53 protein-coding genes, 1 tRNA gene and 1 pseudogene (2 of these 55 cut by a window edge) are annotated in these 56,428 nt (G+C 72.4%); 26 read left to right on the forward strand and 29 right to left on the reverse strand.

Going from position 1 to position 56,428, the window contains the following annotated elements:
- From B100_RS37510 to B100_RS0106585, 4 genes and pseudogenes are all read left to right on the forward strand, one after another.
- On the forward strand, positions 1–359 hold the 3' portion of the coding sequence (locus tag B100_RS37510) for a helix-turn-helix domain-containing protein (RefSeq protein WP_486585595.1). 85 nt of this gene lie to the left of the window's left edge; only the last 359 of its 444 coding nucleotides appear in the window; its start codon lies off the left edge, out of view; the stop codon is at positions 357–359.
- A pseudogene (locus tag B100_RS37515) lies at positions 271–575 on the forward strand (DUF5753 domain-containing protein); the annotation flags it as partial. The gene B100_RS37510 and the pseudogene B100_RS37515, both read left to right, overlap by 89 nt.
- A gap of 192 nt (positions 576–767) precedes the next feature.
- Positions 768–968, forward strand: coding sequence for a DUF397 domain-containing protein (locus B100_RS0106580; protein WP_024883646.1), 201 nt, complete (start codon positions 768–770; stop codon positions 966–968).
- A gap of 60 nt (positions 969–1,028) precedes the next feature.
- Positions 1,029–1,862, forward strand: a complete 834-nt coding sequence (locus tag B100_RS0106585) for an NAD(P)H-binding protein (RefSeq protein ID WP_024883647.1) — start codon at positions 1,029–1,031, stop codon at positions 1,860–1,862.
- Positions 1,863–1,888: 26 nt separating this feature from the next.
- Here B100_RS0106585 and B100_RS33725 read toward each other — a convergent pair whose 3' ends face one another.
- The 5 genes from B100_RS33725 to B100_RS0106610 form a co-directional block, all read right to left on the reverse strand.
- Positions 1,889–2,542, reverse strand: coding sequence for a hypothetical protein (locus tag B100_RS33725; RefSeq protein ID WP_486585596.1), 654 nt, complete (start codon positions 2,540–2,542; stop codon positions 1,889–1,891).
- Positions 2,543–2,642: 100 nt separating this feature from the next.
- Entirely contained in the window at positions 2,643–5,012 is a 2,370-nt protein-coding gene (locus tag B100_RS0106595; protein ID WP_024883649.1) for a beta-xylosidase/alpha-l-arabinosidase, read from the reverse strand.
- Complete coding sequence (locus B100_RS0106600) at positions 5,009–5,827, reverse strand: carbohydrate ABC transporter permease (RefSeq protein WP_024883650.1); 819 nt, start codon at positions 5,825–5,827, stop codon at positions 5,009–5,011. Before B100_RS0106600 ends, B100_RS0106595 begins: the two co-directional genes overlap by 4 nt.
- Entirely contained in the window at positions 5,824–6,783 is a 960-nt protein-coding gene (locus tag B100_RS0106605) for a carbohydrate ABC transporter permease (protein ID WP_024883651.1), read from the reverse strand. Before B100_RS0106605 ends, B100_RS0106600 begins: the two co-directional genes overlap by 4 nt.
- Positions 6,784–6,793: 10 nt before the next feature.
- Complete coding sequence (locus tag B100_RS0106610; RefSeq protein ID WP_024883652.1) at positions 6,794–8,098, reverse strand: extracellular solute-binding protein; 1,305 nt, start codon at positions 8,096–8,098, stop codon at positions 6,794–6,796.
- 138 nt (positions 8,099–8,236) lie between these two features.
- Between B100_RS0106610 and B100_RS0106615 the strand changes: the two genes are divergently transcribed.
- Positions 8,237–9,256 (forward strand): LacI family DNA-binding transcriptional regulator, encoded by a 1,020-nt coding sequence (locus B100_RS0106615; protein WP_024883653.1) that lies wholly within the window; start codon positions 8,237–8,239, stop codon positions 9,254–9,256.
- 54 nt (positions 9,257–9,310) lie between these two features.
- Here B100_RS0106615 and B100_RS33730 read toward each other — a convergent pair whose 3' ends face one another.
- The gene (locus B100_RS33730) at positions 9,311–9,694 is read right to left on the reverse strand and encodes a DUF6343 family protein (protein ID WP_024883654.1); all 384 of its coding nucleotides are present in this window, start codon (positions 9,692–9,694) and stop codon (positions 9,311–9,313) included.
- Positions 9,695–9,828: 134 nt separating this feature from the next.
- Between B100_RS33730 and B100_RS0106625 the strand changes: the two genes are divergently transcribed.
- Positions 9,829–10,473: a dienelactone hydrolase family protein gene (locus tag B100_RS0106625; protein WP_024883655.1), complete on the forward strand. Its 645-nt coding sequence runs from the start codon at positions 9,829–9,831 to the stop codon at positions 10,471–10,473.
- 46 nt (positions 10,474–10,519) lie between these two features.
- Here the strand turns inward: B100_RS0106625 and B100_RS0106630 are convergent, their stop codons facing one another.
- The 6 genes from B100_RS0106630 to B100_RS0106655 form a co-directional block, all read right to left on the reverse strand.
- Positions 10,520–11,530, reverse strand: a complete 1,011-nt coding sequence (locus tag B100_RS0106630) for a polysaccharide deacetylase family protein (protein ID WP_024883656.1) — start codon at positions 11,528–11,530, stop codon at positions 10,520–10,522.
- Positions 11,531–11,556: 26 nt separating this feature from the next.
- Positions 11,557–12,567, reverse strand: coding sequence for a glycoside hydrolase family 11 protein (locus B100_RS0106635; RefSeq protein WP_024883657.1), 1,011 nt, complete (start codon positions 12,565–12,567; stop codon positions 11,557–11,559).
- Between the two features lie 331 nt (positions 12,568–12,898).
- Positions 12,899–13,522 carry an Rv1733c family protein gene (locus B100_RS0106640; protein ID WP_024883658.1) on the reverse strand — a complete coding sequence of 208 codons (624 nt, stop codon included), beginning with the start codon at positions 13,520–13,522 and terminating at the stop codon, positions 12,899–12,901.
- Positions 13,523–13,565: 43 nt separating this feature from the next.
- Positions 13,566–14,369 carry a rod shape-determining protein gene (locus B100_RS0106645; protein ID WP_024883659.1) on the reverse strand — a complete coding sequence of 268 codons (804 nt, stop codon included), beginning with the start codon at positions 14,367–14,369 and terminating at the stop codon, positions 13,566–13,568.
- Complete coding sequence (locus B100_RS0106650) at positions 14,366–14,734, reverse strand: TraR/DksA C4-type zinc finger protein (RefSeq protein WP_024883660.1); 369 nt, start codon at positions 14,732–14,734, stop codon at positions 14,366–14,368. Before B100_RS0106650 ends, B100_RS0106645 begins: the two co-directional genes overlap by 4 nt.
- Positions 14,735–14,782: 48 nt before the next feature.
- Complete coding sequence (locus B100_RS0106655) at positions 14,783–15,109, reverse strand: TraR/DksA family transcriptional regulator (RefSeq protein ID WP_024883661.1); 327 nt, start codon at positions 15,107–15,109, stop codon at positions 14,783–14,785.
- Positions 15,110–15,382: 273 nt separating this feature from the next.
- Here B100_RS0106655 and B100_RS0106660 point away from each other — a divergent pair, with 273 nt between their 5' ends.
- The 4 genes from B100_RS0106660 (at position 15,383) to secD (ending at position 19,814) form a co-directional block, all read left to right on the forward strand.
- The gene (locus tag B100_RS0106660; RefSeq protein ID WP_024883662.1) at positions 15,383–16,360 is read left to right on the forward strand and encodes a sensor histidine kinase; all 978 of its coding nucleotides are present in this window, start codon (positions 15,383–15,385) and stop codon (positions 16,358–16,360) included.
- On the forward strand, positions 16,357–17,040 hold the full coding sequence (locus B100_RS0106665) for a response regulator (protein WP_024883663.1): 684 nt from the start codon (positions 16,357–16,359) through the stop codon (positions 17,038–17,040). The genes B100_RS0106660 and B100_RS0106665 overlap by 4 nt, the downstream gene beginning before the upstream one ends.
- The gene (locus B100_RS36920; RefSeq protein ID WP_024883664.1) at positions 17,037–17,468 is read left to right on the forward strand and encodes a hypothetical protein; all 432 of its coding nucleotides are present in this window, start codon (positions 17,037–17,039) and stop codon (positions 17,466–17,468) included. Before B100_RS0106665 ends, B100_RS36920 begins: the two co-directional genes overlap by 4 nt.
- A gap of 63 nt (positions 17,469–17,531) precedes the next feature.
- Positions 17,532–19,814: a protein translocase subunit SecD gene (gene secD, locus B100_RS0106675; protein ID WP_024883665.1), complete on the forward strand. Its 2,283-nt coding sequence runs from the start codon at positions 17,532–17,534 to the stop codon at positions 19,812–19,814.
- Positions 19,815–19,969: 155 nt separating this feature from the next.
- Here the strand turns inward: secD and B100_RS0106680 are convergent, their stop codons facing one another.
- Positions 19,970–21,859 (reverse strand): ABC transporter ATP-binding protein, encoded by a 1,890-nt coding sequence (locus tag B100_RS0106680; protein ID WP_024883666.1) that lies wholly within the window; start codon positions 21,857–21,859, stop codon positions 19,970–19,972.
- 141 nt (positions 21,860–22,000) lie between these two features.
- On the opposite strand from B100_RS0106680, the gene B100_RS0106685 reads away from it, so the two are divergent.
- The 5 genes from B100_RS0106685 (at position 22,001) to B100_RS0106705 (ending at position 28,662) form a co-directional block, all read left to right on the forward strand.
- Positions 22,001–22,930, forward strand: coding sequence for a lysylphosphatidylglycerol synthase domain-containing protein (locus B100_RS0106685; RefSeq protein ID WP_037722472.1), 930 nt, complete (start codon positions 22,001–22,003; stop codon positions 22,928–22,930).
- A 166-nt stretch (positions 22,931–23,096) separates the two neighbouring features.
- The gene (locus B100_RS0106690) at positions 23,097–23,861 is read left to right on the forward strand and encodes a crotonase/enoyl-CoA hydratase family protein (RefSeq protein WP_024883668.1); all 765 of its coding nucleotides are present in this window, start codon (positions 23,097–23,099) and stop codon (positions 23,859–23,861) included.
- Between the two features lie 190 nt (positions 23,862–24,051).
- Positions 24,052–25,149: a mechanosensitive ion channel family protein gene (locus B100_RS0106695; protein WP_024883669.1), complete on the forward strand. Its 1,098-nt coding sequence runs from the start codon at positions 24,052–24,054 to the stop codon at positions 25,147–25,149.
- 261 nt (positions 25,150–25,410) lie between these two features.
- Positions 25,411–27,630, forward strand: a complete 2,220-nt coding sequence (locus B100_RS0106700; RefSeq protein ID WP_024883670.1) for an NADP-dependent isocitrate dehydrogenase — start codon at positions 25,411–25,413, stop codon at positions 27,628–27,630.
- 240 nt (positions 27,631–27,870) lie between these two features.
- A complete protein-coding gene (locus B100_RS0106705) occupies positions 27,871–28,662 on the forward strand; it encodes an N-formylglutamate amidohydrolase (protein ID WP_024883671.1) in 792 nt (263 codons plus the stop codon).
- A gap of 572 nt (positions 28,663–29,234) precedes the next feature.
- On the opposite strand, the gene B100_RS0106710 is transcribed toward B100_RS0106705, so the two are convergent.
- Genes B100_RS0106710 through B100_RS0106720 form a run of 3 tightly spaced genes read right to left on the reverse strand, consistent with a single transcriptional unit; the run spans position 29,235 to position 31,785 of the window.
- The gene (locus B100_RS0106710; RefSeq protein ID WP_024883672.1) at positions 29,235–29,711 is read right to left on the reverse strand and encodes a hypothetical protein; all 477 of its coding nucleotides are present in this window, start codon (positions 29,709–29,711) and stop codon (positions 29,235–29,237) included.
- A gap of 5 nt (positions 29,712–29,716) precedes the next feature.
- Positions 29,717–30,292: an RNA polymerase sigma factor gene (locus B100_RS0106715; protein ID WP_037722503.1), complete on the reverse strand. Its 576-nt coding sequence runs from the start codon at positions 30,290–30,292 to the stop codon at positions 29,717–29,719.
- A gap of 59 nt (positions 30,293–30,351) precedes the next feature.
- Entirely contained in the window at positions 30,352–31,785 is a 1,434-nt protein-coding gene (locus B100_RS0106720; protein ID WP_024883674.1) for a S8/S53 family peptidase, read from the reverse strand.
- A 166-nt stretch (positions 31,786–31,951) separates the two neighbouring features.
- On the opposite strand from B100_RS0106720, the gene B100_RS0106725 reads away from it, so the two are divergent.
- The 4 genes from B100_RS0106725 (at position 31,952) to B100_RS0106740 (ending at position 36,087) form a co-directional block, all read left to right on the forward strand.
- Positions 31,952–34,519: a CHAT domain-containing protein gene (locus B100_RS0106725; protein WP_486585600.1), complete on the forward strand. Its 2,568-nt coding sequence runs from the start codon at positions 31,952–31,954 to the stop codon at positions 34,517–34,519.
- Positions 34,520–34,615: 96 nt separating this feature from the next.
- A complete protein-coding gene (locus B100_RS0106730; RefSeq protein WP_024883676.1) occupies positions 34,616–35,038 on the forward strand; it encodes an ankyrin repeat domain-containing protein in 423 nt (140 codons plus the stop codon).
- A gap of 48 nt (positions 35,039–35,086) precedes the next feature.
- On the forward strand, positions 35,087–35,698 hold the full coding sequence (locus tag B100_RS0106735; RefSeq protein WP_024883677.1) for a TetR/AcrR family transcriptional regulator: 612 nt from the start codon (positions 35,087–35,089) through the stop codon (positions 35,696–35,698).
- Positions 35,695–36,087, forward strand: coding sequence for a DUF6069 family protein (locus B100_RS0106740; protein ID WP_037722473.1), 393 nt, complete (start codon positions 35,695–35,697; stop codon positions 36,085–36,087). Before B100_RS0106735 ends, B100_RS0106740 begins: the two co-directional genes overlap by 4 nt.
- Here the strand turns inward: B100_RS0106740 and B100_RS0106745 are convergent.
- From B100_RS0106745 to B100_RS0106755, 3 genes are all read right to left on the reverse strand, one after another.
- Entirely contained in the window at positions 36,078–36,746 is a 669-nt protein-coding gene (locus tag B100_RS0106745; RefSeq protein ID WP_024883679.1) for an MSMEG_1061 family FMN-dependent PPOX-type flavoprotein, read from the reverse strand. The genes B100_RS0106740 and B100_RS0106745 overlap by 10 nt on opposite strands.
- A 75-nt stretch (positions 36,747–36,821) precedes the next feature.
- Positions 36,822–37,301 (reverse strand): TIGR03618 family F420-dependent PPOX class oxidoreductase, encoded by a 480-nt coding sequence (locus tag B100_RS0106750; protein WP_024883680.1) that lies wholly within the window; start codon positions 37,299–37,301, stop codon positions 36,822–36,824.
- A gap of 91 nt (positions 37,302–37,392) precedes the next feature.
- A tRNA-Pro gene (locus B100_RS0106755) sits at positions 37,393–37,466 on the reverse strand.
- 186 nt (positions 37,467–37,652) lie between these two features.
- Between B100_RS0106755 and B100_RS0106760 the strand changes: the two genes are divergently transcribed.
- Positions 37,653–38,816: a Gfo/Idh/MocA family protein gene (locus B100_RS0106760; protein ID WP_024883681.1), complete on the forward strand. Its 1,164-nt coding sequence runs from the start codon at positions 37,653–37,655 to the stop codon at positions 38,814–38,816.
- 25 nt (positions 38,817–38,841) lie between these two features.
- Here the strand turns inward: B100_RS0106760 and B100_RS0106765 are convergent, their stop codons facing one another.
- Together B100_RS0106765 and B100_RS0106770 are read right to left on the reverse strand one after the other, a co-directional pair.
- The gene (locus B100_RS0106765; RefSeq protein WP_486585597.1) at positions 38,842–39,453 is read right to left on the reverse strand and encodes a TMEM175 family protein; all 612 of its coding nucleotides are present in this window, start codon (positions 39,451–39,453) and stop codon (positions 38,842–38,844) included.
- A 54-nt stretch (positions 39,454–39,507) separates the two neighbouring features.
- Entirely contained in the window at positions 39,508–40,542 is a 1,035-nt protein-coding gene (locus B100_RS0106770; RefSeq protein WP_024883683.1) for a LacI family DNA-binding transcriptional regulator, read from the reverse strand.
- Positions 40,543–40,651: 109 nt separating this feature from the next.
- Between B100_RS0106770 and B100_RS0106775 the strand changes: the two genes are divergently transcribed.
- Genes B100_RS0106775 through B100_RS0106790 form a run of 4 tightly spaced genes read left to right on the forward strand, consistent with a single transcriptional unit; the run spans position 40,652 to position 44,693 of the window.
- Positions 40,652–41,827 (forward strand): phytanoyl-CoA dioxygenase family protein, encoded by a 1,176-nt coding sequence (locus tag B100_RS0106775; protein WP_024883684.1) that lies wholly within the window; start codon positions 40,652–40,654, stop codon positions 41,825–41,827.
- 27 nt (positions 41,828–41,854) lie between these two features.
- The gene (locus tag B100_RS0106780) at positions 41,855–42,631 is read left to right on the forward strand and encodes an SDR family oxidoreductase (RefSeq protein ID WP_024883685.1); all 777 of its coding nucleotides are present in this window, start codon (positions 41,855–41,857) and stop codon (positions 42,629–42,631) included.
- A 44-nt stretch (positions 42,632–42,675) separates the two neighbouring features.
- A complete protein-coding gene (locus B100_RS0106785) occupies positions 42,676–43,680 on the forward strand; it encodes a Gfo/Idh/MocA family protein (protein WP_024883686.1) in 1,005 nt (334 codons plus the stop codon).
- Entirely contained in the window at positions 43,677–44,693 is a 1,017-nt protein-coding gene (locus B100_RS0106790; RefSeq protein ID WP_024883687.1) for a Gfo/Idh/MocA family protein, read from the forward strand. The genes B100_RS0106785 and B100_RS0106790 overlap by 4 nt, the downstream gene beginning before the upstream one ends.
- Before the next feature lie 529 nt (positions 44,694–45,222).
- On the opposite strand, the gene B100_RS0106795 is transcribed toward B100_RS0106790, so the two are convergent.
- The 3 genes from B100_RS0106795 to B100_RS0106805 form a co-directional block, all read right to left on the reverse strand.
- Positions 45,223–46,296, reverse strand: a complete 1,074-nt coding sequence (locus B100_RS0106795; RefSeq protein WP_024883688.1) for a WxL protein peptidoglycan domain-containing protein — start codon at positions 46,294–46,296, stop codon at positions 45,223–45,225.
- A 72-nt stretch (positions 46,297–46,368) separates the two neighbouring features.
- Positions 46,369–48,324 carry an FN3 domain-containing metallophosphoesterase family protein gene (locus B100_RS0106800; protein WP_024883689.1) on the reverse strand — a complete coding sequence of 652 codons (1,956 nt, stop codon included), beginning with the start codon at positions 48,322–48,324 and terminating at the stop codon, positions 46,369–46,371.
- A gap of 122 nt (positions 48,325–48,446) precedes the next feature.
- A complete protein-coding gene (locus tag B100_RS0106805; RefSeq protein ID WP_024883690.1) occupies positions 48,447–49,640 on the reverse strand; it encodes a HupE/UreJ family protein in 1,194 nt (397 codons plus the stop codon).
- Positions 49,641–49,831: 191 nt separating this feature from the next.
- Between B100_RS0106805 and B100_RS0106810 the strand changes: the two genes are divergently transcribed.
- A complete protein-coding gene (locus B100_RS0106810; protein WP_024883691.1) occupies positions 49,832–50,506 on the forward strand; it encodes a hypothetical protein in 675 nt (224 codons plus the stop codon).
- Positions 50,507–50,543: 37 nt separating this feature from the next.
- Here the strand turns inward: B100_RS0106810 and B100_RS0106815 are convergent, their stop codons facing one another.
- Genes B100_RS0106815 through B100_RS0106835 form a run of 5 tightly spaced genes read right to left on the reverse strand, consistent with a single transcriptional unit; the run spans position 50,544 to position 55,514 of the window.
- Positions 50,544–51,563, reverse strand: coding sequence for a Gfo/Idh/MocA family protein (locus tag B100_RS0106815; protein WP_024883692.1), 1,020 nt, complete (start codon positions 51,561–51,563; stop codon positions 50,544–50,546).
- Between the two features lie 31 nt (positions 51,564–51,594).
- Entirely contained in the window at positions 51,595–52,497 is a 903-nt protein-coding gene (locus B100_RS0106820; protein ID WP_024883693.1) for a sugar phosphate isomerase/epimerase family protein, read from the reverse strand.
- Position 52,498: 1 nt separating this feature from the next.
- A complete protein-coding gene (locus tag B100_RS0106825; RefSeq protein ID WP_024883694.1) occupies positions 52,499–53,410 on the reverse strand; it encodes an ATP-binding cassette domain-containing protein in 912 nt (303 codons plus the stop codon).
- Positions 53,411–53,415: 5 nt separating this feature from the next.
- Entirely contained in the window at positions 53,416–54,495 is a 1,080-nt protein-coding gene (locus B100_RS0106830) for an ABC transporter permease (protein ID WP_024883695.1), read from the reverse strand.
- Positions 54,495–55,514: a sugar ABC transporter substrate-binding protein gene (locus B100_RS0106835; RefSeq protein ID WP_024883696.1), complete on the reverse strand. Its 1,020-nt coding sequence runs from the start codon at positions 55,512–55,514 to the stop codon at positions 54,495–54,497. The genes B100_RS0106830 and B100_RS0106835 overlap by 1 nt, the downstream gene beginning before the upstream one ends.
- Before the next feature lie 319 nt (positions 55,515–55,833).
- Between B100_RS0106835 and iolC the strand changes: the two genes are divergently transcribed.
- Positions 55,834–56,428, forward strand: partial view of a 5-dehydro-2-deoxygluconokinase gene (gene iolC / locus B100_RS0106840; protein WP_024883697.1) — the 5' portion only. Its footprint extends 395 nt past the window's final position; 595 of the gene's 990 nt are visible here — the first part of the coding sequence; the start codon lies at positions 55,834–55,836; its stop codon lies off the right edge, out of view.

Genomic DNA, 56,428 nt, shown 5'->3' on the forward strand with positions numbered 1-56,428 from the left:
GCAAGCTGGTCCGCCTCTTCCGCGAACGCGCCGGGCTCACCCAGCAGGCCCTCGCCGACGCCATCGGCTACTCCATGGAACAGGTCGCGTCCGTCGAGCAGGGTCGTCGCCCGGCGAAGGCCGTCTTCACGGAGGCGGCGGAACGCGTCCTGGACGCGGGCGGGGCGCAGCGCGTGCTCCAGCTGGACGTGGATCGGGCCAACTGCCCTGTTCTTCCAGGACTTCGCCCTCCTGGAGGAGGAGGCGGTCAGCCGCTTCTCCTACGATCCGATGCTGGTGCCGGGGTTGTTGCAGACGGAGGCGTGTGCGCGCGCCTTGCTCGAGGCACACTGCCCTCCCCTCGAAGAAGAGGCCATTGAGCAACACCTCACGGCACGGCTGGCCCGCCAGTCCCTGCTGACGCGTAAAAGCCCGTGCGTCGTCTTCTCGTTCATCCTCGAGGAGGGCGCTCTTCGCCGGCGGTGGGCGGCACCGTGGTCCTGGAGCAGCAACTCGCACACCTGCTGGAGTGCACCCGCAGGCGCAACGTGGAGATCCAGGTGATGCCCACGCAACGGGCCGCGCACAGCGGGGTCAACGGGCAGATCGTCCTGCTGGAGACCGTAGAAACGGCGGCGGTTCGTCTCCATCGAGGCCCAGGGCATCGTGAACATCCGGTCGGACCGGGACGAGGTCAGCGAGTTCTGGCTACGCTATGGAATGCTGCGTTCACAGGACCTCAACTCCGAGGAGTCTGCCCGGTTGATCGAGCGCATGGCAGGGGAGCTATGAGCATCGAGCAGGTTCGCGACCTCGCGTGGATCAAGAGCAGCTACAGCGGAACGAACGGCGGCGACTGCGTCGAGGTGGCCGCCCGTGAGGACACCGTGTACGTACGGGACTCCAAGGCCGTGGACGACGGCGCCCCCGTACTGCGGATCGACCGCGCCCAGTGGGCGGCGTTCGTGACGCTCGCGTCCGCGGCTTGACCTCAAGCTCGCTTGAGGTCCTAGCGTCCGAGATCACCGTCAACGGCAGGAGCAGACGACGTGATTCTCGTGACCGGCGCGACCGGCAACATCGGAAGCGCTTTGCTGGGGCAGTTGACCGACACCGGCACCGTGCCGGTGCGGGGACTGACCCGTGACCCGGACCGTGCCTCGTTCCCCCAGGGGGTCGAGGCGGTCCCGGGCGACCTGGGCCGCCCCAACTCCCTGGTACCGGCGCTACAGGGGGTGCGCTCCCTCCTCCTCGTGCCGGGTCTGGGCGCGGACGCGGACGTACTCGGGGCCGCACGAAAGGCCGGCGTGGAGCACGTGGTGCTCGTGTCCTCGCTGGCGGTGCAGACGCATCCGCACCTTCCCGCCTCCCGCGACAACCGGGATCTCGAACTGCTCCTCCAGGGCAGCGGAATGAGCTGGACGGTCCTGCGTCCCACGCAGTTCGCGTCGAACGCCCTGTGGTGGGCCGAGTCGATCCGGAAGCACCGGTCGATCCAGGTGCCCTACGCGGAGGTCGGGCTTCCCGCCGTCCACCCCGCCGACATCGCGGCCGTGGCCAAGGCGGCGCTCACCGAGCCGGGGCACCGCGGACGGACGTACGCGCTGACCGGACCGGCGCGCGTCACGCCCCGGCAGCAGGCCCGTGCGATCGGGGCGGCCCTGGGAGAGGACATCGCCGTGGTGGAGATCAGCAGGGAGGAGGCGCACCGGCAGATGGCTTCCTTCCTGGGCGACCGGAACGCGCACGCCGTGCTCGACCTGATGGGGGGAGACGTCAACGACGCCCTGCTCACGGTGCACGACACGGTCATGCAGCTCACCGGCGTTCCCGCGCGGACCTTCGGGCAGTGGGCCGAGGAGAACGCCGACTCGTTCCGCTGACGGGTGCCGGCTCACCGCGAGCCCGTTCACGTCGATTCGGGCGGCGTGGGAAGTGGGCTGATGCCGGGTTCGTAGTGGTCGCGGAGGTAGATGCGCGTGCGCGTCGGCGTGTACTCGTGTGCGTAGAGGCTGACGCATGACTCGTCGGACGATCCGTAGACGCCGGAGCCATGGGGCTCCATGGCCGCCGCGGCGCCACCGGGGCAGACGGTTCCGTAACGCATTCCGTCCTTCAACGTCTCGGGCTCGGGGAGGCCGAACTGCGTGAAGTCGTGAGGCGTGACATCGGTCTGCGCGGAGGTCGGCTCGAGCCAGTCGCCCTCCGGAGGGTGCGCCTTCAGGTACACCTCCGCCTCCTCCCTCGTGAGGGTGAAGGTGAGCAGCCCCGTGTCGAAGCGGCTCGTGGCCTCGTACGCGGCCTGCGGCGACGAGGCGGTGGCCGGGATGAACAGGCCCATCTGCTTGCTCATCCACTCCGGCGTGACCCCCTCGACCCACCGCGCGTCAGCTGCCTGTACCGCCAGGCGGTCGTCCGCGTCGTCCGGTTCGCTGGACTGCCATCCCGTCGCCGCCACGGCACCCGCAAGCGCCAGCGCACCCGCGGCCACCCCGGCGACGAGCCACGGCCTGCGACCACCGCCACGCCTCATTTTTTCGTCAGTTGCCCGGTAGGGATCCACTGCGCTCCTGTCGTCGCCTCCGGCCGCGCGCCCATTGTGCACCGGCCCGGACCGCTCGTGCGGCCCGGGCCGGTGTGGTCTCCACAAGGGGGTGGCGGCGTCAGGCCTCCACCGCGAACTCCGCGTGAAGCCGCCGCGTGTGGTCGACCTCCCGCACCGGCCCCGTCAGCGTGACCGTCGCGGTGAGGCGTGCGTCCGTGCTGGACGCGGCCAGGCGGAGTTCCAGGTCGCCCGGTTCGACGACGCGGTGGCCGTCGCGGCCCGTGAAGGACGCCACGTCCGCCGGGACCGTGACCCGCACCCTGCGCTCCTCGCCCGGCTCCAGGTCCAGGCGGGCGTAGCCGACCAGGCGCTGCACCGGCTGGACCACGGAGGCGACCGGGTCGTGCAGGTAGAGCTGGACTACCTCCGTGCCGGCCCGGTCCCCCGTGTTGCGCACGGTGAGGGAGGCGGTGAACTCCCCGTCGGTCGGCGCCTCATCGGCGTCCACGGTCAGGTCGCTCCACGCGAACGTCGTGTACGTCAGACCGTGTCCGAAGCCGAACGCCGGCGTCGGGTCGATGTTGGACACCTCGCTGGCCTGGGCGAGCCGGGCACCGAGGTACGTGGTCGGCTGCGAGCCGGCGCTGTTCGGGACGCTCACCGGCAGCCGCCCGGAAGGGGCGGTGCGGCCGCTGAGCACACCGGCGACGGCCCGGGTGCCCGCGACTCCGGGGAAGAACGCCTGCACGATTGCCGCGGAGTCGGCGACCGCGCGGCCGAGCGCGTACGGGCGGCCCGCGAGCAGCACCGTCACCACCGGCGTACCGGAGTCGAGCAGCGCGTCGAGGAGCTGCTGCTGGGCGCCGGGCAGGGCGAGGGACTCCGCGTCGCAGCCCTCGCCGCTGGTGCCGCGGCCGAACAGGCCGGCGCGGTCACCGAGCGCCACGACGACGATGTCGGCGTCACGCGCCGTGGCCACCGCCTCGGCGATGCCGGAGAGGTCCCCGTCGTCGATGCCCGTGCCGCGCACCACGGTGATCTCGACGCCCGCGAACTCGGCGGCCAGGCTGTCGCGCAGGCTGGGCAGTTCGATGCCCACGGGCATGTCCGGGTACTTCACGCCCACGTGCTGCGGGAAGGAGTAGCAGCCGAGGACCGCGGCTGCCTCGTCGGCGTTGGGGCCGACGAGCGCGATGCGGCGAGGACGGTCCAGCGGCAGGGTGCCGTCGTTGGTGAGCAGCACGACCGCCTTCTCGGCGATCTCCCGGGCCAGTTCGCGGTTCTCGGGTCCGTCGAGGTCGATCGTGCCGCGCAGCGACTCCGGGTCGTCCAGGTCGGCGCCGTCGAACGCGGGCGGCAGCGGGTTCCAGTCCCGGTCGAGCAGGCCGAGCTCCGCCTTCTGGGTGAGGACGCGGCGCAGGGCGCGGTCGATGACGGACTCCGGCACCCGGCCGTCGGTGACGGCCTCCACGAGCGGGGCGCCGAACGTCTTGACCGTGGGCAGCTCGACATCGACGCCCGCCTCGAGCGCGGCGCCGGCCGCTTCGGCGAAGTCGCCCGCGACGCCGTGCAGCGTCTTGAGGAACGCGATGCCGAAGTAGTCGGCCACCACCGTGCCGTCGAAGCCCCAGGTGTCCCGCAGCAGGCCGGTGAGCAGGCTCTCGTCGGCCGCGGCGGGCATGCCGTCGATGTCGGTGTAGGCGTGCATGACGGAGCGCGCGCCGCCCTCGCGGATCGCCATCTCGAACGGCGGCAGCAGCACGTCGGCGCGTTCGCGCGGCCCCACGGAGGAGGGGGCGAGGTTGCGGCCGGCGCGGGAGGCCGAGTAGCCGACGAAGTGCTTGAGGGTGGCGACGATTCCGGCGGACTCCAGGCCCCGCACATAGGCGGTGCCGATGGTGCCGACGAGGTACGGGTCCTCGCCGATGGTCTCCTCCACGCGGCCCCAGCGGGCGTCGCGGACGACGTCCAGCACGGGGGCGAGGCCCTGGTGGACGCCGACGGCGCGCATGTCGCGGCCGATGGCGGCGGCCATCCGGCGGACGACGTCCGGGTCGAAGGTGGCGCCCCAGGACAACGGTACGGGGTAGGCGGTGGCGCCCCAGGCGGCGAAGCCGGCCAGGCACTCCTCGTGCGCCACGGCGGGGATGCCGAAGCGGTTCGCGGAGGTGATCCGGGACTGGGTGCGCAGCAGGGACAGCGCGCCGAGCGCCGGGTCGACGGGCGCGGTGCCGAAGGGGCGGGTGAGCTGGCCCAGGCCGGCCGGAAGGAGCGCGTCGAGGTCGACGGCCTCCTCCATGTCGTGCTGGTGCGGGGCGACTTCGCCGCCGTTGGCGGAGGCGCCGACCCAGACGCCGTACAGCTGGGCGATCTTCTCCTCGAGGGTCATGGCGCCGATCAGCGCGTCGACCCGGGAGGAGACGGGGTGGGAGGGGTCGTTCCAGACGGGGGTTTCGGTGGTGGTCTCTACGGCCACGTTCGCGGTCACTTTCCTCCGACACCCATCAGACCCTGGACCAGGGCACGACGGGCGAACAGGTAGACGAGAAGGATGGGCACCATGGACAGCACCACGGCTCCCAGCAGACCGGGGATGTCGATGCCGTGTTCGGTCTGGAAGTTGTACAGACCCAGGGTCACGACCTTGGTGGAGTCGGACTGGGTCAGCACCAGCGGGAACAGGAAGCCGTTCCATGCCTGGAGCGCGGAGAAGACCACGATGGTGGACAGCCCGCCCCGGGACAGCGGCATCACGAGCTGGAAGAACATGCGCCGCGGGGAGGCGCCGTCCATGGCCATGGCCTCGTACAGCTCCGGGGAGATGTCACGCATGGCGCCGCTGAGGATGAGCGCGGACATCGGCAGGCAGAAGGCGGCCGTGGGCAGGATGACGCCGAGCAGGTTGTCGTACAGTCCGGCTTCGCTGATCAGGTAGAACATCGGCACGATGACGGCCTGGGCAGGGATCGCCAGGCCGAGCAGGAACAGCCGGAAGATCGCCGACGTGGCCTTGCCCCGGCTGCGCACGATGGCGTAGGCGAGCGGCGGGACCAGCAACAGCACGATGCCGATCACGCAGGCGGTGACGACGAGGGTGTTGAAGAAGTACTGGCCGAAGCCCGAGTCGAAGGCGCCGGTGAAGTTGTCCAGGGTGAAGGTGTCCGGAAGGGAGACCGGACCGTTCGCGGCGTAGTCCTGGCGGGTGCGCAGGGTCGCCGCGAGCATCACGTACAGCGGCAGGCCGACCAGGAGCAGCCAGACGATCGAGCCGGCGCCGGCCAGGTAGTTGGGGCGGCGCCTCATGACACACCCTCCATGGTGCTGCGCATCTTGTCGTAGCCGGAGACCTTCACCACGACCAGGGAGATGATGGTGGCGGCGACGACGAGGGCGAGGGCGATGGCGGAACCGGCCCCGAAGTCGAAGCCCTTGAAGGCCTTGTCGTACATGTAGTAGGCGCTGATGGTGGTGTCGGTTCCGGGGCCGCCCTGGGTCAGGATGAGGACGGTCTCGAAGGTGGTGAGGCCACCGACGATCATCAGGATCATCGACGTGATCATCGAGTTGCGCAGCTGCGGCAGGGTGATGTGGAAGAACTGCCGGTAGCGGCCGGCGCCGTCGATCTCCGCCGCCTGGTACAGCACCTGCGGGATCGCGCGGGCGGCGCCCTGGTAGATCAGCGTGTGGAACGGCGTGAACTGCCAGGTGCTCACGAACGCGAGCACACCGATGGCGGTGGCCTGCTCGCCGAACAGGTTGCCGTCGCCGAACAGCCAGGTGGCGTCCGCCGGGATACCGAAGTTCGGGTCGAGCAGTGCGCGCCACAGCACGGAGACGGCGGTGGCGGACAGCAGCAGCGGGATGAAGTAGATGACCGACAGCACCGCGCGGTTGCGCTGGTGGCCCGCGGCCCAGACACCGAGCAGGATGCTCAGCGGGGTCTGGACGACCACGCCGAGCGCGGTCAGCAGCAGGGTCAGCCAGATGCTCTGGAGCATCACGGGGTCGTCCATCAGGCGCGACCAGTTGTCCGCGCCGACCCACTGGGGCGAACCGATCCCGTCCCAGCTCATGAAGGACAGCACCGCGACCATGATGAGCGGGACGATCGCGAAGAGGGCGAAGAACACTGCGGCGGGCAGCGCCCAGGCGAAGCCCGGACGGCCCACCCTGGATACGGACGGGGAGGCGGCCGGCCGCCGCCGGGACTCCTTGCGGAGCCCGGCGGCGGGCGGGGCGCTCGTGATCTTTGTGGTCATGAGCCGTTCGTCACTCGGTCGGGAGGGCCTGCATGGCCTTGATGAAGCCGTCCGTGTCGAGCTGTCCGTTGAAGAACTGCTGGATGGCCTTGTGCATGTTCGAGGCTGCCGACTGCGGGTACGCCTGGTCCCACGACAGCTGGAACGACGGAGCGTTGGCCACCAGGTCGTACTGGAAGCGCGAGTACTCGGGCGTCGCGGACGTCTCGATGAACTGGTCGGTGTTGGTGGTGGTGGTCAGGTTGCCGACGTCGAGCTGCGCCTTGACGAACTCGTCGGAGTACATGAGCTTCAGGAACTCGGCGACGGCCTCGGGGTGCTTGGTCTTCTTCAGCACCGAGTAGTAGTTGTTGGTGTTGCCGGCGACGTTCTTCGGGTCGCCCTTGCCGCCCGCGACGGCCGGGAAGGCGGAGTAGCCGAGGCCCTTCTCGGCGAACTCGGGGTGGTCGGTGAGCTGCTGGGAGTAGTACCAGGAGCCCATCAGCTCGAAGCCGGCCTTGCCCTGGGCGACGAGCGCGACCGAGCCGCCGTTGGTGTACTTGACCGAGTCGTAGTTCTTGCCGAAGGCGCCCGCGTCGACGAGCTCCCTGATCATCTTCAGGGCCTTCTTGCTCTCCGGGGCCTCCCAGGCGCTCTTGTCACCCTCGAGGGCCTTCTGGAAGAGCTCCGGGCCGGCTATGCGGTCGAGCAGGTACTGGAACCACATCTGGGTGGGCCAGACGTCGCCGCCGCCGAGCGCGATCGGCGTGACGCCCTCGTCCTTCAGCTTCTCGACGGCGTCGAGCAGCTCGTCCCAGGTCTTCGGCGGCTGGACGCCCGCCTTCTTGAGGACGTTCTTGTTGTGGAAGAGCAGGACCGGCTGGGTGCCGCGCATGGGAATGCCGTACGGCTTGCCGTCGACGACCGCGTTGTTGAAGACGGACGGGAGGAACTTGCTCTCCAGCTCCGGGTTCTTCTTGATGGCGTCGTCGAGCGGGAGGAGCAGGTCGGCCTTGACGAAGGGCTTGATGCTGCCGCCGCCCCAGTTGAAGAAGACGTCGGGTGCCTGCGGGGTGCTGATGATCGTCTGAAGCTTCTGCTGGTAGTCCGCACCGGGGATGGTGTCGAGGACCGCCTTGACGTCGGACGTCTCGTTGAACTTGTCGACGACCTGCTTCTCGATCTTGTTGGTGGCGTCCCCGTAGACAAGGATATGGATCTTGCCGTCGTCCGCCGACGCCCCGCCGTTGCCGTCACCGCAGGCCGACAGGCTCAGGGCGAGGGCGAGCGTCGCACCGGTGGCGATCAGTCTGGGCAAGCGCGCACGTGTCTTCATCGTTCGCCTTTCGAAAGTTTCGGCTTCATCGCCGAAAGTCCATGCCGAGGGACAGTAGGTCAGACGGGAGTTGGGGTCAACGGTCGGTTCACGACTCGCCCAAACCGTTATCCAGACGCGGTGCTCTATCCTGCGGGTATGCGTGAAGACGACGAGGCGAGCGGGCGTGTCACCCTGGCTGCGGTAGCGAAAGAGGCCGGGGTTTCGATGCCGACAGTTTCGAAGGTGCTCAACGGCCGATCGGATGTCTCACGCGCGACGCGCGCCAAGGTGGAGAAGCTGCTGGACCTGCACGGCTACCGCCGGCGCGTCCAGCCCGCGACCCGTTACCCGCTCATCGAGATCGTGTTCCACGAGCTGGAGAGCGTGTGGGCGATGGAGCTGATCCGGGGCGTGGAGAACGTCGCGAAAGAGAATCGCGCCACCGTCGTCCTCACCGAGAGCGGCACCCGGCACACCCCCGGCCCGGACTGGCTGCCGGGGGTGCTGCAGCGCCGGCCGCTGGGCGTGGTACTGGTCTTCTCCAGCCTCCCGCAGGACATCAAACGCCAACTGCGGGCGGCCGCCATCCCGTTCGTCGTCATCGACCCGGCGGGCGACCCGGACCCGGACGTGCCCTCGGTCGGCTCCGCCAACTGGGCCGGGGGCCTCGCCGCCACCCGCCACCTCACCGAGCGGGGCCACCGCCGGATCGCCATCATCACCGGACCCGAGGACATGCTGTGCTCCCTGGCGCGGCTGGACGGCTACCGCTCGGCCATGGCCATGGCGGGCCTGGAGGCCGACCCCCGGCTGACCCGCTTCGGCGACTTCCACGTGCAGGGCGGCTTCGAGCGTGCCATGGAGCTGCTGGAGTGCCCCGACCGGCCGACGGCGATCTTCGCGGGCAGCGATCTGCAGGCGCTCGGCGTGCTGGAGGCGGCCCGGGTGAAAGGGCTGCGGGTGCCCGAGGACCTGTCGGTGGTCGGCTACGACGACGTACCGCTCGCCCAGTGGTCCAGCCCGCCGCTCACCACGGTCCACCAGCCGCTGCGGCACATGGCCGAGGAGGCGTCCCGGATGCTGCTGCGCCCGGACGACCCGGGCGGCGCGGCCCAGCGCATCGAGCTGGCGACCCACCTGGTGGTACGGCAGAGCACGGCCCCGCTCGTCGGCTGACGCAGCCGACGCTCCAAGGGTCCGGCCCAGCTCAGCCCCGCGGGCCGGTGCGGCTCAGCCGCGAGGGGTCGACCAGGGTCGGCCCGTCGAGCCGCGTTCCCGGCGCAGGCGGCGCAGGACGACGGCCAGGTCCAGTGCTGCCGTCAGGGCGAGCACCCCGCAGACGACGGCGAGCAGTACCAGCGGGCCGGATCCAGGGCTGTCACCGGAGCCGGACCGGGCCGCCCAGACGCCGAACAGCACCGTCCCCGCGACGAACAGCGGCAGAAAGACGGAGGCCAGCAGCAGCCTCAGTTTCAGCGGGCTGCGGGCCGTGACCGGCTCGGTGCCGGTGCGCGGGTTCCTGCGGCCCATCGTGCCGGAGCGGGCCCGGGAGACCGGCTCGCGGCCGGAGTCGCTGCGGGTTTCGTGGCCGGAACCGGTACGGCTGTCGCGCACGTCGGCGCACCTCCTTCCAGCGTCGTGTGCGGGTCGGGTAGCCCCCGTGGCGGGCGGCAAACCGGCAGTCGCCTGGACCCGTGCGGCGCGGGTACCCGGAGCGCCCTGACCGTGGCCGGAGGAGGTGGTCGGGCATGGTGAGCGCATCCGTGACGGTGCCGTCGGGAGCGCGGGGCCTGCGCGGTGATCTGGAGATCCCCGTCGGGGCGCGCGGCATGGTGCTGTTCGCGCACGGGAGCGGCAGTTCTCGGCTCAGCCCGCGCAACCGCGCCGTCGCCGGGGGGCTGCGCGACGCGGGGTTCGGCACGCTGCTGCTCGACCTGCTGACCGGGGCGGAGGAGGACGAGGACGCGGCGACGGGCCGGCACCCCTTCGACATCGGTCTGCTGGCGGGGCGGCTGGCGCACGCCGTGGACTGGCTGGAGGGGCGGCCGGACGCCGTGGACCTGCCGGTGGGGCTGTTCGGGGCCAGCACGGGGGCGGCGGCCGCGCTGGTCGCGGCCACGGAGCGGCCCAGGCGGGTGACGGCGGTCGTCTCGCGGGGCGGGCGCCCGGACCTGGCCGGTGACGCGCTGGGACTGGTGGCGTGCCCGGTGCTGCTCGTGGTGGGCGGCGCCGACCACGAGGTGCTGGACCTCAACCACCGTGCCGCCGCACGGCTGTCCGCCCCGCACCGCGTCGACGTGGTGCCCGGCGCCACCCATCTCTTCGCCGAGCCCGGCGCGCTGGAGCGGGTCGCCCAGCTGGCCGCCGGATGGTTCGGCGAGCATCTGTCGTGAGGGCGGCGAGCCGCGCCGGGAAGGCCGACGCGGCTCGCCGACGTGCTCAGCTCGTGCTGCAGGAGACCGTCGGCCAGTTCCAGTTGCCGTTGGTCTGGATCGTCACCCCCCAGGTGTTCCCGCTGCCGTTCGGCCTGGCCACGAGGGTCTGGCTGTTGGGGTAGGAGGCGCTGACGTTCCAGGTGCTGAGGACCTTCGCCGGGGACGGCACGTTCATCGTCACGGTCCAGTTGCCGGAGCCGCCGACGGAGACGTTGAGGTTGTAGCGGTCGCCCCACTGCTGGCCGGCCGACAGGGTCGCGGTGCAGGCACCACCACCGCCGCCGCCTCCGCCGCCCCCTCCCCCGCCGCCGGAGCCGTCGGGGGCGACCGCGCGGCCGGTCTGCGGGGAGATCATGCCGGCGCACAGACCCCGGGAGGCCAGGTTCTGCGCGATGCGCGGGATCGCGGCGATGGTGTTGGCCGGCCAGTCGTGCATCAGGATGACCTGCCCGTCGTTCAGCCGGGAGGCGGCCTGCACGATGGCGTCGGTGCTCGCGTTGTTCCAGTCCTGCGAGTCGACGTCCCAGATGACCTCGGTCAGACCGTACTTGGCCTCCACCGAGCGCAGGGTGGAGTTGGTCTCGCCGTAGGGCGGGCGGAAGAGCTTGGGTGTGCCGCCCCCGGCGCTCGCGATCGCCTGCTGGGTGCGGGAGATCTCCGAGTCCATCTGCGCCTGGCCGAGCTGCGTCATGTGGGGGTGGGTGTAGCTGTGGTTGGCGACCCACATCCCCGCGTCCACCTGCGCCTTGACCAGGGACGGGTTGGCGGCGGCGTACTGGCCCTGGTTGAACATCGTGGCCCGCAGGCCGTTCTGCTTCAGCGCGTTGAGCAGGTTCATGGTGGATCCGGTGGACGGGCCGTCGTCGAAGGTGAGTCCGACGTACCCGTTGCAGGCGGCCGCCTGCGCGGGGGCGGCGCCGACGCCCGAGGTCACGGTGCCTGCCACCGTCAGTGCGGCGACGGCCACACCCGGGACCAGGTACCGGGTGACCGGCTGTCGCTTTCCGGTGCTCATGTGTGGGGGTCCTCCTCGTACGGGGATCAGCCTGCGCTGCAGGAGACCGAGGGCCAGTTCCAGTTGCCGTTGGTCTGGATGGTCGCGCCCCAGTTGTTGCCGCTGCCGTTGGACCGGGCGACGAGGGTCTGGCTGTCGGGGTAGGAGGCGCTGACGTTCCAGGTGCTGAGGACCTTCGCCGGGGACGGGACGCGCATGGTGACCGTCCAGTTGCTTGCGCCGCTCACCGAGACGTTGAGGTTGTAGCGGTCGCCCCACTGCTGGCCGGCCGACAGGGTCGCGGTGCAGCCACCGCCACCGCCGCCACCGCCACCGCCGCCACCGCCACCGCCACCGCCGGAGCCCTCGCTCACGGTGATGTTGGAGTTGCCGCTGCTCTGGTAGCCCTCGGTGGCCATGATCATGTAGTTGTGGCTGCCCAGGTTCATGCCCTTGCTCGCCCAGGCGTCGAAGTGGTTGCCGCTGGTGATGGTGCCGCCGGTGCGCTTCTGCTGGCGGACGCTCCAGTACTGGTCGAAGGTCCTGGTGCCCTCGATCGAGGGGGCGTTGTACCGGGTCGTCTTGTAGATGTCGTAGGTGCCTCCGTCACTGGTGACGGTGCCCTTGTACTCGCCGGTGGGCCGGTAGGTGCCCCAGTTGTCGACGATGTAGTACTCGACCAGGGGGCCGGTGGTCCAGCCGTAGAGCGTCAGGTACGCGTTGCCGGACGGGTTGAAGCTGCCGGAGTAGCTGACGGTCTTGCGCCCGCCGGTGCTCCAGCCCTTGCCCGCCACGAAGTTGCCGGTGTTGCTCCACTGGGTGCTGTAACCGCCCCCGGAGCCCAGGTCCATGGAGACCGTGCCCGGGGCGTCGGTCCAGAAGGAGTACCACCAGCCGTTGTTGGTGCCGGTCTGGTTGCTCGTGATGACCGGGGCGGCGGTCGCCGTGCCGGTGAGGAGCAGCGCGGTGAGGGCGGCGAGAGCGATCGTCCAGACGCTCTTGACGCTCATGATCAGCCGGCTGCGTCTGCGGCTGCCGGGTGGTGAGGACATGTGCATGGGTGGCGCCTCCTGTTACGGCTCGATGGGGAGGTCGATGCCGTGACAGTGTTGGTCTGAGCGCGTCAACCGTCAACGGTTTCGGTGAGAGTTTCGAAAAGTTCGAGTGACCGACCTTCGTCGCGGAGAGCGATAGCGCCAGCTCAACGCGGCTATGAAAGCGCTTGAGTTGTGAAGTAATGGATTTGCGCCGTCACGCCAGCCGAAGCTCGATCAGGTGACCGCGAAACTTTCGTAGGACTTTTTCAGGGCGCCCAACGCAACCCGTCAGTACGGTCGTTGCCCGCAGGCGACGGCAACAGCCTTTCCAGCGGCACATCGTGAGGGGGTTTCAGGTCGGCGTCGTCCAGCGGGGGGCCGTCTCCACCCACGCGGTCTCCCACCTGGCCAGATCGCGCCGGCGCAGGACGATCCCGGCGACGGCGTGCGCGGCGGCGCCGGCGAGAGCGACGCCGAGGGCGGCCAGCAGCGCCCAGCCCGTCGCGCGGCTGCGGACCTCCTTGCCGCCCAGGGGCGCCTCGGTCACCTTCCCGTCGGCGGTGACCCACACCCTGACGGTGCTCCCGGCGGTCAGTCCCGGCCACACCTCCGCCCGGGTGGTCCGGGTGCGCCCCTCACGGGTGACGACCCGGACCTCGACCGGGTAACGGGTCTTCTTCTCCTCGTCCGAGCCCGGCTCGGGGTGCCGGGGCGCGTCCGCGGTCAGGGTCGCGTCCGTCAGATGACGCGTCTGCTGCTGGTGGCGCGCCGCGTCCCGGTAGTGCCGGTGGGCGGCGTCGCCCACCAGGGCGGCGGCCACGGGCGCCACGGCCAGTACGGCGACCAGCACCCCGAGCCCCAGCCAGGCCCGCAGCACGTCGGTGCGGCGGCGCAGCGGGTTGCGCCGCCACCGCCAGAACACCGGGCCCGGGGGCGGGGCGGGGGGCGGCTGTGCCGGTGGTGTCTCGCCCGCCACGTCACGGCTCCTTCCGGTGAGGGGTCGCAGGCAGAGGGGTGGGTCAGCGGGTCCCGCCGGCCGACGGGTGGTGGTGCGCGGCGGCCAGCAGGCCGGCGGCGCCCCGGACGGCGGCGGTGTGCGGGGACGGCACCGGCTGGACCGCGCAGCCGAGGCCGCCGGGCAGCCCGCCGGTGATCTCGGGGCGCAGCGCGCCTCCTCCGGCCAGCAGCACGCCCCGGCTCAGCGCGGTGCGGGTGAGCGAGGTGCGGTCCTGCCGCAGCATCGCGGTCACCATCTCGATCACCGCCCCGGTGACGCGTGCCGGCGGGGTGCCGTCGCCCAGGTCGGTGGTGCCCAGGGCGGTGCGGCGGGCGTCGGTCACCGCGCCGTCGGTGAGCAGCACCACCTCGGTGAGGTGCGCGCCGATGTCCACGACCAGCAGCGGCCGGATGTGGTCGGCGCTCGCGGCGAGCGCGACCGCCCGCGCGCCGGGGACCGTCAGTACGGCGCGCGGGCGGAGTGCTTCCACGGCCGTGCGGGCGGCGGCGCGGAAGGCGAGCCCGTCGAGGACCGGGGCGGTGACGACGACCAGCGGGCGGCCGATCCTCGGCATCCGGTGTCCGAGCAGCCGGTCCAGCATGCGGGCGGTGCCGGGGACGTCGACGATGGTGCCGCGCTGGATGGGGTGGACGGCCCCCGAGCCGGGGAACGTCACGGTCGGTACGTCCAGGACCATGCCCCGTCCGGCGATCCACGCGCGAGTGCGGGCGCTGCCCAGGTCGAGAGCGATACCTGAGCAGCGCCTGCACAGCGGCCAGTGCCGGTGCCGTACGGGACCCGGCCGGGGGCGCCGGACCACGGTCACCGGCCGGCCTCCCGCACCTGCTGGCAGCGCCCGCAGAAGCGGGCCTGGGGGACGATCAGCAGGCGGTGGCGTTCGACCGGGCGGCGGCAGAGGTGACAGACGCCGTAGTTCCCGGAGTCCATCCGGGCCAGCGCCTCCTCGACGTCGGCGAGCACCATGCGGGCCGACGCCACGAGCTTGACGCCGATCTCGATCTGCGCGGCGTCCTCCCGCCGGCGGCGGTCGTCGCAGCGGCTCGCGGAGGCGAACTGGCGCAGCTGTTCCCGTCGGAACAGCAGTTGCTCGTGCAGGTTCTCACGGAGCGCGGCGAGGTCCTCGGCGTCGAGGACCCCGTCGTGCTCGCCGATGGTCTGGTGGGTCACCACTGCACCCCTCGGGCAGAGCGGATGGACGGACGGACGTGTCGGAAGGCCCTAGGCCGCGCGGCGCTGGCAGGCGACGCAGTACCGGGTGTGCGGCAGGATCTCCAGCCGCTCCGGCGGTACGGGCTTGGAGCAGCCCAGGCAGTCGCCGTAGGTGCCGGCGTCGACGCGGGCGAAGGCCTCGTCGATCTCCGTGAGGACCCGCTTGATGGCGTCCTTCTGGTTGGACATCAGGTGGTCGCCCGGGCTGTCCCCGCCTTCGTCCAGCGCCTTGAGCTGCGCGAGCCTGGTACTCCGGGCGTGCTCCAGACGCCGGCGGACCTCCTCCGCGGCGGGGTTCGCGGTGCGGGGTTCGGTGCGGGGCAGGTCGAGCGACACGGGTTTCCTCCTGGGGAGACGTACGGGATGACGCTTCCACCATGGCCGCTCGCGCCGCCCGCGCCCATCGGGCGTGGGACCCATCTGTGCCGGGTCCGACGACCCACCCCGGGCGGCATGGGTCCGGCGGACGACGGGAAATGGGGCGCGGGGCCCATCGACCGGGCCGGGGTGCCCGGGGCAGGCTGGCCGGTGTCCGCCGGGACCAGGGGGTCGCTGCCGCATCAGGGGCCGCGGTGACCGACAGTAGAGGCAGACGAGAAAGAGGAAGGCGTGACCTCCGTGTCCCTGTACTGGCGGATCTTCGGGCTCAACGCCGTGGTGCTCGGCAGCGCCACGGCCCTGTTGCTGTGGGCTCCGGTGACCGTGTCCGTGCCGGTGCTGCTGACGGAGGCGGTGATCCTCGTCGGCGGTCTGGTCGTGATGCTGGTGGCCAACGCGGCGCTGCTGCGCATCGGGCTGGCCCCGCTGGACCGGGTGACCCGGCTGATGACCACCGTCGACCTGCTCCGTCCCGGCCAGCGTCTTCCCGTGCGCGGGGGCGGTGAGGTGGCGGAGCTGGTGAGCACCTTCAACGCGATGCTGGAGCGCCTGGAGGGGGAGCGGGTGGCGAGCAGTGCCCGCGCCATCCTCGCCCAGGAGGGTGAGCGGCGCCGTATCGCCCAGGAACTGCACGACGAGGTCGGGCAGAGCATGACGGCCGTGCTGCTGGCCCTGAAGCGGGCCGCCGACGAGGCGGAGGAACCGCTGCGCGGCGAGTTGCAGCAGGCGCAGGAGATCACCCGCGGCAGCCTGGACGAGGTACGCCGGCTGGTGCGCCGGCTGCGCCCCGGCGTGCTGGACGACCTCGGTCTGGTGAGCGCGGTGACGTCGCTGAACACGGAGTTCTCCACCCACACCGGGCTGCGTGTGGTGCGCCGCTTCGACCCGGATCTGCCCTCCCTCGACCACGAGACGGAACTGGTGATCTACCGGGTGGCGCAGGAGAGCCTGACCAACGCCGCCCGGCACGCCGAGGCGCGGCGGGTGGAGGTCGCGCTGCGCGGCACCGACCGGGGGGTGGTGCTGGAGGTGGCCGACGACGGGCGCGGCATCGGGGCCGCGCGGGAGGGTGCGGGTCTTCGCGGAATGCGTGAACGCGCCCTGCTGATCGGGGCCACGCTGGACATCTGGAGCCCGGACGAGGTCTCCCGAACAGGAACCGGTACCCGAATCCGGCTGACCGTGCCCGCCGTCAGGAAGCAGTCATGAACGACCAGGACATCCGTGCCGACCGCCCCGCGGACACGATCCGCATCCTCCTCGCCGACGACCACGCGCTGGTACGGCGCGGGGTCCGGCTGATTCTCGACCGGGAGCCCGACCTGGAGGTGGTCGCCGAGGCCGGTGACGGGGCCGAGGCGATCGCCATGGCCCGCACCCACGACGTCGACCTCGCGGTGCTGGACATCGCCATGCCGCGGCTGACCGGTCTGCAGGCGGCGCGGGAGCTGACCGCGTTGAAACCGGGGCTGCGCATCCTGATGCTGACGATGCACGACAACGAGCAGTACCTGTTCCAGGCGTTGAAGGCGGGGGCGGGCGGTTATGTGCTGAAGTCCGTCGCCGACCGTGACCTGGTCGCCGCCTGCCGGGCGGCGATGCGGGACGAGCCGTTCCTGTACCCGGGTGCGGTGACCGCGCTGATCCGCAACTACCTGGACCGGGTGCGGCACGGCGAGGAGGCGCCCGAGCAGCTGCTCACCCCGCGCGAGGAGGAGGTGCTGAAGCTGGTCGCCGAGGGCCACTCCTCCAAGGAGATCGCGGAGCTGCTGTTCATCAGCGTCAAGACGGTCCAGCGGCACCGGGAGAACCTGCTGCACAAGCTCGGTCTCCGGGACCGTCTGGAGCTGACGCGTTACGCCATTCGCGCGGGACTCGTCGAACCTTGACCGCCCACGCCCCGGGCCGTAGCGCCCGCCTTCCGCTCCGAGCCGCCGCGGCCGTCCTGGCCGCCTTCGCGGCCGTTCTGCTGACCCTCGGTTTCACCCCCGGCACGGCCCCCGCCTCGGCCGTCACCGCTCCCCCGGCGGCCTCCGCCTACTTCCCGGCGTCCCCCGGCACTCCGACGTACTCCTCGGGCACCCAGCCGCACAGCGACGAGGCGTACGTCGCCGCCCGGACCGTGCTGACCCGTCCGGAACGGGACGACGGCGAGCGGACCCTGTTCGCCGGACCGCTGCTGTTCACGCCCGCGCACACGCCGCAGGTCCCGCCCCGGCCGGCGCGTCCCGCGCCCTCGGCCGGGCACGCGCCGCCCGCCGCCGCGCACGTACCGGCGGATCTGGGGCGGGCCCCGCCCGCCGCCTCCAGCGCCTGAGCCGTCCCCTTCCCACCTTCCGCGTGCCCGCCGACGGGCACGTGTGCCTTGCTGGAGGCATCTGTGAAACGTCCCGCCCGCGTCAGGGCGTTGTTCGCGCTTGCCGTGATCGCCGTGTCCGTGTTCGTCGCCGTCACCGTCCCGGTCCGTCTGGGACTGGATCTGCGCGGCGGCACCCAGATCGTGCTGGAGACCCGTTCGACCGAGACGCTGGAGGCCGACTCCGAGGCCACCGACCGCACCCTGGAGGTGCTGCGCGGCCGGGTCGACGCGCTGGGTGTCGCCGAGCCCGGCATCGTCCGCTCCGGTGACAACCGGATCATCGTGGAGCTGCCGGGGGTGCAGGACCCGCGGCAGGCCGCCGACGTCCTTGGCCGCACCGCGCAGCTCTCCGTCCACCCCGTCCTCGGCCCCGGCACCACGGACAGCCGGGCGCTGCCGAAGGGTGAGCGCGTGCTGCCCGACGAGGCGGGCGAGCGGCTGCGTCTGGGCGGGGCCGCGCTCAGCGGCCAGGACGTGAAGAGCGCCGAGGCCCGCTTCGACCCGCAGAGCGGGGCCGGCTGGCACGTCACCGTCGACTTCGCGGACGGCAAGGGCTGGGCGCGGCTGACCGGTGAGGCCGCCTGCCATCCGGCGGGCGACCCGCAGCGACGGGTGGCCATCGTCCTCGACAACAAGATCATCTCGTCGCCGCAGGTCGATCCGTCGGTGGCCTGCGGTGCGGGCATCACCGGGGGGTCGACGCAGATCACCGGTTCCTTCACCAGCGACGAGGCGAAGGAACTCGCGCTCCTCGTGCACGGCGGTGCCCTGCCGGTGCCGGTGGAGACGGTGGAGCAGCGGACGGTCGGCCCGACGCTGGGCGCCGAGGCCATCCGGGCCAGCGCCTGGGCGGCTGTCGTCGGCACCGCGTTGACGGCGCTGTTCGTCATCGTCGTCTACCGCCTCATGGGCCTGCTCGCCGTCGTGGCCCTGCTCTGCTACGGCCTGATCTCGTACGCCGGCCTGGCCGCGCTCGGCGCGACCCTGACCCTGCCCGGTCTCGCCGGTTTCGTGCTGGCCATCGGCATGGCGGTGGACGCCAACGTGCTGGTCTTCGAACGCGCCCGGGAGGAGTACGCCAAACGCAACCGGCCCAGCGGCCGCTCGGCCCTGACCGCCGGTTTCAAGGGCGCGTTCAGCGCGATCGCGGACTCCAACGTGACCACCCTGATCGCGGCCGGGCTGCTGTTCGTGCTCGCCTCCGGCCCGGTGAAGGGCTTCGGCGTCACGCTGGGCATCGGTGTGCTGGCGTCCGTGATCAGCGCCCTGGTGATCACCCGGGTGCTCGCGGAGTTCGCGGTGGCGCGCCGCTGGGTGCACCGGCGTCCCGGTGTCACGGGACTGGCGTCGGTCGGCCGGGTCCGCGCCTTCCTCACCCGCCGCGACCCGCAGCTGATGCGCCGCCCGCGCCGCTGGCTGGCGGTGTCGGCCCTGGTGCTGGCCGTCGCCGCCGCGGGCATCTTCGTGCGCGGGCTGAACTTCGGTGTGGAGTTCACCGGCGGCCGGCTGATCGAGTACTCCACCGAGCAGACAGTCGACCCGGACCGGGCCCGCGCCGCCCTCGCCGACGCCGGCTTCCCGCAGGCCGTCGTGCAGTCCTCCGGTGACAGCGGTCTGACGGTGCGGACCGAGGAGCTGACCAACGAGGAGGCGGTCAAGGTGGCCGAGACCGTCGCCGAGGTCGGCGGCGGGGCGGAGAAGGTCCGCGACGAGCTGATCGGCCCGAGCCTCGGCGACGAACTGCGGCGCAACGCGCTGATCGCGCTCGGCCTCGCCCTCCTCGCCCAGCTGCTGTACCTCGCGGTGCGGTTCCGGTGGATGTTCGGCACGGGCGCGGTGGCCGCGCTGGCGCACGACGTGGTGATCCTCACCGGCGTCTTCGCCTGGCTGGGCAAGCCGATCGACGGCGTGTTCCTGGCGGCGCTGCTCACCGTGATCGGCTACTCGGTGAATGACTCCGTGGTGGTGTTCGACCGCATCCGGGAGCTGTGGCGCAAGGACGCCAAGGCCCCGCTCGCGCAGGTCACCAACCAGGCGATCCTGCAGACGGTGCCGCGTACCGTGAACACGGGAATCGGCGTGATCTTCATCCTGGCGGCGCTCGCGCTGCTGGGCGGTGACTCGCTCACCGACTTCGCGCTGGCCCTGCTGATCGGCATGCTCGTCGGCACGTACTCGTCGGTCCTGACCGCCTCCCCCCTGGCCATCGAGCTGGACGCCCGCACGGGCGGCGGAAAGCGGTCCCGAGGAGCCGCCCCCCGCAAGCCGACCCCCCGAACGGAGCGCACGAAGACCGAGGTGTGACACGAAGGGGGTGCAGGCGGCCGACGCCGCCTGCACCCCCTAGCGGCGCCGGGAACTGCGCGAACGCCCCCATCCGCCCGCACGTGCCCGGCAAGGCAAGCCCGGACAGGGGCGCGGGGAACTGCGCTACCAGCCCCCACGCACCCGCACCGGCCTCACGCGCTCACCCCCGCCCCCACCCCCTCCTCCTCCTCGAACTGCGTCCGGTACAACTCCGCATACCGCCCACTCGCGACCAGCAACTCCTCATGCGTCCCGCGCTCGACCACGCACCCGCTCTCGACCACGAGAATCAGATCGGCGGCCCGCACAGTCGACAGACGGTGCGCGATCACCAGCGCCGTCCTTCCCTCCAGCGCCTCCCCCAGTGCCTCCTGCACGGCCGCCTCCGAGGTGTTGTCGAGGTGGGCCGTCGCCTCGTCCAGGACGACCACCCGCTGCCGCGCAAGCAGCAGCCGCGCGATCGTCATGCGCTGCCGCTCACCGCCGGAGAGCCGGTAGCCCCGCTCCCCGACCACCGTGTCGAGCCCGTCGGGCAGCGCCCGCACCAGCGTGTCGAGGCGCGCCCGCCGCAACGCGTCCCACAGCTCCGCCTCGTCCGCGCCCGGCCGGGCCAGCAACAGGTTGGCGCGGACGGTCTCGTGGAAGAGGTGACCGTCCTGGGTCACCATCCCGACCGTGTCCCGCAGCGACGCCGCGCTCAGGTCGCGGACGTCGGCGCCGCCCACCCGCACCGCGCCCGAGTCGACGTCGTACAGCCGGGGCAGCAGGGCCGCGACGGTCGACTTGCCGGCGCCGGAGGAGCCGACGAGGGCGACGGTCTGTCCGGGTTCGGCGCGGAAGGAGATGCCGTGCAGCACCTCCTCACCGCCGCGTGTGTCGAGGGTGGCGACCTCCTCCAGGGAGGCCAGGGACACCTTGTCGGCCGACGGATAGCCGAAACGGACGTCGTCGAACTCCACCGCGACGGGACCCTCGGGGACCTCGCGCGCGTCGGGCCGCTCCTTGATGAGGGGTTCGAGGTCCAGCACCTCGAAGACCCGCTCGAAACTGACCAGCGCGCTCATCACCTCCACCCGCGCCCCGGCCAGCGAGGTCAGCGGCGCGTACAGCCGGGTCAGCAGCAGTGCCAGCGCCACCACCGCGCCCGCGTCGAGGGCGCCGGACAGGGCGAGCCGGCCGCCGAGACCGTAGACCAGGGCGAGGGCGAGGGCGGAGACGAGGGTGAGCGCGGTGATGAACACCGTCTGGGCGGTGGCCGTACGCACGCCGATGTCCCGCACCCGGCGGGCGCGTTCCAGGAACTCCTCGGACTCCTCCTCGGGCCGCCCGAACAGCTTCACCAGGGTGGCGCCGGGAGCGGAGAACCGCTCCGTCATCCGCGTCCCCATGGCCGCGTTGAGGGCGGCGGCCTCGCGCTGGAGTCCGGCCATACGGCGGCCCATGCGGCGGGCCGGGATCACGAACACCGGCAGCAGCACGAGCGACAGCAGGGTGATCTGCCAGGACAGGGTCAGCATCACGCCGAGGGTGAGCACCAGGGTGACCATGTTGCCGACGACCGTCGACAGGGTGGTGCTGAACGCCCGCTGGGCGCCGATCACGTCGTTGTTGAGACGGGAGACGAGCGCTCCCGTACGGGTGCGTGTGAAGAACGCCACCGGCATCCGCTGCACATGGTCGAAGACCGCCGTCCGCAGCCCCAGGATGAGGTCCTCCCCGAGGGCCGCCGACAGCCTCCGCCCCAGTACGCCGAGGACCGCCTCCACCGCCGCGATCAGGGCGATGAGCAGCGCCAGTCGCACCACCGTGGCCGGATCCCCGTCCGACACGACGGTGTTCACGACCCGCCCGGCGAGGACGGGGGTGGCGACGGCGAGTGCCGCGGTCGCCGTGCCGAGCAGCACGAACAGAACCAGCCGGCGGCGGTGCGGCCGGGCGAAGGCGCCGATCCGGCGCAGGGTGTCCCGGGTGACGGGGCGATGCCCCTCCTCGGCGGTCATGACGCTGCGCAGTTGTGCCCACGCGGTGGTCTCCATGCTCATGGACGTGACGGTATGACCTCAAGCATGATTGAGGTCAAGGAGACGGCCGTCCCGCCGGCCCGGCGCGCGAACGGGGGTCTTCGCCGTGCGTCCGGCCTGTCGCAACCCGCCGTTCGCGCGGACCGGTCATCCTCGGGGGCCATGACGGTGACGATCCGCCGTGTGTTGTGCGTACTGCCGCTGCTGCTCGTGACCGTGGTCGCGGTGCGGCAGCGGGCGGTGCTGTCCGAGGGGTTCGGGCTGCTGACGACGGCGCACTGGCCCTGGCTGATGGCCGCGGCCGGCCTGACGTGCCTGACGTGGGTGGCCGCCGCGTGCACCCGGCAGGGCGCGGTCCTCGAACGACTCCCCGGGCGGCGGCTGTTGGCGACCCAGTTCGCGGCGGGCGCGGCGAACCACCTGCTGCCCACAGGTCTGGGCGCGAGCGCGGTCAACCTGCGCTTCATGGCCGTGTGCGGCCTCAGCCCGGCCCGGTCCTCGGCCGCGCTGGCGCTGTATCTGCTGGCGGAGTGCGTCGGACGGGTGGGCTTGTTGGGCGCCCTGCTCGTGGTGTTCCCGGACGCCCTGCCGTTCGGCTCGCTGCTGCCGGACGAGGTTCCGGTCGGGGCGTTCCTCGCGGCGGGCGCGGTGCTGGCCGTCGTGGTGGGCGCGCTGGCCTCCGTGCGGCGGGTGCGGGCGGTGGTGGGCGGGTTCCTGCGGACGGCGCTGGGCGAGGCGCGGTCGGTGCACGCCCGGCCGGCGCGGGCGCTCGCGCTGTGGGGCGGGGCGCTGGCCTTCCCGGCGCTGCAGGCGGGCGTACTGGTGCTGGTGGCGCGGGCGTTCGGGCTGTCGGTGCCGGCCGCGCACCTGGCGGTGGCGTACCTGGCGGCGACGGTGGCGGTGGCCCTGGTGCCCACCCCGGGCGGGATCGGCTCGGTGGAGGCGGCGCTGGTCGTGGCGCTGGTGGCGGTCGGCGGAGCCGCCGCGGTGGCCACGGCGGTGGTCCTGGTCTTCCGGCTCATCACGGTATGGCTGCCCCTGCTGCCGGGCGCGGTGACACTGGCGGCACTGGTGCGGCTGAAGGTGATCTGACGCCGCGCGGACCGACAGTGCGTCTCGCGTGGACGGGCGGTGTGTCCGCCGCGTGGACGGGCGGGCGACCCGGCGGGCTCGTCGGCCGGGTGTCCGGCGTGCGGGCGGATCATCCCGCGCCCGGGGCGGGTAACGTCCCGGTCCCAGCCACGGAAGGGACCCTGCCATGCCCGTACGGATCGAACGCCGGGGAGCCGTCACCACGGTCGTGCTGTCCCGCCCAGAGGCGCGCAACGCGGTGGACGGACCCACGGCCGCCGAACTCACCGACGCCTTCAGGGTGTTCGAGGCGGATGACGAAGCGCGGGTGGCGGTGCTGTGGGGCGAGGGCGGCACGTTCTGCGCGGGCGCCGACCTGAAGGCGCTGGGCACGGAGCGCGCCAACCGGGTGGCCGAGGACGGTGACGGGCCGATGGGGCCGACCCGGATGCGGCTGTCGAAGCCGGTGATCGCCGCGGTGTCCGGGCACGCCGTGGCGGGCGGTCTCGAGCTGGCGCTCTGGTGCGACCTGCGGGTGGCCGAGGAGGACGCCGTCTTCGGCGTGTACTGCCGCCGTTGGGGCGTGCCGCTGATCGACGGCGGCACCGTCCGGCTGCCCCGTCTGATCGGCACGAGCAGGGCCATGGACATGATCCTCACCGGGCGTCCGGTGGCCGCGGCCGAGGCGTACGCGATGGGGCTGGCCAACCGGGTGGTGCCGACCGGGCGGGCCCGCGCCGAGGCGGAGGAACTGGCAGCCGGCCTGGCCCGGTTCCCCCAGGCGTGCCTGCGGTCCGACCGCGCCTCGGTGCTGGAGCAGGAAGGGCTCGGCGAGCAGGCCGCGCTCGCCGTCGAACTGCGGCACGGCGCCGGTGTGTTGGCGGAGAGCATGGAGGGCGCGGCCCGGTTCGCGTCGGGGGCCGGCCGGCACGGCTCGTTCGGCGACCTGTGAGACCGGCCGTGGTACGAACCGCCTCTCGGGATACGGCAGGATGAGCGACGGTGCCCCCGCAGGTCGCAGCGGGTGCGGCGCCAGTGGATCCCGTATACCTCGAGCAGGTGACTCACGTGACACGACTTCACATACGGCCCTCGGCCCAGCAGACCCGGCCGCCGGCCCAAGGGTGCGCGGGGGGTGAGCGGTGACCCGCTCCCTCACCGTGGACGATCTGGTGCACGCCGGAATCGCCCTCGCCGCCGGTGTCCTGGCGGCGTTCCTGCTCCGGATGCTGCTGCGCTGGCTGGCGCGGCACGCCGAGCGCACCGCCTGGCGCGGTGACGACGTCCTGGTGGACGCGCTGCGCATGGTCGCGCCGTGGGCCGCCGTCGCGGGCGGTGCGGCTTCCGCGGCGGCGGCGCTGCCGCTGACCCGGGCCGTGCAGCACACGGTCAACCAGGTGCTGACTCTGACGGTGATCTTCGTCGCGACCGTGGCGGCCGCCCGGGTGGTGGCGGACCTGGTGCGCTCGGTCACCCAGTCGCGGTCCGGCGTGGCCGGGTCGGCGACGATCTTCGTGAACATCACCCGGATCCTGGTCCTCGCCATCGGCTTCCTGATCGGGCTGCAGACGCTGGGCATCTCCATCGCCCCGCTGCTCACCGCCCTGGGTGTCGGCGGGCTGGCGGTCGCGCTGGCGCTGCAGGACACGCTCGCGAACCTCTTCGCGGGCATCCACATCCTCGCCTCGAAGACCGTGCAGCCCGGTGACTACATCCGGCTGAGCAGCGGCGAGGAGGGCTACGTCGAGGACATCAACTGGCGTCAGACGACCGTCCGCGAACTGTCCAACAACCTGGTGGTCGTGCCCAACGGCCAGCTCGCCAAGTCCAACATGACCAACTTCATGCGGCCCCAGCAGCAGCTGACGATCCTGGTGCAGGTCGGGGTGTCGTACGACAGCGACCTGGAGCATGTGGAGCAGGTGACCAAGGAGGTCGTCGCCGACGTGATGACCGAGATCACCGGTGCCGTGCCGGAGCACGAGCCGGCGGTGCGTTTCCACACCTTCGGCGACTCGCGCATCGGGTTCACCGTGATCCTGGGCGTGGCGGAGTTCAGCGACCAGTACCGGATCAAGCACGAGTTCATCAAGCGGCTGCACCGGCGCTACCGCGAGGAGGGCATCCGGATTCCGTCCCCTGCCCGGACGGTCGCCCTTCAGCAGGGCACGGTGCTGATTCCGTCCCAGCGGGACGCGTCGGCGACGGCGGACGACATGATCACCGGCCGGCCGGTCTGACGGTCGGCGCCGGGCCGCGGCAGCCGCGGGGCTCTGCGGCCCGGCGCACCCGCCTGCGGCGGTTTCGGGGCTCCGCCCCGGACCCCGTTCGCGCGGTTCCCCGCGCCCCTGTGGGGCTCTCCCGGCGCGCCACCCTCCCCCTCGCGGCCGCGCCCCGGTGGGGCGCTCCTCGGGAACTCGGCGTGGACCCCTGTCGAGCCTGGGGCCGTCACAAGATATCTTGATGTCGAGCAATGTTGCAGACGTGGAGCGGAGCACCCGGTGACTGACTCGACCATCATCTATACGCACACTGACGAGGCCCCGGCCCTGGCGACGTATTCCTTCCTGCCGGTGGTCCGGGCGTACGCCTCGCAGGCGGGCGTCCCCGTGGAGACGCGGGACATCTCGCTGGCCGGACGCATCATCGCCGTGTTCCCGGAGCACCTCACCGAGGACCAGCGCATCCCGGACGCCCTCGCCGAGCTCGGTGAGCTGGCGAAGACCCCCGCGGCCAACATCATCAAGCTGCCCAACATCTCGGCCTCGATCCCGCAGCTCAAGGCCGCGATCGCCGAGCTGCAGGGCCAGGGCTACGCGCTGCCGGACTACCCTGACGACCCGAAGACCGACGAGGAGCGCGAGATCCGCGCCCGGTACGACAGGATCAAGGGTTCCGCCGTGAACCCGGTCCTGCGTGAGGGCAACTCCGACCGCCGCGCCCCCGCCTCGGTCAAGAACTACGCGAAGTCCCACCCGCACCGCATGGGCGCCTGGACCGCCGAGTCCAAGACCAACGTCGCCACGATGGGCCAGGACGACTTCCGCTCCACCGAGAAGTCGGCCGTCATCGCCGAGGACGGCGCGCTGCGCATCGAGCTCAAGGGCGACGACGGCTCCACCACCGTGCTGCGCGAGTCGGTGCCCGTGCTCAAGGGCGAGGTCGTCGACGCCTCCGTGATGCGCGTCGCCGCGCTGCGCGAGTTCCTGACCGCGCAGGTCGCCCGCGCCAAGCAGGAGGGTGTGCTGTTCTCCGTGCACCTGAAGGCCACGATGATGAAGGTCTCCGACCCGATCGTCTTCGGTCACGTGGTGCGCGCCTTCTTCCCGAAGACGTTCGCCCAGTACGGCGACAAGCTGGCCGCGGCCGGCCTCACCCCGAACGACGGCCTCGGCGGCATCTACAAGGGCCTGGAGAACCTGCCCGAGGGTGCCGCGATCAAGGCGTCCTTCGACGCGGAGCTCGCCGAGGGCCCGGAGCTGGCGATGGTCGACTCCGACAAGGGCATCACCAACCTGCACGTCCCCTCGGACGTCATCGTGGACGCCTCCATGCCGGCCATGATCCGCACCTCCGGTCACATGTGGGGCCCCGACGGCCAGGAGGCCGACACCCTCGCGGTGCTCCCGGACTCCAGCTACGCCGGCGTCTACCAGGCCGTGATCGACGACTGCCGCGCCAACGGCGCCTACGACCCGTCCACCATGGGCTCGGTCCCGAACGTCGGTCTGATGGCACAGAAGGCCGAGGAGTACGGCAGCCACGACAAGACCTTCGAGATCCCCACCACGGGCACCGTCCGTCTGGTCGACAGTAACGGCGACGTGGTCATCGAGCAGGCCGTCTCCGCCGGTGACATCTTCCGCGCCTGCCAGACCAAGGACGCCCCGATCCGCGACTGGGTGAAGCTGGCCGTCACCCGCGCCCGCGCCACCGGCGCCCCGGCCGTCTTCTGGCTGGACGAGACCCGCGCGCACGACGCCAACCTGATCGCCAAGGTCAAGGAGTACCTGCCGGAGCACGACACCGAGGGCCTGGACATCCGGATCCTCAACCCGGTCGAGGCGACCAAGCTGTCGGTGGAGCGCATCCGCCGCGGTGAGGACACCATCTCGGTCACCGGCAACGTGCTGCGCGACTACCTGACCGACCTGTTCCCGATCCTGGAGCTGGGCACCAGCGCCAAGATGCTGTCGGTGGTCCCGCTGATGGCGGGCGGCGGCCTGTTCGAGACCGGTGCGGGCGGCTCGGCGCCGAAGCACGTGCAGCAGCTGGTCAAGGAGAACTACCTGCGCTGGGACTCCCTCGGTGAGTTCTTCGCGCTGGTGCCGTCGCTGGAGCAGTACGCCGAGGTCACGGGCAACACCCGCGCCAAGGTCCTCGCCGACGCCCTCGACCGCGCCACGGCGACCTTCCTCAACGAGGACAAGTCCCCGACCCGTCGCGTCGGCGGCATCGACAACCGCGGCAGCCACTTCTACCTGTCCCTGTACTGGGCCCAGGAGCTGGCCGCGCAGACCGAGGACGCGGACCTCGCGAAGGCCTTCGCCCCGCTCGCCGAGACCCTCTCCGCCAACGAGGCGAAGATCGTCGAGGAGTTGAACGCCGTCCAGGGCAACCCGGCCGAGATCGGCGGCTACTTCCAGCCCGACCCGGCCAAGGCCGCCGCGGTGATGCGTCCGTCCGCCACGTGGAACGAGGCGCTGGCGTCCCTCAGCTGACCCGCACGCCCCTGTGCTCCGCCCCGGCCGGCGACCCGCCCGGCCGGGGCGCAGCCGTGTCCGGGGGCCGACGGAACGGATGCTATGTCCGGGGCCGACGGTTCCTCGGAGTCCGGCTCCCGAGGCTCCGGCTCCCCGCGGTCGGCTTCCCCGGGCGGTCGCTCGGGGGCGTTGTCAGTGGCGTGTGGCACCTTGATCATCCGTACGTCCGTACCACCGACAGCACCTTTGGAGCAGCGCATGACCGTCGTGCCGCCCTCGTTCGACCTCCTTCCCGGAGACCCCGCCTCCCCGGTGATCCTGCACGTGCCGCACTCGGCCCGGGAGATACCGGCCGACGTCCGCTCCGGGATCGTCCTGGACGACGCCGCGCTGGAGCGCGAGCTGGACCACATCACCGACGGGCACACCGCGTCGATCGCGGACGCGGCGGCCCGCGCGGCCGGCGTCACCCCGTGGCGGTTCGTGAACCGGCTCTCGCGTCTGGTCGTGGACCCCGAGCGGCTCCCGGACGAGCGGGAGGAGATGCTCGCCGTGGGCATGGGCGCGGTGTACACGCGGACCACCCACAAGGACGAGCTGCGGCCGGAGGGCTTCGACGCCGCCCCGCTGGTCGAGCGGTACTTCCACCCGTACGCGCGGGCCATGACGGAGGCGGTGGCCGGCCGGCTCGCGGCGACCGGGCGGTGCGTGATCGTCGACGTGCACTCCTACCCGAGCGCGCCCCTGCCGTACGAGCTGCACGGCGACGGGCCGCGTCCCGAGGTGTGCCTGGGCACCGACCCCTTCCACACCCCGCCCGCGCTGCTCACCGCCGCCCGTGAGGCGTTCGCGCCGTGCGGGGAGACGGGGCTGGACAGCCCGTTCGCGGGGACGTACGTGCCGCTGGAGTTCTACGGCAAGCGGGCGGAGGTGTCCGCGCTGATGGTGGAGATCCGCCGCGACACCTACATGACCGAACCGGGCGGCCCGGCGGACGAGGGCCTGCGCCGCCTCGCGTCGGCACTCGGCACACTGATCGACGCGACCTGACGCCGGCGGGGGCGGCGGGGGCCGCCTCCGCAGCCGAGGGCCCCGGCCTCCGGCGCACCACCAGGCGCCGCGTCCGCTGTGGCCGGGGCCGGAGGTCCACGCCGGGCGCGCCGGGTCTGCATCGAACAGCACCCCGCTCCGCGCCGGACGACTCCGGACCCCATCGGGCAGCGCCGAGTCCGGCCCAGACCGCCCCGCATCCCGCATCGGACGGCTCCGGGACCCCATCGCGCGGCGCGCAGTCCGCACCGGACGGCCCGGATCCGCCTCCACCAGCGGAGAGGCCGCTTCGGACAGCGCCGGGTCCGCAGCGGGCAGCGCCCGGACCCGCACCGACGGCGCCCGGGTCCGCGTCGGACCGCCCGGACGGGCGGCGGACGGCACCCGAGTCGGTGCCGCCCGGCGCCCGGGTCCGCCCTCGGACGGCTTCGAATCACCGGTGGGCAGCGCCGGGACCCATCCGGCAGCGCCCGACCCACGCCGGACGGCACCCGCGTCCGCGCCGCCCGGGGCCGGTCCGCGGCGGACGGTCCCGCATCCCCGTCGGGTGGCCGGGGCCGCACCGGGCTCGGTCAGACGCGGAGCCACTCCGTGACGACCACGTCGTCGTCGGTGCGCAGGCGCAGGGCGAACGGGCCGGACGGGGTGGTGCCCGCGGTGAAGCGGCCCATGTCGTCGGCCGTGACGGAAGCGGCGGGCCGGGGGCCGTCCAGCACCTCGATGCGGGCGGGCCCCGGCGGCAGCACCTGGCCGATCAGCCCCTCCTCGGTCACCTCCACGTCCAGGGTGACCTCGCCCGCCGTGAACGTCAGCATGCGTGCCGTGTCCGTCGCCCCCCGCACGGGGATCGCGTCGGCCAGCGAGTCGAAGGTCAGCTCGGCCACCCGGGCGTCCAGGTCGACCAGCGCGAAGGCGTCGACGGCGCTCTGGAGCAGCGCCGCGGGCACCGGGTCCAGTACCGCCGCGGCCTGCCGCAGCTCCTCCTCCAGCAGTTCGTCGTCGGCGTCGGGGCCCTCGGGGAGCCCCGTCCCGTCACTCGTGTGGTCCATGCCGCTCACGTGGTCCCCCGTGCCTCGAGCCGGGCCCGCAGCCGGCGCAGACAGCGCTGGCGCATCGGCCCGATGCTGCCCACCGCGATGTCGAGCGCGGCGGACACCTCCTGATAGCTGGGCGGCGGCGAGGCGATCAGCACGCGGAGCAACTGGCGGCAGCGGTCGCCCAGTTCCTCGAACGCCTGCCACAGCCGCCGTACCCGCTCGCCCTGCGCGGCCGCCTCCTCCGACTCCAGCAGCGACTGTTCCGGTTCGCCGTCCTCGCTGACCCGGTCGAGCAGTTGCGGGTCGTCCGTCAGCACCAGCCGGCGCGCGCCGCGGTGCACCTTCAGGCACTCGTGGCGCGCGGTGCTGGCCAGCCACGATCCGGCCTTCTCCGGCTCCCGGATGCGGCCCAGGTGCTGGGTGAAGCGGAACCACACGGTCTGGTAGACCTCATGGGCGTCGGCGTCGGAGAGCCGGTGCGCGCGCACCACGGACCACACGAGCGGGCCCAGCCCTTCCACGATCGCCTTCCAGGCCGCCGCGTCGCCGTCGACAGCGGACCGGACCAACGCGCCGACTTCCGAACGCTCCACGGTGCCACCCCTCGTGTACGGCACGTCATGGTACGCCGCGGAGGGGGTGGTGGCGATCATCATGGATGTGCGGTGGGCGCGGCGACGCTCACGGGGCGCCAGGTGGGCGGGAACAGCGCGGGCACGTGCGCCCCGCGCACTTCGGCGAACTCGGTGACGTCGTCGAGCAGTTGCCTGCACGCCGCACGCGGGTCGCGTACGCCGTGCGCCGTCATGTGCGAGGCGATCATGCCGACCGCGACGGGGGTCGCGAAGGAGGTGCCGCTCCACTGGGCGAGCCCTTCGAACATCACCTGGTCCGGCTTGGCGGACGCGCCGTCCTCGCTCAGCACACCTGTGTGGCGCGGGTGGTTGCAGGTGCAGGCGTAGGTGAAGCCGTAGCGGCAGGCGTCGTACGTGGAGTGCTGGTAGACGTACGGGACGGGCGTCTCGAAGCCGGTGAGGGCACTGGTCAGCCGCTCGCCGGGGGCGTAGGCCTTCACCCAGCCGCCGTGGTTGCTGAAGCACGCGCCGGCCTCCCCGTCGGCGCGCAGCGCTCCGACGGACAGCACGGTGTCCTCGTAGCCGGGGAGGTCCGCGTAGGCGGCGGGCCAGAAGGGTGCGGCGCTGCCGTTGTTGCCCGCGGCGGCGACCAACAAGGTGCCGCGGTCTTGTAGTTCGCGCATGAAGGCGTCGATGCCGAGGAGTCCGTCGGTGCGGCCGTTGGAGGTGCCCGCCGAGAGGCTGAGGACATCGGGCCAGCCGCCCGCGTCGACGGCGTCGAAGAGCTTCTCGCCGAACTCGTGCTCCAGCACAGCCCCCGCGTCGTTGAGCGCGCCGCTGACGGTGATGTCGGTGTGCGGGGCGACGGCGGCGACCAGTCCGGCGATGAACGTGCCGTGCCCGCAGTACTGCTGGAGGATCCCGTCGTCGTCGCACTCGGCGACCTGGGCGTCCCCCACGGTGCGGGCGAGCGGCGGATAGGAGCGGTAGTCGTGCATCAGGCCGGTGTCGACGACCAGGACGCGGGCCGCGCCCCCGGCCGGGTCGCCGTCGGTCCCGGCGGCGGCCGGGTTGGGGGCGGCGTCGCGCGCCACGGGCACCGGCTCGTCACCGGGGCAGGCGTTGACGGCGATGTGCACCACGTGGTTGCGGCTGACCATGCGCCGTCCGACGCGGCCCTGTACCGCGGACAGCGCGCGCAGCGCGCCCGTGACGGCCGGGTCCCCGGCGGCGTCGCCCTCGCCGGGGTCGGAGACCTGGATGCGGACGACACCGGAGCGGTTGGCCGCGGGGCCGAGCCGGCGGACGCGGTCCGGGACACCGGCGGCGAAGGTGGTGAAGTGCCCGCGTACGGTGTCCTCCACGACCTGGGCCTCCTCCCCCTCGCGGGCGAGGACGACGCCCTTCTCGTAGAGGAACTCCCCCGCGTCGTCGGGTCCCACGGCCAGCGGTACGTCGGGCATGGAGCGCTGGATCTGCCGGAACTGCTCATGGAATCGCCGGGGTGCCATGGCGTGTCCTCCATTCGGTCGACGGGGGCCGGGGCCGCGCAGCTGTCGTGAACTGGAGCCGCCGGACGGTCTTCTGATACAACGCCGCATCTGTGAGGCATGGTTGCGGGCCACTACCATCGTGGAGGTGACAGCCGGAAGCGACGCGGTGCAGGACCTCCTGCCGATGGTGTTCGCCGCCCCCGGCGAGGCCAGGACGAAGGCCGAGGCCGTCCTGCGCCACCGCCCCGAGCCCCTGCACGCCTCGGTCGCCCACCAGGTGATCGGCATCTGGCAGCGGGACTTCGGGGACATGCGGCTCGCCCTGCGGCATCTGCGCAGGGCGCGGGACTGGGCGGCCCGCGCCGGCTCGGCGGACCGGGAGGCGGACGTCCTCGCCACGCTCGGGGTAGCGCTGGTGCACTCGGGCCGCACCCGGCAGGGCCTGGACGCCCTGCGCCGGGGTGTGGGGCGCGGCACGGGCCACACCCGCGCCCGGGTGCTGTTCCGGCGGGCGTACTCCTGGTGGGTGCTGGGACACCACAAGGAGGCCCTGGAGGACGTACGGCGGGCCGTCCCCGTGCTGCGGCAGGCGGGGGACGTGATCTGGACGGCGCGGGCGCTGACGCTGCGGGCGACGGTGCACCTGGCGCTGGGCGCGGTGGAGCGGGCGGACGCCGACTTCGCGTCGGCGGAGGACCTGTGGGCGGTCACGGACCAGGAGCACGACAAGGCGGACGCGGTGGAGAGCCGCGGGCTGGCGGCCTTCCGGTCCGGTGACGTCCCCGCCGCGCTGCGGCTGCTGAACGAGGCGGAGGAGCGGTACGCCAAGCTGGGCACGCCGACGTTCATGCTGAGCATCCGGCGCTGCGAGGTGCTGATGGCGGCCGGTCTCGCGGCGGAGGCGCTGGCCGAGGCGGACGCGGCGATCGCCGAACTGGATTCCATCGGCGGGCAGTCGACCCGTAAGGCGGAGCTGCTGCTGGCCGCCGCGCGGGCCGCCCGGCTGGCCGACGACCCGGCGACGGCCATGGCACGCGCGGGACTCGCGGTGCGGTTGTTCGCGGGGCAGCGGCGCTCCTGGTGGGAGGCGCACGCCCGGCTGGTGCTGATCGGGGCCCGGCACGCGGCCGGCCGCCGTTCGGGCCGGCTGGTCGCGGACGCGGCGGCGGTCGCGGAGCGGCTGGTGGAGCTCGGCGCGCCGGCCGCCCCGGAGGCGTTCCTGCTCGCCGGACGGATGGCGCTCGGCCTCGGCCGCACGGCGGACGCGGAACGGTACCTGGCGGTGGCCGCGCGCAGCAGGCGGAGCGGGCCGCCGCTCGCGCGGATGACCGGCTGGGCGGCGCAGGCGCTGAGGGCGCGGGCGGCCGGTTCGACGCGGGGCGTGCTGGAGGCGTGCCGGCGCGGCCTCGGCGTGCTGGACGACCACCGGATGACGCTGGGGGCCTCGGAGCTGCGGGCCCGGGCCACGGCGCAGGGCGCGGAGCTCGCGGCGCTCGCGCAGCAGGCCGCCCTGCGGTCGGGCGGGCCGCGGCAGTTGCTGGTGTGGAGCGAACGCTGGCGGGCCACTGCACTGTCCGCGCCGCCGACCCGGCCGCCCGCCGACCCGGAGCTCCTGAGCCACATGACCGCGTACCGGGAGATCGCGGCGCGCGCCGAGGAGACCCGGATGGAGGGCAGGCCGGTGCCGGCCCTGGAGCGGGACCAGCGGCGCCTGGAGCGGGAGATCCGCTCGCGCACGCTCCGCATGCGGGCCGAGGCGCCCCACGGCGGCGACCGCTTCGACGCGGGCCGTCTGCTGGAACGTCTGGGCGACGGCGTACGGCTGGTGGAGCTGGCGGTGGTCGACGGGCGGGTGCAGGTGCTGCTGTGCGGGCGGGGCAGGGTGCGCCGGTTCGAGGCGGGGCCGCTGGCGGCGGCGGAGACGGAGGCCGAGCACGTCCAGGCGGGGCTGCGGCGGCTGGCGCATCCGGGGGCGGAGGCCCGGCTGCCGGTGGTGGAGGCCGCGGGGCGCCGTCTGGAGGAGTTGCTGCTGGGGCCTGCCGTGGCGCACCTCGGTGACGGTCCGCTGGTGATCGTGCCGCCGGGGCGGCTGCACCGGGTGCCGTGGGCGCTGCTGCCCTCGCTGCGGGAGCGGGTGGTCAGTGTGTCGCCGTCGGCGAGCAGTTGGCTGCGTGCGCGGGAGACGGTGCCGCCCCGTGGCGGACGTCAGGTGCTGGTGCGTGGGCCCGGTCTCGCCACCGGCGGCGCGGAGGTGACCCGGCTGGCCGCCCGCTACGGCGGGGCCACGGTGCTGGAGCACCGGGACGCGTCCGTGCCCCGGGTGTTGGCGGAATTGGACGGTGCCGGGCTGGCGCACATCGCGGCGCACGGGACGTTCCGTACGGACGGCCCGATGTTCTCGTCGCTGCGGATGGCGGACGGTCCGCTGATCGTGCACGACTTCGAGCGGCTCGGCCGCAGCCCGTACCGGATCATCCTGTCCTGCTGCGACACGGCCCGCTTCGCGACCGTCGGCGCGGACGAACTCCTCGGCCTGGTCACGGCGTTGCTGCCGCTGGGCACGGCGGGGGTGGTGGCGTGCAGCGCCCCGGTCAACGACGCGGCGGTCGTCCCGCTGATGCTGGCGCTCCACGAGGGCCTGGAGACGGGCCTGCCCCTCGCGGAAGCGTTGCGCGACGCCCGGGCGGCCCTCCCCCAGGACGCCCTGCACCGGGCCACGGGCTGGGCGTTCACGGCGTTCGGCGCGGCGTGAGAGGCTGCGGCGCGAGGGACGTGGGCAGACGGAGCGGAGGCGGCTCGACGTTTCCGGTCACACTCTCGCATCGACGCGGGCGGACGAGGAGCAGTCATGAACAGGCGGCGGCAGAAGAAGCTGACCCGTCGGCTCGTCGGGGCGGCGCTGTTCGGTGACAGCCGTGAGATCGACGCCCTGCTGCGGGCCGGGGCCGATCCGGAGGCCCGCGATCCCGACGGCACCACGCCTCTCTACGCCGCGGCGGTCCACGGAGCCGTCGACAACGTGCGGAGCCTGCTGAAGGGCGGCGCACCGCCCGACACCGAGAGCGGACACGGGAGTGAGGGCACGCCCCTGTGCGGGGCCGCGTGCTGGGGACATACGGAGACGGTGCGGGTGCTCCTCGCCCACGGGGCCGACCCCTGCCTGCGGGAGGACCACGGGACGGGCCGTACGCCGCTCCAGTGGGCGCAGGAGGCTCCGCATCCGGAGACCGTGGCCGTACTGATCGCCGCGGGCGCCCAGCGGGCGGAGTGAGTGCTCACTCATTGACGGAGTGAGCACTCACTCCGTACGCTCGTCGTCATGACGGAATCCAAGGACACCCCGCCCGCCCGCCGCCGCGCGCCCGGCATGTCACCGGAGCAGCGGCGCGCGATGATCATTCAGGCCGCGATCCCGCTGATCACCGAGTACGGCTCCGCCGTGACGACCGCGAAGATCGCCCGCGCCGCGGGCATCGGCGAGGGCACGATCTTCCGGGTCTTCGCCGACAAGGAGGAACTGTTGGGGGCGTGCATCGCCGAGGCCCTCTCCCCCGAGCACGCCGTGCGCGAGCTCGACGCGATCGATGTGTCCCAGCCGCTGCCCGACCGGCTCGCGGAGGCGGCCGAGGCGCTCCAGGCGCACATGGACCGGCTCGGCGCCGTCATGGGCTCCCTGGGGCACCGCGGCGGCAAGCATCCCGGGACGGTGCGCGGCGCCGGCCGCGAGGAGTCGACCGCCCGTGTCCGCGCGGCGCTCGCCGACCTGCTGGAGCCCGAGAAGGCCACCCTGCGTCGGCCGCCGGAGCAGATCGCGGCGCTGTTCATCGGACTGCTCTTCACCCAGCCGCGCACGGACGGCGAACCCGATCTCGCCCCGCGGGAGTTGGTGGAGGTCTTCCTGCACGGCGCGCTCTCAGGGAGCGCCGGGTGAGCGCGCGGGCGCGGCGTTCGGCGGCCACGGCGGCGGCCGTACTGGCCCCGGTGGCCATATGGGCCGTCACCGACCCCCTGCTGGGACACTCCCTCCGCATCACCGACGGCGACGAGACGCTCGACCTGGGCGCCGCGCCCGTCGCCGTCGTCGCCCTGCTCGCGTCCCTCGCCGGGTGGGCACTCCTCGCCGCGCTGGAGCGCTTCGGCGTACGGCGGGCCCGCGCGGTCTGGACCGGCGCGGCCGTCGCCGTACTGGCCGCGTCCTTCCTGCCGTTGACCGGCGACGGCATGGACGGGGGGACCCGCATGTCACTCGCGCTCATGCACCTGGCCGTGGCGGCCGTACTGATCCCCGGGCTGGCCGGCCGGCCCCACGGTCACTCGTAGCGCGTGCGCAGCGACTCCCGTTCGATCGCCTCGATCTGCTCGACCGTCAGACCCGGCAGGTTCAGCTGGGCCAGGGTCACCTGGGCGCTGCTGGGCTGGGTGTCGGCGGGCACCCACGTGTCCGGCTGCCAGGCGTTGCCGCGCATCAGCGACTTGGGGCAGTGCGGGTAGGCCTGATCGATCCGCACCACGATCGCGGAGACGGGCGGCTTGCCCACGGCGGTGAGCCGGCCGAGCAGTTCGGGGCGGGCCGAGACGACAGCGCGCCCGTTCACGCGCAGCGTGGTCGTGCGGCCGGGGACGACGAAGAGCAGGCCGACCCGTCCGGTCTCCACCACGTTCTGCAGGGTGTCGAGCCGCTTGTTGCCCGTCGCGTCGGGGATCGCCAGCGTCCGGTCGTCCAGCACCGCGACGAACCCGGGCGGGCCGCCGCGCGGGGTCACGTCGGCCCGGCCCTCGGCGTCCACGCTGCCGACGAACACCAGCGAGGCGCAGCCGATCAACGCCCTTGTCTCGCCGGTGAGATGGTCGATCTCCTTGCGGACCGCGTTCTCGTTGGGCTGCGGGTACAGCTCGCGCAGCTGTTCCGTGCTGGTGAGCGCGTCCGCCTTCAGGGCGTCGAAGAGCAGGCCGGTGGTGGACCCCGTGTCGGTAGTCATACGTACGACCCTAGAAGACGACCTCGGTCTTCGCGCAGGGCTCCGCGTGATCCCGTCGAGTTCGCGCGGCGTGCGTCAGCCGCTACCGGACTCGTCCGGACCACCGACGTCCAGCGCCGTCCCGTACAGCCGGTTCACCTTCAGGCGGACGACCAACCGGCGTTCGTCGACGAGCTGTCGGAGGACGGCGTCCTCGTCGTCCGGGCGGGCGAACCGCGAGACGATGCCGAGCAGCTCGCGGCCGACCGCGTCGCCGGGGGCCGTCGTCACGTCGGAGACTTCCGCCTCGCCCTCGGCGACCGCGAACGACCAGACGTCGTCGCCCTGTACGTGCAGCGCCGCGTGCGGGTCGCGGCGCAGGTGCGCGACCTTGACGCGGTCGGCCGTGGTGGAGAACCGCACCGTGCGGGTGTCGGGGTCCCAGTCGTACACCATGGTGCTGAGGTGCGGGTGGCCGCTGCGTCTGACCGTGGCCAGCGTGCCGAACCGCTGTGCGCGGAGCAGGTCGGAGAGAGCTTCGTCGGTGAGGGGTCGGGGTCCGGGTCGTGTCGTCACGTCCCGTGCAACACCCGTTGCCACGCGTTCCATTCCTCGGCATGCGTCAGGGGGCCCGCCGTCGAGCGGCGGGCCCCCTGTCCTCGCATCGTCGGGACGACAGGATTTGAACCTGCGACCCCTTGACCCCCAGTCAAGTGCGCTACCAAGCTGCGCCACGTCCCGATGCGGCTCCCGCGGTGAACCGCGTGATCTCGCAGGTCAACCCTACCGTATGCGCGGGGGAGGGTCGGTCGGGGCGGGGTCGCCGCACGCCCGCCCCCTCTGATTGTCCTGTCAAATGGTTGACAGGACAGGGAGCCGGACCCGAAGGTGGCGGGCGGAACAGGACCCGGCCGGAGAGAGGCAGTCATGGTGGATGCGCTGGGCGTCGCCGTCGTCGGATTCGGCTGGATGGGGCGGGTGCACACCCAGGCCTACGCGCGGGTGGCGCACCACTTCCCGGGGCTGCCGCTGCGTCCGGAGCTGATCACCGTCGCCGAGGAGGTGCCGGGCCGGGCCGAGGAGGCCGCCGCGCAGTTCGGGTTCACCTCGACGACCCGGGACTGGCGCGACGTGGCCGCCGACCCGCGCGTGCGGGCCGTCAGCATCACCGCGCCGAACTTCCTGCACCGCGAGATCGGCGTCGCCATGGCCGAGGCCGGCAAGCACCTCTGGATCGAGAAGCCGGTCGGTCTCACCGCTGAGGAGGCCCGGGCGGTCGCGGACGCGGTCGCCAAGGCCGGCGTCCAGGGCGCCGTCGGCTTCAACTACCGCAACGCGCCCGCCGTGGAGGCCGCCCGCGAGCTGATCGCCTCCGGCTCCATCGGCACCGTCACCCACGCCCGCGTCCGGCTCTTCAGCGACTACGCGGCGCACCCCGACTCCGCGCTGACCTGGCGCTACGAGCGGGAGCGCGGCGGCAGCGGCGTGCTCGGCGACCTGGCCTCGCACGGCGCCGACCTGGCCCGCTTCCTGCTGGGCGACATCGCCGCGCTGACCGCCGACACGGCGATCTTCCTGCCCGAGCGGGCGCGCCCGGCCGGCGCCACGGCCGGCCACTCCCGCGCGAGCGGCGGTGAGCTCGGCCCGGTGGAGAACGAGGACTACGTCAGCTGTCTGCTGCGGTTCGCCTCCGGTGCGCGGGGTGTGCTGGAGGCCTGCCGGGTCTCGGTCGGCGAGCAGAACAACTACGGCTTCGAGGTGCACGGCACCGAGGGCGCGGTGTTCTGGGACTTCCGCCGGATGAACGAGCTGGGGGTCGGCCGCGGCACCGGCTATCAGGACCAGCCGGTGAGCACCGTGTACGTCGGGCCGGGCGACGGGGAGTTCGGGGCGTTCCAGCCGGGCGCCGCGAACGCCATGGGGTACGACGACCTGAAGGTGATCGAGGCGTACCGCTTTCTGCGGTCGGTCGCCGAGGGCGTCCCGTACGGCGCGACGCTCGCCGACGCCGTGCGCAGCGCGGGCGTGCTGGACGCCATGGCGCGGTCGGCGCAGAGCGGGGCCTGGGTGACGGTGGACCCGCCGGCGTAACTCCGCCCGTCCGGCACAACGGAACTCACCCCGCCGCGTTCTCCTTCCGTCCCAGCCACACCTTGACCGGCAGCAGCACCAGCCACCACCACATGGCGGCGGGCCCCACCACCAAGGCCAGCGGAATGGTCACAACGAACACCACCACCGTGGCCCCCAGGTCGACGGCGTAGAGGAACTGGTCCCGGACGGGTTCGGCGTCGCCGCGCAGCCAGGGCCGGCGGGCGATGACGGCGGCGAGCGCCAGGTGGACGGCGCCGAGGGAGGCCACCGCCGCCGAGTAGACGACCACGGAGACGCGTTCGTCGCCGTACTCGGAGACCAGCGCGGTGGGGAACGGCAGCAGCGCGGCGAGGCCCAGGCCGAGGACGGTCAGTCCGATCACGTCGGGATCGACCTGCCGCACCGGACGGAAGATCGCCCGCTGGTCGCGCCAGAAGCCGCCCAGCACCGCCAGGCTGACGGCGTAGGCGCCCAGGTTGGGCAGGGTGTCGGCGAGCGCCTGGTGGAACTGCGCCGAGTCCAGGTCCTGCGGCACGGAGATGTCGAGGACCAGCAGGGTGATGGCGATGGCGAAGACGCCGTCGGAGAGCGCCACCAGCCGGTCGGGGCCGCCTTCCGTGATCGGTTTCCTCATGCGCACGACGGTAGGCAGCGCACACCCGGCGGACGGGGATACACGCCAGGCGGGTCACCCGCCCACGGCGGGGGCCGGCATGTTGTACGGGGTCACCACCTGGATCGCGGACGGCAGGGTCGGTCCGGCGGGCGGCAGCGCGCCGTGGGCGCGCATCACCAGGTGGCAGGCCTCGCGCAGGTCGTGGCGCAGGTCGTGGTGGAGGACGGCGGACAGCCGGTGCTCGCGCAGCAGCCGGGTGTTGTCGTGGTCGAGGTCGTGGGCGACAAAAACGGCGCACTCGCGTCCGGCGTCCTCGAAGGCGCGCAGGGTGGCGATGTTGCCGCCGCCGATCGAGTAGACGGCGCGGATCTCCGGGTCGCGTTCCAGGGCGGCGCGGACCAGGTCGTACTGGGTGGCGTCCAGCCCCTGGCCCTCGGCTATCTCGACGAGGGTGCGCGCGGGGTGGCGGGCGCGCATGGTGCTGCGGAAGCCCATCTCGCGCTCCTCCTCGTTACGGAAGAAGCCGCTGGAGAGGCTGGTGAGCACGTTGCCGGGCCGGTCGCCGAGCCACTGCCCCATCAGGTAGGCGGCGGTGGCGCCCGCCGCCCGGTTGTCGCTGCCGACGTGGCCGACGCGGGCGCTGACCGGCAGGTCCGTCACCAGGGTGACGACCGGGATGCCGGCCGCCGCGAGCCGGCCGACGGCGGCGGTGACCTCGGGGACGTCGGGTGCCTTGAGGAGCACGCCCTGCGAACCGCGGCGGGCGATCCGGTCGAGGACGGCGACCAGTTCCTCCCCCGGTCCGGTCTCCCGGAAGTGGAAGCGGGAGCGCACCACCGCCGGGTGCAGGGAGGGCAGTTCGGCCTCCAGGGCGGCGCGGACGGCCGTGGAGAAGCGCTCCGGCGACTGCATGACGATGTCCACCATGAACGTCCGGCCGACCAGGCGGACCTGGGTGCGCTGCCGGTCCAGGTCGGCGATGGCCCGGTGCACCTCGCGCGCGGTGCTCTCCCGCACCCCGCCGCGGCCGTTGAGGACCCGGTCCACCGTGGCCTCGCTCAGTCCGGCCTGACGTGCGATTTCCCGGATGGGGAACGGGTGGCCCATGCGACGGCTCCTGAGGGGTTTTTGATGGCTTCCTGATGGTGGTGCGAGGGGTTTGTTCTGACAAGAATGACATCACCCGCGTCGCTCCGTGACCCGAAGGGACGACTCCATGTCCGCATCGTCTTCCGTGCAGAACCCCGCGCCGGCCGCCTGGCTGTCGCAGCGGGACTGCGATATGGACGCCTTCCGCGCCCTGGTCGAGCAGTCGACCGACGCCTCCGCCTACCCGCTGTCCTCCGCCGTCGAGCGCGACGTGCTGCTCTACGACGCCGAGCGGCTCGCGTTCGCCGACCGCCGCACCGCGCAGGCCGAGCTGGTGCGCGCCCTCGCCGACGGCCCCGGCATCGTGGTGATCCGCGGCGCCTTCTCCGACACCTCGGTGGTGGACCGGACCACCGCCGTGTTCGACGCACTGATCGCCCAGCAGCGCGCCTCGGGCGCCACCGCCGGCGACCACTTCGCCAAGCCGGGCGCCAACGACCGGGTGTGGAACGCCCTGGAGAAGGCCGCCCTGCACGACCCGGAGGCGTTCGCCGACTATTACGCCAACGACATGATCGCCCTGGTGTCCACGGCCTGGCTGGGCCCCGGCTACCAGGTCACCTCGCAGGTCAACGTCGTCAACCCGGGCGGCGCGGCGCAGACCGTGCACCGCGACTACCACTTGGGCTTCCTCTCCGACGAGACCGCCGCCGCCTACCCGGCGCACGTGCACCGCCTCTCCCCCGTGCTCACCCTCCAGGGCGCCGTCGCCCACTGCGACATGCCGGTGGAGTCCGGGCCGACGATGTACCTGCCGCACTCGCAGAAGTTCGAGGCCGGCTACCTCGCCTGGCGGCTGCCAGCGTTCCAGGCGTACTTCGACGACCACCACATCCAGCTCCCTCTGGCGAAGGGCGACGCGGTGTTCTTCAATCCGGCGCTGTTCCACGCCGCCGGGGCCAACCACTCGGCGGACATCCGGCGCGCGGCCAACCTGCTCCAGGTGTCGTCCGCGTTCGGCCGGGCCATGGAGACCGTGGACCGGGAGGCCGTGGTGGGCGCCGTCTACCCGGTGCTGCTGGCCCGCAAGGCCGAGGGCGCCTCGGACCGGTGGCTGGAGAACGTGATCGCGGCGAGCGCCGAGGGCTACCCGTTCCCCACCAACCTGGACAACGACCCACCGGTCGAGGGACTCGCCCCGCCGTCCCAGGCCGACGTGGTGCGCAAGGCGCTGCGCGAGGGCTCGACCCCCCGAGCCCTGCGCGACGAACTGCGGGCCGCCGCCGCACGCCGCGCGAGCTGACCCGACACCACCATCCGGAAGGACATCATGGGACTCCTCGACGACAAGGTCGTCCTCGTCAACGGCGGCAGCCAGGGTGTGGGTGCCGCCGTCGCACGGGCCGCGGTGCGCGAAGGCGCGGTCGTGGCCGTCAGCGGCCGCCGCCCGGAGCCGGGCGAGGCGCTGGTCGCCGAACTGGCCGGGCAGGGCGGCAAGGCCATGTTCGTACGGGCCGACCTGGCCGACGCGGAGCAGGCCAAGGACACGGTCGCCCAAGTGGTACAGGCGTACGGCCGCATCGACTGCCTGGTCAACTCCGCCGGTCTGACCTCACGCGGCACCCTCCTCGACACCACCCCCGACCTGTTCGACCAGCACATCGCGATCAACCTCAAGGCGCCGTTCTTCGCCATGCAGGCGGCGGTGGCGGACATGGTGCGGCGCGCCGAGCCGGGCACGATCGTCAACGTCATCACCTCCTCGGCGCACGGCGGGCAGCCGTTCCTCGCCCCGTACGTCGCCGCCAAGGCGGGTCTGATGGGCCTGACCCGCAACGCGGCGCACGCCCACCGGTGGGACCGGATCCGGATCAACGGCCTGAACATCGGCTGGACCGCGACCGAGGGCGAGGACGCCACGCAGCGCACCTTCCACGGCGCCGGCGACGACTGGCGGGAGCAGGCCGCCGCGCGGCTGCCGATGGGCAAGCTCGGCCGGCCGGACGAGATCGCCGACTTCGTGGTCCTGCTGCTCTCCGACCGCTCCGGGGTGGTCACCGGCTCCGTCATCGACTGGGACCAGAACGTCCTCGGCGGCCTCGACTGACCCTGCCCCACCCCCACCACCCCCGCACGAAGGAGCACCGCCTCATGCGCATCGGAATCCTCGGCCTCGGCCGCATCGGCGCCTTCCACGCCGAGACCCTGTCGGGGCTCGACGCCGTCGAGTCCCTCGTCGTCTCCGACCCGTTCGCGGACGCCGCGAAGGCCGCCGCGGAGCGCTTCGGCGCGCAGGTCGCGGACTCTCCCGAGGCCCTGCTCGCGGCCGGGGTGGACGGCGTGGTCGTGGCCGCCGCGACCGACGCCCACCCGCACCTGATCACGGCCTGCGTGGAGGCGGGCGTCCCCGTCTTCTGCGAGAAGCCCGTCGCCCGCACCATGACCGAGGGCATCGAGGTACTGAAGGCCGTCGCCGGCCGGGACGTACCCGTCCAGATCGGCTACAACCGCCGCTTCGACGCCGGCTTCGTCGCCGCCCACGCGGCAGTCCACTCCGGTGAGCTGGGCAAACTCCACACCGTACGTTCCACGACACTGGACCCGGCACCCCCGCCCGCCGCGTACATCGCCGCGTCCGGGGGCATCTTCCGGGACTGCTCGGTGCACGACTTCGACATCATCCGCTGGGTGACCGGCCGCGAGGTGACCGAGGTGTACGCCGTCGGCGGCAACCGGGGCGCCGACTTCATCAAGGAGGCGGGCGACGCCGACACCACGGGCGCGATTCTCACGCTGGACGACGGCACCATCGCGGTGGTGTCCAACAGCCGTCACAACGCCCGCGGTTACGACGTCCGCATGGAGATCCACGGCTTCACCGACTCCATCGCGGTGGGCCTGGAGGACAAGCTGCCGCTGCGCTCGGTGGAGCCGGGCGTGACCTTCCCCTCCGGCACCCCGCACGACTTCTTCATGGACCGCTTCACCGACGCCTACCGCGCCGAACTCACCGCGTTCACCGAGGTGGTGGCGGGCTCACGCCCGTCGCCGTGCACCATCGAGGACGCCCTGGAGGCCGGCTGGATCGCCGAGGCGTGCACACTGTCGCTGCACGAGCACCGTCCCGTCACCCTCGAGGAGGTACGGCAGGCATGACCGACCCCGCCCCGCAGCCGCTGCGCATCGGAATCCTGGGGGCCGCGCGGATCACCGAGCGCGCCCTCGTCGCCCCGGCCCGGGCCGGCGGCCACCGTCTGGTCGCGGTGGCCGCCCGCGACCGCTCCCGCGCCGAGGCCTTCGCCGGCGCGCACGGTGTGGAGCGGACCGTCCGCTCGTACGCCGAACTGCTCGCCGACCCCGAGGTCGAGGTGGTCTACAACCCGCTCGCCAACGGGCTGCACGGACCGTGGAACCTGGCGGCGCTGGCGGCCGGCAAGCACGTGCTGACGGAGAAGCCGTCGGCGAGCAACGCGGCGGAGGCCGAGGAGGTGCGGCAGGCGGCGAGGGCGTCCGGCACCGTGTTCATGGAAGCCTTCCACTACCTGTTCCACCCGGTGACCCGGCGGCTGCACGAGCTGCTGTCCTCCGGGGAGCTGGGCGAACTACGCCACGCGGAGGCGATGGTGGCGATCCCGGCCCCCGAGACCGACGACCCGCGCTGGTCGCTGTCACTGGCCGGCGGCGCCCTGATGGACCTCGGCTGCTACGGCCTGCACGCCCTGCGCGTGCTCGCGCCGTGGGCGGGCGGCGCGCCGCGCACGGTGGCGGCTCGGGCCGGGGAGCGGGCGGGCGCGCCCGGGGTGGACGAGTGGCTGGACGCCGACCTGTCGTTCCCGGGGGGCGCCACCGGCACGGCCCGCTGCCACATGGCGTACGACCGGCTGGAGATGAGCCTGCGGATCGTCGGCAGCCGGGGGGAGGCGACGGCGCCGAACTTCGTACTGCCGCAGCTGGACGACCGGGTCGTGATCCGCACCGCCGACGGTGAACGCACGGAGCACCTGGGCACGCGCTCGTCGTACGCCTACCAGTTGGAGGCGTTCGCCGCCCGGGTACGGCGCGGCACGCCCCTGCCCCTCGACGCGGACGACGCGGTGGCGACGATGCGGCTGATCGACGCGTGCTACACGGCCGCGGGACTGTCCCCACGGCCTCGCACCGCAGCCTGATCTGGCGCGCGGCGCCACGGGGCCGCAACCGGGGCCGGGGGTTCGCGCGACCCGGCGCCAACGGGGTGCCGCCGCGTCCACCCTCCCCCACCCTCGGCTCCGCTCGAGCGGGGGGACCCCCATCGCCCCAGGCGGCACGACTACCCGCAGCTGGGGGGTGTGCCCGCACCACGGCGTTGGAGTTGCCGCGCGCGGCGGGGAGGGGACGGGGTGGGGGTGGGCGCCCGCAGCGGCTGGCGCGTCGGCGCCCCGCACCCAGCAAGCGGGCTTCATCGCGCCAGACCGAGGACGACCACCCCCACCGCGGCCCCGCACCACCCACCGCCCGTAGGCGCTACGCCCGCCCCCACCGCACCGCAACCCCGCGCCGCAGGCACACGACCGCAACCCCCACCCGACAGAACCCCTGCGCCGCAGGCACACGGCTCACCCCCCGGACGGAGCCCCGTGCCGCAGGCACACGACCTCAACCCCCACCCGACAGAAGCCCCGCCGCAGGCGCGTTACCTCAGCCCTCACCGGCGCGGCCTCAGCTCAGTGCTGCCTTTACCGCGTCGCGGACCAGCGCCGCCTCGCGGGCCTTGCGACGGGCGCCGTTGCGGCGGGCGACGAGCACGACCGCGACGACCGCCGCGAGCAGCAGCAGGACGATCAGCGCGAGGGTCCACGGGACGGCCCACGCGCCGGCGCTCGCCTCGACCGGGTCGAGCGGCGTCGTGGACCCGGAGGCGTCCGTCAGCAGAGGCAGCACCTTCGCGGTGGCCGTGAGCCGGATACCGGGCGCGACGTCCGGCACGGGCACCGTCACCTTCCACCGCTCCCCCGGCAGCAGCGCGGGCGTGTCGGGCAGGTCGCCCGCGGCCGTGCGGAGCCATCCGAACGGCCCCCGCACGGCGACCTCCTGACGCCCGGAGAGCAGGGCGTTCCCCGTGTTGTGAACCGTGTAGGTGACGGTGGCCGAGCCCTTCGAGAAGGGACCCGCGCTGCCGTGGTAGTCGAGGTGCGCGTCCTCCACCGCGAGGCGCGGCTTCAGCTCGCCGCCCACCCGGACGGCGACACGGAGGCCGAGGCGCCGGTCGACGTTGATGCCGGCGGCGGTGTCGGCCTGCTTGAGGGAGGTGAGGAGACCGCCCACGTGGTCGCCGGGGGTGGCGTTGCCCGGGACGGTGACGGTGAAGGGGACGTCGGCCGACTTCCCGGGCGCGACGGTGACGGCGGTGACCTTCGGGTGGGTCCACACGCCCACACCGGTGGACTTCTTGTCGCGGGTGAGCAGGTCGAGCTGTCCGGCGTCGGTGGTGTAGCCGTCGGAGGCGTAGACGGCGAGCCGCAGCGGGCTCTTGCCGCGGTTGGTGACGACCATGGTGTCCTCGACCGTGCCGCCCGGGTTCACCGCGTAGCTGAAGCTGGAGCGGTCGTCACCGTAGGCGTTGGCGCCGGTGCGGACCCGCCAGCTGACGTCGCCGTCGGCGGCCGCCGCGGGTGTCGGGTGCGCGCAGACGAGCGCGAGAGCCGTCAGCAGGCCGAGGACGGCGGCGCGAACAAGGACGGGGAGGCGAACGGGAAGGCCGGGTGTCCGTTGAGAGACGGCGAGCACGTGCATATGGGGGTTCTCCAGGAGCGGGAGGCGTGGCGGGGCACCCAAGGTGCGTGCCCCGCCACGCCGTAGGACGGATCAGCTGCTCAGCGCGGTGATCGTGAGGGTCGCCCGGTAGGAGCCCTTCGCGACACTGTCCGGGATCTTCAGGTCCAGGTCGGCACCCAGCCGGGCCTCGCCCCGCGGGTGGCCCTGCTCGGCGGAGGCGAGCCCCCGCGAGACGGACAGACCGGCACCCTTGTCGTCGTATCCGGAGGCCACGGCGGAGGCCGCCTTGGCGCCCGCGCCGCCGTTGAGGACGTACGGCTTCCAGCCGAGGTAGGAGCCGGCGAACTTCTTGCCGGCGTCCTGGAAGTCACTCACGTTGGCCGAGACCGACCAGGGCGAGAGCGAGCGGCGGCTGTCGGTCACCCGGAGCGGGTTGATCTTGCCGGCGGCCTCGAAGTGGTCGCCGTCCCGCTCCTTGGCCGTACCGAGGTCGACCAGGCCGTTGTAGCCGTCGATGGTCCAGCCGAACTCGCCGGGCGCCGCGTCCGGGACGTTCACCTGGAGGGACTGCCCGTCGCCGTTGTACGGGTGGACGGTGACCTTGTCGACGAGAGAGCCGACCGGCTTGTCCGGGTTGGAGCAGGGGACGTTGCCGTTGTCGACGGCCGGGTTCGGCGTGGCGCAGGTGCCGGAGCGCACGTTCTCCAGGACCAGCTTGTCGGACCGTACCTTGACCCGGACGTACGACCGCACGTGCTCCTGGTTCTCGACCGAGTTGAACCAGAAGTTGTCCGGGTTGAGCGGGTCGGGGCCGTTGCCCTGGACGCCCGTGCCGGAGCCGTCAGGCTTCTTGATGTCGTAGTACTTGGAGCCCGAGGCCGAGTTGGCGGTCACGTAGATGACGCCGCCCGGGCCCGGGTAGACCTCGGCCTGGCCCGGCTGCTCCGTCGGATCGGCCTTCTGGCCGTTCTTGACGGCGTAGCTGCGCGAGTAGCTGTGGTCGTGGCCCTGCAGCACCATGTCGATGCCCAGGTCGGAGAACGCCGTGGTGAAGTCCTTGCGGCGGTCCTTGTTGCCCTGGTCGTAGGAGTGGCTGGCGGGCGAGTAGATGGAGTGGTGGTAGACCAGCACCTTCCACTTGGCTTCGGAGCCGTGCTTCTTGATGACGTCGGTGATGTACTCGACGTGCTGGGCGTCCTTGGTGTCGCTCTGGGCGTTGCTGTTGATGTCGATGAACAGCACGTCCTTGTGGACGAACCAGTAGTCGCCGCCGGACCGGGTCGCCGCGTCCTTGTCGTAGTACGCGTCGGACCGGTCGGTGTTGGGCGTGAAGTGGTGCTGCTCGTAGGCCTTGCCGCCGACGTCGTGGTTGCCGATGGTGGCGGCCAGCGGGACCTGGCGGAGCTGGTCGGGGCCGAGGAACGACGTCCACTGCTTCTCGTCGTTGGCGCTCTCGACGTGGTCGCCGCCGGACACGAGCAGTTCGGCGTCGGGGTTGGCCTCGGTGGCCACCTTCAGGGTGTCGGCCCAGCCCGCGCCGTCCTTCTGCGCGTCGCCGCTGGAGCCGATCTGCGGGTCGCCGAGGAACAGGAAGTCGTAGTCGCCCTCGAAGTCACGCGTCTTGAAGCTGTACGTCTTCGACCAGTTGCCCTCGGAGCCGACCCGGTAGGAGTACTCGACGTTCTCCTTGAGGCCGGTGACGGTGGCGTGGCGGTTGTAGCCGCCGCTGGAGGTGATGTTGGCGCCGCCGGTGGCGGCGAAGGTGGCCGCGTCGGCCGGGAACCGTCCGTCGGTGACGGCGGCGGTGGGGGCGACCTGGAGCTGCTGCGCGGTGTCCGTCGTGGAGTACCAGGTGACGGTGCGCTGGGTCTCGTCGGCGCCGACGCCGAGGACGACGCCGGACAGTTCGGCGGAGTCGGCCGCGACGGCCGGGGCCGCCGCGCCGCTGCCGAGCGCCATGGTCAGTCCCAGGACCGCCGTGGCGGCACCGCCGGCCACACGGCGCCGTACGGAGCCGTCGGTCTGGGTCTTGCTGCTGGGTCTCATGAGTTCTTTCGTTCCTTGTGCGTACATGAGTGCACGGATTGGCGGTGTGTACGTTGTCTGCCGGGCATGAATCGGAGGCGAACGATCCAGCCGGGTTGACTGAACGTTCCGCCAAGGGGGGTTCAGGTCCCGGCGACGCGCTGCACGCACCAGATCAGGCCCATCACGGCGACCCCGGCGGCGACGAGTCCGGTGACGAGGCGGCCGGCCCGGGGTGCCCGGCGCCGCAGCACCACCAGCGCCGGGAAGGTGAGCCCGATGAGCGCGAGCTGCACCGCCTCGATCCCGAGGTTGAACACGGCCAGCGACCAGAGCAGGGTCCAGGACCACGCCGCGTCGATGCCCAGCGCCCCCGCGAACCCGAGCCCGTGCACCAGCCCGAAGCAGAACACGACGGCCAGCCGGGTCCACCCGGCCCGGTCCAGCTGGAAGTGCCCTCGTCCGAGCGGCGGTCGGCGGTCGGCGCGGCGGGCGAGCCGCCACAGGTGCCAGCCCGCGACGACGGCGATCGACGCGGCGATGACGGGTTCCACGACGTCCGCGGGGACGTCCACCAGGCCGAGCGCGGCGAGCAGGAAGGTGACCGAGTGGGCCAGCGTGAAGCTCGTCGCGGCGAGCACGACCTCGCGCGGGGTGCGCGAGCCCACGATCAGGGCCAGCAGGAACAGGATGTGGTCGACGCCGGTCAGCAGGTGCTCGGCGCCCAGGCGGAAGAACTCGGCGAACCGCTCGTACCAGGCCTGGTCGAGGGAGAAGGACGGGTGGGCGGCGTCGAGCGCGGCGCTGCCCGAGAGCCCGTCGACGGCGTAGGTGACGATCGTCTTGGTGTCCTTGACGTACTGCTCCCGGTCGGGGAACAGCGTGCTGCGCAGCACCGGTCCGTCGCCGTCCGCGCAGGTCCAGTCGAGGACGAGGACGGCGTACGGGACGCCCTCGCGCCGGGTCATGGTGACGTCGCCCGCCCGGTGGGCGGTGCAGGGCCGGCCGCCCGAGGCGAGGGAGAAATGCCGGGTGACGTAGCCGACCGCGGCCTTGGCGTGGTCGTCGAGCACCCGGGCCCGGCTGCGGTCGTCGCCGTTCTCGAAGGCGGCCGTGCCCTCCCGGAAGAGGGCGTCGTCGTCCTCCGCGTCGGCGGCGGAGACGACGAGCAGGTCGTACTCGAGCTCCAGGGTGGTGCGGGGCCGGCCGTCGGTCTCGACGACGTCGGCGTACACGGTGGAGGTGAAGCCGTGCGCCTGCGCCTGCCCGCCGACCCCGGCGAGGGCGGCGGCGGTCAGGCACAGGGTGAGAAGAGTGCGGCGGATCCGCTGTGACATGGTGCTCCTTCAGGTTTCCGGAGCACCGTGCGCGGGGCGGATGAACGGCATCCGACGCGGCGGCGAAACGTCGGACAACAACCCGTTCCCGGGCCCTCGACGGGGTCGGTGAGGGCGCGCGGCGGCGCAGGATGGGGGCGCGCCCATCCTGCGCACCACCGCACCCGCCACCGCTCAGAGGGACGATCGTCTTGCGTTCACCGCTTCGGGCCGCCGCCGTGCTGGCAGCGGTCGCCGCACTGGCCACCGGATGCGCCTCGGCCGACGACTGGTCACGGCCGCGCGCCGCCCCCACGTCCGTGGGCGCGCTCGGCCCGGGATTCACCGACCCCACCGCCACGCCCACCCCGGAGGCGACCGTGACACCGCGGCCGGGTTCCTGGGACGACGTGCACCCGCCGAAGGGGTACCGGGTCGTACTGCTGACCGCCGGGGACGACCGGCCGACGCGGTCGCTGGTGAGCGCGGTGGAGGAGTGGGCCGAGGAGGAGGACGTCGACCTGCGCACGGTGACCGCCGACGCCCCCACCGGTCATGTCGCCGCCGTCGAAGAGGCCATGGACATGGGGCCGGACCTCGTGGTCAGCGCGGGGAACGACCTGGTGGACCCGCTCGCGGCGGTCACCCCGAGCCATCTGGGTCAGCGGTTCCTGGTGGTGGGAGCGGAGCTGGCAGAGCCGACGGAGAACGTGACCGCCGCCGACTGGAGCGGGGCGTCGTCCCGCGGCGAGGGGCTCGGCATGTCGTCCACGTACGACCCGGCGTCCTTCACCGAGGCCCGCTGCGCCGCCGCCGTGCGGGCGGGGGTGGCGGCGGTGCTCAACGGCCTGACGGGCATCGTGCTGTGGCTGGACGACGTGGCGTAGGGCCGGCCGTGGGCGACGGGCGGACCCACGGGCGGGTTCAGGCGTAGAGCGGCGGCCTCTCCGCGAGGCCGACCGCCACCCGGCCGCCCTCCTCCAGGGCGCGGACGCCGGCCTCGCAGACGGCCGCGGCGGCGTAGCCGTCCCAGGTGCTGGGGCCGGTGACCTCGCCGCGGCGGGTGGCGTCGACCCACGCCTGGACCTCGTCGTCGTAGGCCTGGGCGAAGCGCTCGGTCCAGTCCTGGGCGATGGTGCCGCCCCAGCGTCCCGCCATGTTGGTGACCAGGTGGTGGCCGTCGCCGATGCGGGCGGTGCCGCGTTCGCAGACCGCCTCGGACTGCACCTGGTAGCCGAAACCGCAGTTGACGAAGATCTCGACGTCGGAGAGCGCCCCGCCGTCGGTCTCCAGGACGACGAACTGCGGGTCGCGCAGTCCGTCGGGGGCGCCGGAGGACGGGGTGGGGCGCAGCACCGTCACGGCGGTGATCTCGTGGCCCAGCAGCCAGCGGGTGGCGTCGACCTCGTGGGCGACGGAGTCGCTGATCAGCATGGAGCTGGTGAAGAAGGGCGGGCTGGCCACGTTGCGGTGACGGTTGTGCAGCATCAGTGGCCGGCCCAGCTGTCCGCTGTCCAGCAGGGCCTTCAGGCGGACGTACTCGGTGTCGTAGCGGCGCATGAAGCCGACCTGCACCCGGCGGTGGCCGAGGGCGGCCTCGGCTTCCACGACGCGCAGGGCGGAGGCCGCGTCGGGGGTGAGCGGCTTCTCGCACAGCACGGGCAGGTCCCGCGCGAACGCGGCGAGCAGGGCCTCCTCGTGGGCGGGCCCGGAGGAGGCGATCAGTACGGCGTCGACGGCGTCCGACGCCATCGCCTCGGCCGCGTCGGTGTGGGCGGTGCAGCCGTCGACGCCGGCCGCGACGGCCTTGGCACGTTCGCCGTCGATGTCGACGACCGCGGCGACCCGCGCCCCGCTGATCGCCCGGTCGATGCGCCGCACGTGGTCGGCGCCCATGCGGCCGGTGCCGATGACGGCGATGCCGAGGGGCTCGCGCCGGTTCATGTGTGTCGCCTCCCGGTCCGGTGGGTGGTGGTCAGGCGCCGCAGGAGCGGAGGAACTTCCGGGTGCGCACCGCGATGGGCAGCGGCTTGTCGGGCTCGCAGGGGTACATGTCCTGCTCGACGATCGCGAACAGGTCCACGCCCAGCTTCTGCGCGGCCGTCAGCACCGGGCCCAGCTCCGGCACGCCGGCGGGCGGCTCGCACATCACGCCGCGCTGGACGGCGGGCCCGAACGGGATCTCGTTCTTGACGACGTCGGCGAGGATCTCCGGGTCGACCTGCTTGAGGTGCAGGTAGCCGACGCGTTCGCCGTAGGTCTCGATCAGCTTGACGCTGTCGCCGCCGCAGTAGGCGTAGTGCCCGGTGTCCAGGCAGAGGTTGACCAGGCGCGAGTCGGTGGAGTCGAGGAAACGCTCGACGTGCTGCTCGGTGTCGATGTGGGTGTCGGCGTGCGGGTGGACGACGATGTCGAGCCCGTACGTCTCCTTGACCTCGCGGCCGAGGCGTTCCATGCCCCGGGTGAGGTGGCCCCACTGCTCGGTGGTCAGCTCCGGGGGCTCCAGGATCTCGGCGGTCTTGTCGTCGCGCCAGAACGACGGGATGACGACCAGGTGCTCGGCGCCCATCGCCTGGGTGAGCGCGGCGACGCGGCTGACCTGCTCCCAGGTGGCGTCCCACTCGGACGGGCCGCGGTGCAGCCCGCAGAAGATGGTGCCGGCGGAGACGCTCAGGCCGCGGCTGCGCACCTCGTCGGTAAGGCGGGCCGGGTCGGTCGGCAGGTAGCCGTAGGGGCCGAGTTCGATCCAGGAGTAGCCGGCCTCGGCGACCTCGTCGAGGAAGCGCTGCCAGGGCACCTGCTGCGGGTCGTCGGGGAACCAGACGCCCCAGGAGTCGGGGGCGGAACCGACCCGGATGCGGTCGAGCGTGACTGCCATGTCAGGACTTCCCTTCCGGGGCTGCGGCCGTGGGTGCCTGGAGGGCGCCGGCTTCGGGGAGCCCTTCCGTGTCGACGCCGCGGACCTGCGCCAGCTCGTGCTTGAGTGCGGCCAGTTCCGCGCCGCCGGCCATGTGGTTGGTCAGCTCCTCGAGGCCGACCTGGCTGCGGTCGGCGCTGAGCTCCAGGGTGCCCAGACGCAGCACGTTGAACTGGTCGCCGACCATGTAGGCGTGGTGCGGGTTGTGGGTGATGAAGATGACGCCGAGGCCGCGGTCGCGGGCCATGGCGATGTACTTCAGGACGACGCCGGACTGCTTGACGCCGAGGGCGGCGGTCGGCTCGTCGAGGATGAGGACGCGGGCGCCGAAGTAGACGGCCCGGGCGATCGCCACACACTGGCGCTGACCGCCGGAGAGCGTGCCGATGGGCTGCTCCAGGTCGTCCAGGACGATGCCCATGTTGCGCAGTTCCTCGTCGGCGGTCCGCTTCATGCGGTCGATGTCGAGGCGGCGCAGCGGCCAGGGGCCCTTGGTCATCTCGGAGCCGAGGAAGAAGTTCCGCCACACCGGCATCAGCGGGACCACGGCGAGGTCCTGGTAGACGGTGGCGATGCCCTTGTCGAGGGCCTCGCGCGGGGTGGAGAAGTGCACCGGTTCGCCGTCGACGAGGAACTCGCCCTCGGTGTGCCGGTGCAGCCCCGAGATGATCTTGATGAGGGTGGACTTGCCCGCGCCGTTGTCGCCGAGGACACAGGTCACCTTGCCGGGGTGGACGGTCAGGTCGACGCCGTGCAGGGCGCGGATGTTGCCGTAGGACTTGCCGGCGGCGCGGAGTTCGACCAGGGGGCGGTCGCCCTCGGCCGGGGTGTCCGTGAGGACGGCACCGTCGGTGCCGGTCGTCTTGTCGGTCATTGCGGTCACCTCCGGGTCGCCGTGCGCTGGACCCACAGATTGATGAGGACGGCGCCGAGCAGCATCACGCCGAGGAAGGCCTTGAACCAGTCGGGGTTCCAGCCGGCGTAGACGATGCCCTGCTGCACCATGCCGAACATGAAGGCACCGAAGACCGGTCCGATCGCCGAGCCGTAGCCGCCGGTCAGCAGACAGCCGCCGATGACCGCCGCGGCGATGTAGATGAGCTCCTGGCCCACGCCCTCGCCGGACTGCACGGTGTTGAAGGAGAACAGGTTGTGCATGCCGACGAACCAGGCGCCGAAGCCGACCAGCATGAACAGGGAGATCTTGGTGAAGGTGACGGGGACGCCCACCGCGCGGGCGCTCTCCTTGTTGCCGCCGACCGCGAAGATCCAGTTGCCGTACTTGGTGCGCAGCAGGACCCAGGTGGCGAGGGCGGCGAAGACCAGCCACCAGATCACGGTGATCTTCACCTGGACGCCGCCGACCTCGAAGCTGGACGCGAACAGCGCCTTGGCCTGGTCGAAGCCGTCCATGTCGCTGATGTTGTCGGTGGCGACGTTGCCGGTGACGAGCTTGGTCACCGCGAGATTGACGCCCTGGAGGATCAGGAAGGTGCCGAGGGTGACCAGGAAGCTGGGCAGGCCGGTCTTCACCAGCATCCAGCCGTTGAAGAAGCCGACGGCGAGGGACACCGCGAGGGCGACGATCACGCCCACCCACACGTTCAGGGTGAGCTGGTAGCTGAGCATGCTCGCGGTGAGCGCCGAGGTGACGACGGCGACTCCGGCCGAGAGGTCGAACTCGCCGCCGATCATCAGCAGCGCCACGGGCAGCGCCATGATCCCGATGGTCGACGACTGGTACAGGATGTTCGCCATCGAGCTGCCGTCGCGCACCGGCGGGGCGGCGAACAGGAAGAACACCAGGACGGCGACGGCGCCGAGGAACACGCCGACCTCGGGCCGGGCGAGCAGCCGCAGCGCGAGCGGGCGCCGCGTGGTGCGGCCGTCCTTCTGCTGTTCGGGGCCGGGGGCCGGCGGCGTGGTCGCCGCCGGCTCAGCCTGTTGGGCCATGCTCATCACCGGGTGCCCTTCGCGGCGTACTGGGAGACCGCGTCGACGTTGGACTTGTCGACGAACGCCGGACCGGTCAGCACGGGCTGCTCGCCGCCGCCGCTGTAGTTGCCGTTGTTCTTGTAGAGCCACAGGCCGTCGACGGCGAGGTAGCCCTGGAGGTAGGGCTGCTGGTCCACCGCGAACTGGATGTCGCCGTCCTTGATGGCGCCGGTCAGCTCCTTGTTGAGGTCGAAGGTGGCGACCTTGGCCTTGCTGCCGGCCTCCTGGACGGACTGCACGGCGGTCGGCGCGAAGGGCGCGCCGAGGGTGACGACGTAGTCGATGGAGGAGTCCTGCTTCAGCTTGGCGCTGATGGTCGACTTCACCGACGGCATGTCGGTGCCGTTGACGTTGAGGACCTGCGTCTTGCCCTCGAAGGTCTTCTCCAGACCGGCGCAGCGCTGGGTCAGACCGATGTTGCCCTGCTCCTGGACCACGCAGACGGCGTTCTTGGCGCCGACCTCGTTGAGCTTCTTGCCGAACGCCTCACCCGCGACGGCCTCGTCCTGACCGAAGAACTCCAGCAGCCCGAGGTCCTTCCAGTCGCTCAGTCCGGAGTTGATGCCGACGACCGGAATGCCCGCCGCCTCGGCCTTGGCTATGACGCCCTTGAGCGCGTCCGGCTTGGCGAGGGTGACCGCGATGCCGTCGACCTTCTGGTCGATGGCGTTCTGCACCAGGTTGGCCTGGTTGCCCGCGTTCGGGTCGGCCGAGTAGATCAGCTTGACGTTGTCCTTGTCGGCGGCGGTCTGCGCACCCTTGCGCACGATGTCCCAGAAGGTGTCGCCGGGCGCCTGGTGGGTGACCAGGGCCACCGTCATCTGCGGCGTCGAGGCCTTGCCGGCCGAGGCGTCCGCTCCGCCTTCCTCGGACTTCTTGCCTCCGGAGCCGCTGGAGCAACCGGCGAGGGTCAGGGCGGCTGCCGCCGCGACCGCGACGAACGGTACGACTCTGCGGGAGCGGGGGTGGGAAGAGCGGTCCATCAGTCCTGCACCTCACTGTGCTTCACGGGGGAAAGGGCGAGGAGTCCGAGAGTCCGATGCCCGGAACCTCGGGAGTCCGGGGGTGTGTGCCATCACACATGGCGGTTGTGCTGGGACGCGATCCAATCCCCAGAACCGCCTGCTGTCAATACTTTGTTAAGACATCATTTCACGCGCTCGTCCGAATGTAAGTACAAACTATTGACACCGCCGCCCCTCGAGATCTACACCTGGGAGGCGGCAGGTCCCCGGAAGCGCGTCCCACCGTGGCAGGGCGTCCTGGGACCCGCACCCCCAGCACCTCGAGGAGCGTCGCTCAATGGCCACACCACAGTATTTCGACCTCGTCACCATGGGACGCATCGGGGTCGACCTTTATCCCCTGCAGACCGGGGTGCCGTTGTCGCAGGTGGAGACGTTCGGGAAGTTCCTGGGCGGTTCGGCCGCGAATGTCGCGGTCGCCGCGGCGCGGCTCGGCCGCTCCACCGCGGTGATCACCCGCACCGGCGACGACCCCTTCGGCACCTACCTGCACGAGGCGCTGAAGGACTTCGGTGTGGACGACCGCTGGGTGACGCCCGTGGCCGCGTACCCGACCCCCGTCACCTTCTGCGAGATCTTCCCGCCGGACGACTTCCCCCTCTACTTCTACCGCCGCCCCAAGGCCCCCGACCTGGAGATCCACCCGCACGAGCTGGACCTGCCCGCGGTCCGCGCGGCCGGCATCTTCTGGATCACCGGTACCGGCCTGAGCGAGGAGCCCAGCCGCACCGCCACCCTCACCGCCCTGGAGGCGCGCGCCAAGGCCGGCACCACCGTCTTCGACCTGGACTGGCGCCCCATGTTCTGGCGGGACCCGGACCAGGCCCGCCCGTACTACCGCGAGGCGCTCCGCCACGCCACGGTCGCGGTCG

This window comes from Streptomyces sp. CNH189 (assembly GCF_000527195.1).

Coding starts and splice junctions, on each gene's coding strand:
- B100_RS0106580 (WP_024883646.1), top strand. CDS start 768: ATGAGCATCGAGCAGGTTCGCGACCTCGCGTGGATCAAGAGCAGCTAC.
- B100_RS0106600 (WP_024883650.1), bottom strand. CDS start 5,827: ATGAGGCGCCGCCCCAACTACCTGGCCGGCGCCGGCTCGATCGTCTGG.
- B100_RS0106605 (WP_024883651.1), bottom strand. CDS start 6,783: ATGACCACAAAGATCACGAGCGCCCCGCCCGCCGCCGGGCTCCGCAAG.
- B100_RS0106610 (WP_024883652.1), bottom strand. CDS start 8,098: ATGAAGACACGTGCGCGCTTGCCCAGACTGATCGCCACCGGTGCGACG.
- B100_RS0106615 (WP_024883653.1), top strand. CDS start 8,237: ATGCGTGAAGACGACGAGGCGAGCGGGCGTGTCACCCTGGCTGCGGTA.
- B100_RS0106625 (WP_024883655.1), top strand. CDS start 9,829: ATGGTGAGCGCATCCGTGACGGTGCCGTCGGGAGCGCGGGGCCTGCGC.
- B100_RS0106630 (WP_024883656.1), bottom strand. CDS start 11,530: ATGAGCACCGGAAAGCGACAGCCGGTCACCCGGTACCTGGTCCCGGGT.
- B100_RS0106635 (WP_024883657.1), bottom strand. CDS start 12,567: ATGCACATGTCCTCACCACCCGGCAGCCGCAGACGCAGCCGGCTGATC.
- B100_RS0106665 (WP_024883663.1), top strand. CDS start 16,357: ATGAACGACCAGGACATCCGTGCCGACCGCCCCGCGGACACGATCCGC.
- B100_RS0106680 (WP_024883666.1), bottom strand. CDS start 21,859: ATGAGCATGGAGACCACCGCGTGGGCACAACTGCGCAGCGTCATGACC.
- B100_RS0106685 (WP_037722472.1), top strand. CDS start 22,001: ATGACGGTGACGATCCGCCGTGTGTTGTGCGTACTGCCGCTGCTGCTC.
- B100_RS0106690 (WP_024883668.1), top strand. CDS start 23,097: ATGCCCGTACGGATCGAACGCCGGGGAGCCGTCACCACGGTCGTGCTG.
- B100_RS0106705 (WP_024883671.1), top strand. CDS start 27,871: ATGACCGTCGTGCCGCCCTCGTTCGACCTCCTTCCCGGAGACCCCGCC.
- B100_RS0106710 (WP_024883672.1), bottom strand. CDS start 29,711: ATGGACCACACGAGTGACGGGACGGGGCTCCCCGAGGGCCCCGACGCC.
- B100_RS0106720 (WP_024883674.1), bottom strand. CDS start 31,785: ATGGCACCCCGGCGATTCCATGAGCAGTTCCGGCAGATCCAGCGCTCC.
- B100_RS0106725 (WP_486585600.1), top strand. CDS start 31,952: ATGGTGTTCGCCGCCCCCGGCGAGGCCAGGACGAAGGCCGAGGCCGTC.
- B100_RS0106730 (WP_024883676.1), top strand. CDS start 34,616: ATGAACAGGCGGCGGCAGAAGAAGCTGACCCGTCGGCTCGTCGGGGCG.
- B100_RS0106735 (WP_024883677.1), top strand. CDS start 35,087: ATGACGGAATCCAAGGACACCCCGCCCGCCCGCCGCCGCGCGCCCGGC.
- B100_RS0106745 (WP_024883679.1), bottom strand. CDS start 36,746: ATGACTACCGACACGGGGTCCACCACCGGCCTGCTCTTCGACGCCCTG.
- B100_RS0106760 (WP_024883681.1), top strand. CDS start 37,653: ATGGTGGATGCGCTGGGCGTCGCCGTCGTCGGATTCGGCTGGATGGGG.
- B100_RS0106765 (WP_486585597.1), bottom strand. CDS start 39,453: ATGAGGAAACCGATCACGGAAGGCGGCCCCGACCGGCTGGTGGCGCTC.
- B100_RS0106770 (WP_024883683.1), bottom strand. CDS start 40,542: ATGGGCCACCCGTTCCCCATCCGGGAAATCGCACGTCAGGCCGGACTG.
- B100_RS0106775 (WP_024883684.1), top strand. CDS start 40,652: ATGTCCGCATCGTCTTCCGTGCAGAACCCCGCGCCGGCCGCCTGGCTG.
- B100_RS0106780 (WP_024883685.1), top strand. CDS start 41,855: ATGGGACTCCTCGACGACAAGGTCGTCCTCGTCAACGGCGGCAGCCAG.
- B100_RS0106785 (WP_024883686.1), top strand. CDS start 42,676: ATGCGCATCGGAATCCTCGGCCTCGGCCGCATCGGCGCCTTCCACGCC.
- B100_RS0106790 (WP_024883687.1), top strand. CDS start 43,677: ATGACCGACCCCGCCCCGCAGCCGCTGCGCATCGGAATCCTGGGGGCC.
- B100_RS0106795 (WP_024883688.1), bottom strand. CDS start 46,296: ATGCACGTGCTCGCCGTCTCTCAACGGACACCCGGCCTTCCCGTTCGC.
- B100_RS0106800 (WP_024883689.1), bottom strand. CDS start 48,324: ATGAGACCCAGCAGCAAGACCCAGACCGACGGCTCCGTACGGCGCCGT.
- B100_RS0106805 (WP_024883690.1), bottom strand. CDS start 49,640: ATGTCACAGCGGATCCGCCGCACTCTTCTCACCCTGTGCCTGACCGCC.
- B100_RS0106815 (WP_024883692.1), bottom strand. CDS start 51,563: ATGAACCGGCGCGAGCCCCTCGGCATCGCCGTCATCGGCACCGGCCGC.
- B100_RS0106820 (WP_024883693.1), bottom strand. CDS start 52,497: ATGGCAGTCACGCTCGACCGCATCCGGGTCGGTTCCGCCCCCGACTCC.
- B100_RS0106825 (WP_024883694.1), bottom strand. CDS start 53,410: ATGACCGACAAGACGACCGGCACCGACGGTGCCGTCCTCACGGACACC.
- B100_RS0106830 (WP_024883695.1), bottom strand. CDS start 54,495: ATGAGCATGGCCCAACAGGCTGAGCCGGCGGCGACCACGCCGCCGGCC.
- B100_RS0106835 (WP_024883696.1), bottom strand. CDS start 55,514: ATGGACCGCTCTTCCCACCCCCGCTCCCGCAGAGTCGTACCGTTCGTC.